This window comes from Actinomyces urogenitalis, assembly GCF_002861525.1.
In the GTDB taxonomy this organism is placed as follows: Bacteria; Actinomycetota; Actinomycetes; order Actinomycetales; family Actinomycetaceae; genus Actinomyces; species Actinomyces urogenitalis.
In genome coordinates this window covers 113,809-165,707 of the sequence record NZ_PKHA01000003.1, presented here as the reverse complement: position 1 = coordinate 165,707, position 51,899 = coordinate 113,809, and the positions used below count along the sequence as shown (strand labels likewise).

Here is a 51,899-nt window from a genome sequence, read left to right as displayed (position 1 = left end):
GGGGGGGGGGAGTGGTGACACAGTCCTCCTCGAGAAGGAGGAGAGGGACCGGTGAGCACCTCCCGGGAGGGAACCGAGGCGCTCATGCCTCTGGGTAGGGTGTCGTGCGTGTCCCACGCCTCTGACCACCGGCCACCTGGCAGGCCTGCGGCCACCTGCCTGCTGCTCGCGGTGGCCGGCTTCGCCGCCCTGGCGTCCCTGGCCGAGCTCATCGAGGTCCCGGGCCTGTCCTACAGCCTCATGCTGGGCCCCTGGGGAGTCGACTGGCTCGCCCTGCTGGCCGTCCTCGTCCTCGTGGCCCTCGCCGCCCGGCGCCGGCGCCCGGGACGAGCCCGCAGCCTCGCCGTCCTCCTACTCACCCTCGCCCTGGTGATCACGGCAGGTGTGGGCTGGCGGCAGGTGGACTTCGCCCGGTCCCAGGGCGTGAGGCTGGACCTGTGGGCACTGACCGGGATCGGGCAGAGCGGCTCACAGCCTGACGTGCAGCCGGTGGTCCTCGACGACACCGACACCGGACAGCTCCTCCAGGCCGGGGTGTGGCTGCCACGTGACGGCCGTGGCGGGGTCCTGGGCGCCGGCAGCACCGGCGCGCCGGCGAGCTCAGGCAGGTCGGCGCGCTCAGACAGTCCGGTCGGCGTCGTCGTCCTTCTCCACGGTGGCGGGTGGTCCAACGGCAACCGCCTCAACCCCATGACCCGTGGCCAGGCCGCCTGGTTCGCCTCTCAGGGCTACCTGGCCATTGCCCTGGACTATCCCTTGTCCACCCCTGACCTTGCCACCTGGCAGCTGGCCGAGTCCCGAGTGGCGTGCGGCCTGGCCTGGGTGGCGAGCCACGCCGAGGGCTACGGTGGCGACGCGCGGCACCTGGCGCTCGTAGGAGACTCAGCCGGAGGCAACCTGGCTCTGGAGATCACCTACCGTCAGGCCCTGGGGCAGCTGGATCCGGTGGATGAGGAGTGCGGCAGCGAGGTCCCCCAGATCGACGCGGTCTCGACCACCTATCCGATCGCGGACCCGGTTGGCTTCCACGACAACCCCGACCTGGTCATGGCCCCCTTTGTCTCCGAGCGCGCTCGCCGCTACACCAGTGGTACACCGGGCCAGGTGCCCGAGCGCTACGAGGCGATCGACCCGCGCCGCAAGCTGGCTCTCCTGGCGCAGCGAGGGATGGGGCCGAGCCTGCCACCGACGCTCATCGTCCACGGGGCGCGTGACCACGTGGTCCCCGTGGACGGGACGCGCAGCCTCGACGCCGCCCTGGAAGAGGCCGGTGCGCCCCACACCACGCTGATCGCGCCCCTGACCGACCACGTCTTCGACCTCAATCCCGGTTCGGCCCTCTCCCAGACCTGGCGCCACCTCACCCTCGATCTGCTCACGCAGGCTGCGGTGCTCCCCGCCGAGAGGTAGCCGCCCCGAGGCGCCCTCCCGCCCGGTATCGTGGGGGCGTGCACCTCAAGACGTTGACGATCAAGGGATTCAAGTCCTTCGCCTCGTCAACCACGCTGCGTCTGGAGCCGGGGATCACCGCGGTGGTCGGGCCCAACGGCTCAGGCAAGTCCAACGTCGTAGACGCGCTGACCTGGGTGATGGGGGAACAGGGAGCCAAGAACCTGCGTGGCGGCTCCATGGCGGACGTCATCTTTGCCGGCGCCGGATCGCGCCCGGCGCTGGGACGCGCCGAGGTGAGCCTGACCATAGACAACTCTGACGGCGTGCTTCCTATCGACTACACCGAGGTCACCGTCACCCGCACGCTCTTTCGCGGTGGCGGCTCGGAGTACCAGATCAACGGCACGCCGTGCCGCCTGCTCGACGTCCAGGAGCTGCTCTCGGACACGGGCCTGGGCCGCCAGATGCACGTCATCGTCGGGCAGGGACGGCTTGACGCCGTCCTACAGGCCACCCCGGAGGAGCGCCGTGGCTTCATCGAGGAGGCCGCTGGCGTCCTCAAGCACCGGCGCCGCAAGGAGCGCGCCCTGCGCAAGCTCGACTCGATGGCCGCCGACCTGGCCCGCCTGACTGACCTGACCGCTGAGCTGCGCCGTCAGCTCGGCCCGCTGGCCCGCCAGGCGGCCGTGGCCCGTCGGGCTCGCACCATCCAGGTTGAGGTCCGCGACGCCACGGCCCGCCTGCTCGCCGATGAAGTGGTCCAGACCCAGGCGCTGCTGGAGGCAGGCGATGAGGACCAGGCGACGTTGGCGCGTCGGCGCAGCGAGGCTGAGGAAGCCGAGCGCGTGGCCCGGGCCCGCCTGGCTGAGCTCGCGGGAGCCGAGGCCACCTCGGGCCAGCGGCTGAGCCGTGCCACGGCCACCTGGGAGGAGCTGACGGCGGCGGCCCAGTCCTTCTCCGCCCTGGCCGACGTCGCCGCCGAGCGCGTGCGTGGCCTGGCCTCCGCCCCACCGGCCTCCTTCGGCACCGATCCGGAGGAGCTTGAACGCCGTGCGCGGGCGGCTGCCGAGGCGGAGACCGAGCTCGCTGACGCCGTCGAGGCCGCTCGCACGGCACTGTCACGGGCCACGGAGCAGCGAGGAGATGCTGAGCGCGAGGAGGCGGCGAGCGCGCAGGCGGTTGAGGCACTGGCACGCCGCCAGGCTGACCGACGCGAGAAGCTGGCCCGTGCCGGAGGAGCGGTTGCCTCGGCGCGCTCGCGGCACGAGGCTGCGCTCGCAGCGCGTGAGCAGGCCCGCACCGCCCTGGCCCAGGCCGTGGACCGTGAGCAGGCCGCACAGGCTGCCCTGGAGGAGGCTCGCCCCAGTGGGCACGACGCCGGGGCGGGCGCCGCGAGCATCCAGGAGACTGAGGGCCCTGCCGCCGGCTCGGCCCAGGAGCAGGCTGCGGCGGACCACGAGGCGGCCAGCGCCGCGCTGGCTGCGGCCCGTGACGCCGTCAGCGCCGCCAACGAGGCCAGGCGCGAGGCTGCCTCAGACCGAGCGACCTGGACCGCCCGACGCGACACGCTCGCGCTGTCCCTGTCCGCCCAGGACTCCACCGCGCAGCTCGCCGACTCCGGCCTGCCCGGGGTCCTGGGCCCCTTGGCCGAGCAGCTGGTGATCGAGCGTGGGTGGGAGAACGCGGTGGCTGCCCTGCTGGGCGAGGCCGCCACCGCAGCCGTGATGGTGGACGACGACGCCGCGACCCGGGCGCTGGTCCACGCCCGCGGCGCGGACTCCTCCAGCCTGCGCCTGGTGGTTGCCAGCTCCCACGGCCTGGATTCTCCGACCGAGGAGCGGCCGGAGGAGGCCGGCTACCCGGGTGCGCACCGCGCGCTCAGCCTGGTTTGCGCCCGGGGGCAGGACCTCACGGCGCTGCTGGACCACCTGCTGGCAGGCTCCTGGGTGGTGGCGGACCTGGAGGCGGCGGCCTCGCTGCGTGAGGCGGTACCCCACGCCGTCGTCGCCACGAGAGACGGCGAGGTCCTCGCTCCGGGACGGGCCAGCGCGCAGGGCCGGGGGACGAGCTCGGTCCTGGAGCTGGCGGCCGCCCATGAGGAGGCCGCTGCCGAGGCACGGGCGGCCGGCGAGGCGGAGTCCCAGGCCGAGGCTGCGCTGGAGCAGGCCCGCAGCAGCGAGGAGGAGGCTCGACGTCGTGTGAGCCAGGCCCTGGCCGCGCTGCGTGCGGCCGACGCCGAGGCTGCCCGCGAGGCGGAGACCCTGGCCCGCCTGGGCTCGGCGGTGCGTGCGGCGAAGGAGGAGACCGGGCGCGCTCGCAGGGTCCTGGAGCGTGCGGAGGCCGAGAGCGCGGGGCGGACCACCGAGCTGGCCTCGGCCACGGCCGCCCTGTCCCAGCTGGAGGGCGAGGAGGACGACGGGCCTGAGGACCTCGACTCGCGTCTGGAGGCCGCACGCGCTGAGCGCGAGCAGGCGGCCGCGGCCGCGCGTGAGGCACGCAGCGCCGAGACCGAGGCCCGGCTCGCCCTGCGCACGGCCGAGGAACGCGAGCGCTCGGGGCGTGGACGCGCCGACTCCCTGCGCGCAGCCGCCCGGCGCGAGCGCGAGGCGCGGGCGGCGGCCGAGAGGGCCGGGCGGCGCCGGGCAGCTGCCCTGGCCGTGGCTTCCCACGTGCGTGACCAGGCACGTGCGGCCCAGCAGTCGGCTGCCACCTGGGCTGCCCAGGCGCAGGAGGAGCGTCACGGCCTGGAGGCTGAGCGATCGCGCTCTGCCCAGGCCACTGCCCAGGTACGTGAGGAGATTGACCAGGCCACCCGCCTCATCGCCCAGCTGACCGACGCCGCCCACCGTGACGAGATCGCCCGGGCCGAGCAGCGTGTGCGGCTGGAGGCCCTGGCCGACCGGGCCATGAGCGAGCTCGGCATGGAGCTGGAACCTCTCGTCGAAGAATATGGCCCCCACATGCCGGTCCCCGATCTCCAGGCCGATGAGCAGGATGAGCAGCCCGAGGATGAGGACGGCCAGCCGCCCGCGCGTGCGGGTCGCCCCTACGTGCGCGCCGAGCAGGAGAAGCGCCTGGCCCGTGCCAGCCGGGACCTGGCGCGCCTGGGCAAGGTCAACCCCCTGGCCCTGGAGGAGCACGCGGCCCTGGAGCAGCGCCACCAGTTCCTGGCCGAGCAGCTGGCAGACCTGACCCGCTCGCGCTCGGACCTGCTGCGCATCGTCGAGGAGATCGACGCCCGGGTCCTGGAGGTCTTCACCAGCGCGTGGCAGGACACGGCGCGCGAGTTCGAGCTTGTCTTCGACCGGCTCTTCCCTGGCGGCCAGGGCCGCCTTGTGCTCACTGATCCCTCCGACATGCTCACCACGGGGATCGAGATCGAGGCGCGGCCGGCGGGCAAGAAGGTCACGCGTCTGTCCCTGCTGTCCGGTGGCGAGCGCTCGCTGGCCGCGGTGGCGCTGCTCATCGCCATCTTCAAGGCGCGTCCCTCGCCCTTCTACGTCATGGACGAGGTCGAGGCCGCCCTGGATGACACCAACCTGGGGCGTCTGCTGGAGATCTTCACCGAGCTGCGCCGTGACAGCCAGCTCATCATCATCACCCACCAGAAGCGCACCATGGAGGTCGCCGACGCCCTGTACGGCATCACCATGCGTGAGGGCGTGACCCAGGTGGTCTCCCAGCGTCTGGCGCGCCCGGAGGACACTCACTCCTAGGCACCAGGCCTGGACGTGACGAAGACTGCATCACGTTTTGGTGACGTCGCGCGTCACAGTGGAGGTGCCCCGGCAGGCGGACCATGATGGAGTCATGAGCTCGATGGTCCTTCCCCTGTTTGTTGTCCTTGTCGCTGCTCTGCTGGTTCTCGGCATGGTGATCGCCGAGCGTTATCCGATCTCCACCTGGAAGGACCAGCTGCGGCACCTGCGTGAGATCGCCGCTGACAAGAGCGCCCCGGCACGAGTCGTGCCCCAGGACGCTCGCCTGGAGGACCTCATGACCCATGAGGACTCCTCGGTCTACACCGGCACCGAGAGCTTCTCCGGCCTGGTCGACGTCGTCGAGCGCGCCATGGACACTGCCGAGTCGCGCGCGGCCAGCCTGCGCCGGCGTTGAAGCATCCCAACAGCCGGCTGCGGGCGTCCTGCGTCGCGCGCTGAGCCGGCCAGATAGGCCATGATGGGGGCATGGACTCCTCGACCCTCCTCCTTGTCGTCCTTGCCCTCATCGCGGCGGTCGCCGTTATCGCCGGCGTCGTCGTGGCCCGACGCCGCCGCTCGCGCTCCGGGCAGCTGCCCACCAGCGCTGAGCGCCCCGGGCTGTCCGCGCCGCAGGCCTCCGACCGCGATGGTGACGAGCCTGAGGGCGAGGGGCTGGAGCAGCCGGCCGCGCCCGCTGGCGCGCTGCCCAGCGTGGAGACACCCGAGTCCATCCCCGGGCGCATGCAGCGCCTGCGCGCGCGCCTGGCCGGCTCCGGCGGCTTTGGCAAGGCCGTGCTGTCCGTGCTCTCGCGCGGCGACCTCACTGAGACCGACTGGGAGGAGATCGAGGACACGCTGCTGACCTCGGACCTGGGTATCGAGGTGACGACGGCGCTGATGGAGACCCTGCGCACCCAGGCCAAGGTGCTGGACACCTCCGATCCGACGGCGATCCGTGGCGTCCTGCGCCGCGAGCTGCTCGCCCTGGTCGACCCCGCCATGGACCGCTCCCTCAACCTCGCGCCTCCGCAGGCTGCTGAGGGCTTCACCGGTGAGGGGAGCCCGGCCGCGGCCGTTCTCATGGTGGGGGTCAACGGCACCGGCAAGACCACCACCTGCGGCAAGCTCGCCCGCGTCCTCGTGGCCCAGGACAAGACCGTCCTCATGGGTGCGGCGGACACCTTCCGTGCTGCCGCCGCCGAGCAGCTGGGGACCTGGGGCGAGCGCGTGGGCGTGGAGGTCGTGCGCTCTGAGCGTGAGGGAGCTGACCCGGCCTCGGTAGCCTTCGACGCGGCGTACCAGGCTGCTGCCCAGGGCGTGGACGTGGTCCTGGTCGACACCGCCGGGCGCCTGCAGAACAAGGCCGGTCTCATGGACGAGCTGGGCAAGATCAAGCGCGTGATGGAGAAGGTCGCTCCGGTGGGGGAGATCCTGCTCGTCCTGGACGCCACGACCGGCCAGAACGGGATGCGTCAGGCCCAGGTCTTCTCCGAGGCCGTCGGCGTGACCGGGATCGTGTTGACCAAGCTGGACGGCACGGCTAAGGGCGGCATCGTCGTCACGGTCCAGCGTGAGCTGGGCGTGCCGGTCAAGCTCGTCGGACTTGGTGAGGGTGCGGACGACCTTGCTCCCTTTGACCCGGAGGGCTTTGTGGACGCGCTGCTGGCCTGAGGCCTCGGGGCGGCAGACGGCCCGGTGCACAGACGGCAACGTGATGGTCACCTGCCTGACGCATCGGCAACACGCCGGATATCTCGCGCCGTGGCCTGACACCTGCCCGCCACCTTGACGACCACGTGCCATGACATGCGGGGCGTTGGCTTTCCTCGTGCGAATCCCGTCGCACGCAAGGAAGGGAGCTCCCTATGGCCCTCGACACCGCAGCCACCGCGTGGATGCTGGTCAGCGCCTCGCTCGTGCTGCTCATGACCGTTCCGGCACTGGCCCTGTTCTACGGCGGTATGAGCCAGTCCAAGTCAGTGCTCAACATGATGATGATGTCCTTCGGCGCCACCGCCGTCGTCGGCGTCGTCTACGTCCTGTACGGATGGTCGATGTCCTACGGTGGTACCGATCTGGCTGGACTCATCGCCAACCCCCTGTCCCAGCTGGGCCTGCACGGTGCCGTGACGGACGCGGCCGGGGCCTTTCTCCTCAACGACCACGGCGTCCCCGTCATCGTTGACGTTGCCTTCCAGATGACCTTCGCCGTCATCACCGTCGCCCTCATCTCCGGTGCGATCGCGGACCGGGTGCGTTTCGGGGCCTGGATGACCTTCGTACCCCTGTGGGTGACGCTTGCCTACCTTCCCCTGGCGCACATGGTGTAGGGCGGCGGCATCCTCAGCGACCAGGGCTGGTTCTCCTCCCTGGCCGCTCCCATCGACTTCGCTGGCGGCACCGTGGTGCATATCAACGCCGGGGTGGCCGGGTTCTTCCTGGCCGTCGCGATCGGACGCCGCCGCGGCTTCGGGCGCGTGCCCATGCGCCCCCACAACCTGCCGCTGACCATGCTCGGTGCGGGCCTGCTGTGGATCGGGTGGTTCGGCTTCAACGCCGGCAGCGCGCTGACCGCCGACGGCGTGGCCGGACTGGCCTGGGTCAACACCACGGTCGCTGCCTGCGCCGCCGTGCTGGGCTGGCTGGCGGTCGAGCGTGTGCGCAACGGGCACGCCACCAGCCTGGGGGCAGCCTCGGGGGCCGTGGCCGGGCTGGTTGGCATCACCCCGGCAGCCGGAGCAGTCACGCCCGTGGGCGCCATCGTCCTGGGGCTCGTAGTGGGGGCGCTGTGCGCCTGTGCGGTGGGCCTGGAGTACCGCCTGGGCTACGACGACTCCCTCGACGTCGTCGGCGTCCACCTGGTTGGCGGCCTGGCCGGAACCATCCTGGTGGGCCTGCTCGCCAAGGACACGGGCCTGCTCTACGGACACGGCTCGGCCCAGCTGCTCACCCAGGTCCTGGTCGCCGTCGTGGCGATGAGCGTGAGTCTGGTGACGACGGCGGTGTGCTGGTTCATCGTCAAGCAGCTGGTGGGGTGGCGGGCTGGCGTCGAGGCCGAGCACCTGGGCCTGGACAAGGCTGAGCACGGGGAGTCCGCCTATGACTCACTGACCACCGGCCGCCTGGCTACGCCGCTCCCGCCAGCAGTCAGCCACGCCTCCTCCCGCCCACCCCGGGCAGTCGACGAGGTCCTCGAGATCCTCAAGGAAGCATGAGCCATGAAGCTCGTCACCGCCGTCGAGCAGGTCCTGCACGCACGCGCCGGGGAGAGTGGGATCGAGGCGATCTAGGCCCCGCCGGGTGGAGGCCGTGACAGCGAGTGTTCACCGGCGGGGTGCTCTGCGCTCACCGTGCGGTCACGATCCGGTCACGATGAGCGGATTGGCTGAGCGGGCGGACGCCCGTCCGCCATTCCCTCCCCGAAGGAGCTCCTGTGAGCACTCCCCGTCGCCCGCGCCGTGGTGCGCGGGCCGGTGCCGTGGCCCTCGCCGTCGGCGCCCTGTCACTGCCAGCCCTCGCGCTTCCTGCCAGCGCTGCAGGCACGACCTACCGGCAGGCCAACGGCCCGGCTGACTGCGTGAGCATCAACCCGGACGGCTCGCTCAACACGGATCCTGGTTCCTGCTCCCAGTTCGGGCCCGCGGGCCAGGGGCGGTCCAACCAGCAGGCACGCAACGTCATTCTCATCATCGGTGACGGTATGGGCCAGCAGGAGATCACCGCGGCGCGCAACTACGTCGAGGGCGCGGGAGGTCGCTTCGAGGGGCTGGACAACCTGCCCCACGTCGGGCTCTACACCCACCACTCCATCAACAAGAAGGACGGCTCGGTCAACTACGTCACCGACTCTGCTGCCTTGGGCACCGCCTGGGCCACGGGGACCAAGACCTACAACGGCGCGATCGGCGTGGACGTGGCTGGGAGGCCGGAGCAGAACCTCATTGAGGTCGCCAAGAACGCCGGCATGCGCACCGGTAGCGTCACCACCTCTGAGATCCAGGACGCGACCCCGGCCGTCATGGGTGCTCACGTCTCCACGCGCTCGTGCTACGCGCCCTCGGGTGACTTCAAGGCCAGCTGTGAGGCTGACCAGCGTGTCAATGGCGGTCTGGGCTCGATCTCCGAGCAGCTGGTGGACACCCGGGCGGACGTGGCCCTGGGGGGCTCGCGGGGCCTTTAGTGCCACGGTCGAGGCCGAGGGCACCTACACGGCCGCCGACGGCGCCACCCACGAGTGGACGGCCGGCACCTCCGTGCTGGACAACGTCAAGGCCCAGGGCTACCAGGTAGTCACCAACACCTCGGAGCTCGCCGCCCTGACCACCGCAGACCAGGACTCCCCGGTCCTGGGCCTGTTCTCCTCGGGCAACATGCCCCGTCAATTCCAGGCCACCATTCCGACCGAGGACGGGGCCCAGCGTGACGCCACGCGCTGCGAGCTCAACCCCGAGCGCACGGACTCGCTGCCGGACCTGGCACAGATGACGACCAAGGCCATCGAGCTGCTCGACCGTTCTGCGCAGGGTGACGACACGGGCTTCTTCCTCCAGGTCGAGGGTGCCTCGATTGACAAGGCTGACCACTCCGCAGACGCCTGCGGCCAGATCGGTGAGCTCGACGACCTCGACCAGGCCATCCAGGCGGTCCGCGCCTGGGTTGCCAGCTCCGGTGAGCCCACCCTCATCGTCGCCACCGCCGACCATGCCCACACCTCGCAGATCACCTCTGACGGTCAGCCGACGGCGGGGCGTACCACCCGCCTGCTCACCGCCGACGGCGCCCCGATGGTCATCAGCTATGCCACCGCGGCCTCCAACAGCCACGACGACGCCCTGGGCGGACAGAACCACACCGGTGCCCAGCTGCGCATCGCTGCTGAGGGACCGGGGGCGGAGAACGTCGTCGGCCAGCTCGACCAGACCGATCTGCACTATCTCATTGCCGGATCGCTGGGCCTGGACACCTCGGCCACGCTGAGCGCGGGCAGCTTCGCGCTGGCTGACAAGCCTGAGCTGCCCGAGCAGCCCTCGGCCCAGCCCAGCACGCCGGAGGCGACGACGTCGCCAAGCGCGGGCCAGGCGGCTGGCCCCGGCCCTCATCGCCACCGCAGCCGTGGGAGGCGGACTGGCACTGCGGCGTCGTCGCTTCTGCTGACGGCCAGCGTTCTCCTGCCGGGTAACCGGCCAGGCACAGGGCCCGTGCCCTCCCGTCCTGGGAGGGCACGGGCCCTCCGCTATCCTGGGCCCTAGCCATGCCCGTGGCCGGACGCAGGTCACCGCCGTCGTCCTGCCCGGGTCCCAGCAACCTCGCGCCCTGGGCGCACAAGGAAGGACACCGAGTGTTCGGCAACCTCTCCGACCGGCTGACCGCCTCCTTCAAGGGCCTGCGCGGCAAGGGCCGGCTCACCGACGCCGATATCGACACCACCGTCTCCGAGATCCGGCGCGCCCTGCTTGAGGCCGACGTCGCCCTGCCGGTGGTGCGTTCCTTCACCTCCGCCGTGCGCGAGAAGGCCAAGGAGGCTGCGCGCTCCCAGGCTCTCAACCCTGCCCAGCAGGTCATCAAGATCGTCAATGACGAGCTCATCGAGGTCCTCGGTGGAGCGACGCGCGAGCTGAACTGGGCTGACCGCGGGCCCACGGTCATCATGCTCGCCGGTCTTCAGGGTGCCGGTAAGACCACGCTGGCCGGAAAGCTCGGTCACTGGCTGCGTGGCGAGGGCAAGCGTGTCCTGCTGGTGGCCTCGGACCTCCAGCGTCCCAACGCCGTGACCCAGCTGAGCGTGGTGGCCGAGCGGGCGGGCGTGGACGTGTGGGCACCCGAGCCGGGTAACGGTGTGGGCGACCCGGTGGCCGTGGCCGCCTCCGGCGTGGAGCAGGCCCGCACCCACGGCTACGACGTCGTCGTGGTCGACACCGCCGGACGCCTGGGCGTGGACGCGGAGATGATGGACCAGGCCATTCGCATCCGCGACGCCGTCCACCCCCACGAGATCCTCTTCGTCCTGGACGCCATGGTCGGTCAGGACGCGGTCAACACCTCCGTCGCCTTCCGCGACGGCGTGGGCTTCACTGGTGTGGTCCTGTCCAAGCTCGACGGCGACGCCCGCGGTGGCGCGGCCCTGTCCGTGCGCGGGGTGACGGGTGCCCCGGTGCTCTTCTCCTCCACCGGCGAGGGCCTGGAGGACTTTGAGCGCTTCCATGCTGACCGCATGGCCAGCCGCATCCTGGACATGGGTGACCTGCTCACCCTCATCGAGCAGGCCCAGCGGGCCTTCGACGAGAAGGAGGCTGAGGCCGCTGCAGCCAAGATGGCCTCGGGCACCTTCACCCTGGAGGACTTCCTCGACCAGCTGCGCCAGATCCGCAAGCTGGGCTCGATGAAGAAGCTGCTGGGCATGATGCCGGGCATGGGCCAGATGCGCGAGGCGATCGAGGCCTTTGACGAGCGCGAGGTCGACCGCATTGAGGCGATCGTGTGCTCGATGACCCCGGCCGAGCGCCGGGACCTGTCCATCCTCAACGGCTCGCGGCGTAACCGTATCGCCAAGGGCTCGGGCACCACGGTCCAGGCCGTCAACCAGCTCGTCGAGCGCTTTGAGCAGGCCAAGAAGATGATGGAGGCCATGAGCGCCGGCGGTGGCCTGGGCGGTATGGGTGGCGGCATGCCAGGCATGGGATCGCTGCCTGGCATGGGCAAGCGGGCCAAGGCCCGTCAGGCGCCTAAGGCCAAGAGCGGCAAGGGCGGTAAGAAGGGCAAGTCCGGCAACCCTGCCAAGGCGGCGCGCCAGGCGCGTGAGGCCGCAGCCCGCCGTGAGCGGGGCGAGGCCGGCAGCCTGCCTGCGGCTCCGGCAGCGGGCTCCTCCTTCGGGCTGGGCGGCGCGGCGCCTGCGGCTCCGACCGCTGGTCAGCCTGCAGCTCAGCCCTCCGGTGACGAGGTTACCGATGCTATGAACGCCCTGCCTGAGGACCTGCGACGTCGCCTGGGCCTGGCCTGAGGCGAGGGACGCCCTGGTCTCGCGCCGTCTCGCGCTAGAGCCAGCCGTTGGACTCGGCGGTGCGGACTGCCTCGACCCGGTTGCGTGAGCCGGTCTTCGCGATGGCCGAGGACAGGTAGTTGCGCACGGTCCCCTCGCCCAGGCTCAGGTGCGCGGCGATATGTGGAGCGTCCAGGCCCTTGCCGGCCAGCCGCAGGACCTCGCGCTCCCGCTCGGTCAGGGGGTTGGGTCCCAGGAGCACCGACTCCTGGGCGAGCATCGGGTCGATCACCCGCAGGCCCGCGTGTACCTTGCGCACCGCCTCGGCCAGCTCGGCCGGGGGAGTGTCCTTGACCAGGAAGCCGCTGGCTCCCACCTCGATGGCCCGGGAGAGGTAGCCCGGGCGCCCGAAGGTCGTGACGATGATGCTGCGGCACGGCGTGGTGCCGGCGCTGCGCAGCCTCGCGATCTGCTCGGCGGCCCACAGACCGTCGCCGTCGGGCATCTCAATGTCCAGCAGCGCCACGTCCACCCCGCCTGAGCGCACGCGCTCGACGGTCTGGCGGCCCGTGCCGACCTGCGCCACCACCTCCAGGTCCCGCTCCAGGCCGAGCAGCGTGGCCAAGGCCCCGCGGACCAGGGCCTGGTCGTCAGCGACGAGGAGCTGAATCGGGCCGGGTTGCGTTGTCATAGCGTGACCTCCACCGTGGTTCCTTCACCTGTGCCGCCGGCCAGCCCCGGGCCGGTGACCTGGAGCAGGCCGCCGGCCGCCTCGACCCGCTGACGCAGGCCGGCCAGGCCGTTGCCGGGACCGTGGCCGCGCAGCCCCGCACCGTCGTCGGCCACCGTGAGTCGGCCGGGCGCGAGGGTGACGACGACGCGGCGCGCGCCGGCGTGGCGCAGCACGTTCGTCGTGGCCTCGCGCAGCGCCCAGGAGAGCACCTCGCGCTGAGGCAGCGGGATGTCGCGGGCGCGTCCGTGGACCTTAGCCTCGATCTCTGCCGCGGCGAAGGCGGTGCGTGAGGCCTCCAGCTGGCTAGCCAGGTCCGGGGTACGCAGCCTCGTGACCGTGGCGCGCACGTCCGCCAGCGCCGTGCGTGAGAGCGCGACGATCTCGCCCAGCTCAGTCTGGGCCGCGGCTGGGTCGACCTCCACCAGGCGCTGGGCGACCTCCGCCTTGAGCGTGAGGACGGTCAGGGAGTGGCCGAGGATGTCATGGACGTCCCGGCTGATCTCCTCGCGCTCACGGGCCGCCGTGAGCGCGAGGTCGGTGGTGCGACGGCGCTGGCCCGTCTCGTCCCCGATCCGCGACACGACCACCACGACGCAGGAGAAGCAGCAGCCGATCGCCATCCCCTTCTGGCTCAGGCTCGTGGGGGCAGCGACGGCGGACAGGATGCCGCCGGCGCACAGCAGGCTCGTCAGGCTCAGGCCGGTGGACAGGTGGGTGCCGAACAGGAGGATCGCGCAGAGGTAGGGCAGGTAGTACATGCCCGACCAGCCCAGCACCGGCAGGCTCACGGCCGCTGGGATGGCCAGCAGCGCCAGGCGTGGCAAGAGCGGCCGCAGCTGCTGGGCCACTGGGGTCTCGGGCGGCAGCTCGTCCCACGAGCCCATGGTGGACACGGTGTAGACGTACAGACCGATGAAGACGACGATGGCACCGATGCACACGGCCTTGGCTGCCGAGGACGCCTCTGTGCTCGCCGTCCACGCCATGAGGAAGAGCAGGAAGACGACCCAGAAAGACGCCTCCCAGTTGACCCTCCGGTACCAGGGACGGCGAGCCTGATCGGCCTCGGTGCTCACTTGCGCACCGTGGAGCGGGCGCGAGCCGCTAGGCAGGCTGCCACGAAGAGGACTGTCCACACCACCAGGTTAGCCAGGGCGTACCACACCGGCTCATGGACGATTCCGGTCATCGTGGCCACGACGTCCCCCTGCAGCGGCCGCGCGGCCAGCCGGGCGGCCCCGTAGAGCGGGGTGTAGCGGGACAGGGTGAACAGGACCCCGCCCAGGGGCATGAAGACGCCGCCCAAGAAGGCGAAGCCCGCCACTGAGGAGCTGGCCACGCCCACGGCCGTGTAGGAGGGGAACCACATGCCGGCTGCCAGGCCAAAGGCGGAGAAGGGCAGTGCCGCCACCAGGCACAGGGCGAAGGAGGCTAGCCAACGCCCGGGTGAGTCGATCTGGGCGCCGGTGAGCAGGCCGGCGGCAAAGATGAGGACCACCGGCAGCGCCGAGATGGCGATGGCTGCGGTGAGCTTGGCCTGCAGGTAGGCGCGCATCCCTCCGCTGGTCAGGGACACCTGCCGGCCCCAGCCCCCGGCCAGCTCGACGGCGGAGGAGGCTGCCAGGGCCGTGGAGGCGATGGCCACAGAGTAGGCCGCCATACTGATCATGACCGAGGCCGTGATGTTGCCGTGGCCCGCGGAGGTGGACTCGAAGTTGCTCATCTTGCCGAAGAGCAGGTACATGCCCAGCGGCATGAGGACAGTGAAGAAGACGGTGTCCACGCGCTTGAGCGTAGCCAGGATCTCAATGCGGGCGTAGGTTGCCGGGAAACGCCCCCGGTGGGCCGGGACCGCAGAGGTCGTGGGCATGGTGGCTGACGTCGTGGCTGTGGTTGTGGTGGTCATGGTGCTTCAGCCCTCCTGGCTGACGAGTGCGGAGAAGATGTTGTCGATGCTGGGCGCCTCCACACCCAGGTCGTGGGCGGGGGAGGCCGTCAGCAGCAGGCGGGCGACGTCGTCGGAGGAGGTGGTGCGGATCTCCACGTGCTCGCCGTGCACCGTGACAGACTCGACCGACCCCGCCACCGGCTGGAGGACCGTCTCGACGGCGGCCTGGCTGGCCTTGGGCCAGGTGACGGAGACCGTCGAGGCCTGGGCCGCGCCGCGCAGCTCGTCGATGGTTCCGTCCGCGACCAGCCGGCCGTGGTCGATGATGACGATCCGGTCAGCGAACTCGGCTGCCTCGGTGAGGTAGTGGGTGGCGAAGACGAGGGTGCGCTGGCGGGCGAGGGTCTGCTCGCGCATCGTGTCCCAGAACTCCGCCCGCGCGGTGACGTCCATGCCGGTGGTGGGTTCGTCCAGGATGAGCAGGGCCGGGTCCGCCAGCAGTGCCAGGCCCAGTCGCAGGCGCTGACGCTCGCCGCCGGAGAGCCGGGAGACCCGCCGGTCCAGGAGTGGGCCCAGGTGAGAGCGCTCGATGACGCCCTCCAGGTCCGGGCGCCCGGCCTGGAGCGAGGCGACGACCTGGAGCGTCTGGCGCACGGACAGGCCCGGCAGCAGGCCGCCGTCCTGGAGCATCGCCCCGACCTGGCCGCGCTTGACAGCCTCGGCAGGGGAGCCTCCGAGCACGTGCACGCTGCCCGAGGTGGGCTGGGTAAAGCCCATGACGACGTCGAGGGTGGTGGACTTGCCAGCGCCGTTGGGGCCGAGGAAGGCCAGGATTTCTCCGGGCTGGACCGTCAGGCTCAGCCCGTCCACGGCGTGCACCGGTCCGAAGGACTTGTGCAGGTCCGTGATCTCGATCGCGGGTGCTGAAGAGGTGCGTGTGGTCATGCCTCAAGGGTCTGTGACGCCGCCGGAGAGCGGTACTGGAGGCTGTCACTGCCTGCGCATGACAGGTGTCATGGGTGGCAGTGGGACTGGATGAGCGGGATCCCGGAGGGACGGGGTGTCCTCACGGTGGATAGGACGACGGCGCGCCCATCGGCCCAGGTATCCTCACCGCCGCCTACCCGGCCCTCCCACTGCCCCCACCCGAGCGGAGCACCATGTCTGCCCACCTCGCCACCTCCCTCACCTCGATCCTGACTGACTCACTGTCTGGCTTCGAGTCCTTCGTCTCCGGCCGCATCCTCATCTGGCTGCTCATCGCGGCCGGCGCCTACCTCACGGTGTGCACGCGAGGGGTCCAGCTGCGGCTGCTGGCCAGGCCCGTGGCGCTCGTGGCCCACTCACGCCACCAGCGTGGCTCCCTGTCCAGCTTCCAGGCCTTCGTCATCGGCCTGGGCGGACGCGTGGGCACCGGCAACATCGCCGGGGTTGCGCTGGCGGTGACGCTGGGTGGCCCGGGTGCCCTGCTGTGGATGTGGGTGGTGGCGCTGCTGGGCATGGCTACCTCCTTCGCCGAGTCCACGCTCGCGCAGGTCTTCAAGGTGCGTGGTGCCGATGGGATCTTCCGGGGCGGTCCGGCCTACTACATGGAACGAGGACTGGCCCTGTACGGGCGCAGGGGGCTGGCTCGGCTAGGACGCTGGATGGGACTGGCTTTTGCGGCCATGCTCGTCTTCTCCTACGGCCTCATCTTCCCGATGGTCCAGTCCAACACCATCGCCGTGACGGTGGCCTCCTCCCACGGCGTGGCCACATGGGTCACGGCGCTGGTCCTGATGACTGTCACCGCTCCGATCCTGCTGGCGGGGATGCGGGCGGTGGCTAAGGTCACCGAGTGGCTGGTGCCGGTCATGGCCCTGGCCTACCTCGCCGTCGTCGCCGTGGTCATCATCGTCTCGGCTCCTCGCGTGCCGGGCGTGCTGGCCGACGTCGTCGCCGGCGCCTTCAACCTGCGCGCGGGCCTGGCCGGTACGGGCGGTGGGCTCTTCGCCACCTTCTTGAACGGCGTCAAGCGCGGCCTGTTCTCCAACGAGGCCGGTCAGGGCTCCTCTCCCAACGGTGCCGCCACGGCGGACGTGGCCCACCCGGTGGTCCAGGGTCTCATCCAGGCCCTCGGTGTCTTCATCGACACCATCATCATCTGTACCGCCACCGGCCTGACCATTCTGCTGGCCTCGCCCGCGGTCTACACCCCCGGGGTGGAGCCGGCCTGGGCGGAGACAACGCTGGTCCAGCACGCGCTGGCCGACGCGCTGCCGGGGGCCTGGGTGGTGTGGTTCATGACCTTCCTCGTCATCACCTTTGCCTACTCCTCGGTGCTGGGCTACTCCAGCTTTGCCGAGGTCAACGTCAGCTACCTCGGCGGTGGCCGGCGCGCGGGGGTGTTGCTGCGTCTGGCGATGACGGCGGCGACAGGACTAGGGGCTGTGGTTGCTCTGGACCTGGCCTGGGTGATGGCGGACGTGGCCCTGGCACTGATGACGATCCTCAACCTCGTGGCCGTGCTGTGGCTGGGGCGCTGGGTCTTTGCCACCCTGCGTGACTATGACGGGCAGCGCCGGTCCGGCGTGGCCGAGCCCGCCTTCGTGGGCGTGGGCAACGCCCTGCTGCCCATGGACGTGCCCGGGGACGTGTGGACCGCTGAGCGGGCGCGTGAGCGCGTGCGCACCCTGGACGAGGGCTGATCGGCGCTAGCCGCGCGGTTTCCACCGCAGCACGGTCCGTGCTGCCAGCGCTGGGCCGGAAGGCGTGGATCGCGCCCGCCGCCCACCCGAGGTGGCCATCGGCCTCGGCAACGGCCCCAGCCAGGATGGACCCGCCGATCCCGATGACGATGAGGCCCGTCAGCGCCCAGGACCACGAGGCGCGCAGGCCTGAGTCCTGGAGCAGGACGAAGATGAGGACAAACAGTTGTGCCCCCAGACACGCCAGCACCCACCCGGGCACGGCCCACGGCGTGAGGAGACCGGGTTCTGCCTCAGACGGGACGGCCCGCGCCAGCACCGTGGTGAGCACGGCCCAGGGCGCTTGGGCCAGGGCGTAGCTCGCGGTGACTGCGAGGCCAGCGGCCAGCGCCGTGCGCTGGGTCAGGCCGGCAGCCAGCGCTGCCCGCAGGAGGCCGGCTGCCCTGCCGGTGGCGACGCACCCTGTGATCACCAGGGCAGGGGAGAGGTTGACCAGTGCCTGGGCGACCGAGGAGTGGCTGGCCGCCGCGATGACCAGGCTGAGCAAGATGAGGGCGAGCTCTACGGCGCCCAGCGCCGCCAGCCCTCGGTAGCACAGGGACCGGGTGACCTGCCCAGGGGCGGCCGGCAGTCGCGGCCAGGCCGGCTCCTGCTGTGAGAACGCAGGGCGGGCAAGAGACGACGTTGTCATGGCTTCCTCCTTGACATGTGCTCCAGGACGTCAGTGAGGTCGGCGAGTGGCGCACCCGGCGGCGTCGCGGCCTGGCGCAGCTCGTCCGCGCTGCCGTGGGCCAGGACCCGGTTCCCACCCTCGCCCCGGCCCAGGACGACGACGTCCTCGACCAGGTTCTCGATCTCACCGACCTCGTGGGAGGCGATGACGATGGTGGGGCGCTCGTAGCTGTACATCTGCAGCAGGGTGTCCCAGAAACGACGTCGTACGACGGCGTCCATGCCCAGGTGCACCTCGTCCAGGAGCAGGACCGGGGAGTGGGAGGCCAGGGCGAAGGCAGCGTCCACGGCCGAGCGCTGGCCCTGGGAAAGGCGGGCGGGGACCGCGTCAGGGTCGACCTCGAAAAGACGCAGGTAGCGCTTGGCCTCGTGGGTCATCCACAACGGACGGGTGAGCTCCCAGATGCGGAAGGACGCCTCGAGGCTCTGGTTCTCCACCAGGCAGCGGCGGGTGCCTAGCAGCGTGACAGCAGCGTGAGAGCAGCGCGGGGCGCGGGCTGGTCCCACACTGGGCCCCCGTTCAGGGTGACCTTGCCGGTCACGGGTCGGCGCAGGCCTGCGGCCAGCGAGAGCAGCGTCGACTTGCCGGTGCCGTTGCGTCCCGGCAGCCCCGTGATGACGCCGGGGCGGAAGGCCACGTTCACCTCCCGCAGGGGCCAGGTCTGGTGGGCAGGTGCCGGGCCAGCCAGCCGTAGGCGTGGCTCACTTCCTCCAGGCGCAGCCCGGGCCCGGTTCCCACCTGCTCTAGGACCCGGCGGGAGGAGAACGGCTCCTCAGCATCCACGGTGGTCAGGTCTCCTCCTGGAGGTAGTCGTGGGCGGCCTGGAGGATCTCGGCCTCGGTCAGGCCCAGGAGCCGTCCGGTAGCGAGCGCAGGACCGAGCACCTTGGCTGCGTAGGAACGACGGCGGGCGGCCTGCAGCGCCGCGCGTGCGCCGTCGGCCACGAACATGCCGATACCGCGGCGCTTGACCACCAGCCCCTCGTCCACGAGCAGGGCCACGGCCTTGTTCGCGGTGGCGGGGTTGATGCGGTAGAGCATGGCGTACTCGGTGGTGGAGGTCAGCCGCTGGCCCTCGGCCAGCGAGGCGGACAGGATCTGGAGGCGGATCTCCTCAGCGATCTGGAGGTAGATCGGGGTGGCGCCGTCGAAGGACCGGGGCACGGTGCTCACCTCCTTGTTGGTTAGTTACTTGGCTAATGAACCATGAAGGTGGGAGACTCTCAAGAGGCCGCTGTGGGCGATCTCGCACCATCAGGGCGACGACGGTGCTCGCTCCCGCTGGCCCAGCGGCCCTGCGCTCTGGCAGAATGACCGGCTGTACTCGGACGTGGAGTGGCCCCTCTCCCTCTCCTCGCCCTAGTCTCGGCACCCGCCGGAAACCGTTGCTTGACCCCACCGGGGACCAGCGCGCGCCAACCAACCAGAACCAGGAGTTCAACCAAGTGGCAGTCAAGATTCGCCTCAAGCGCATCGGCAAGAAGTTCCAGCCCTTCTACCGCGTCGTCGTCCTGGACGGCCGCAAGAAGCGGGACGGCCGTGTCATCGAGGAGATCGGCGTCTACGACCCGATGCAGGAGCCCTCGCTCATCCGCATCGACTCGGAGCGCGTGAAGTATTGGCTCGGCGTGGGCGCTCAGCCCTCCGACACCGTCTTCAACCTGCTGAAGATCACCGGCGACTACCAGGCATTCAAGGGCCTGACCGTCCCCGAGGGCAAGCTCAAGGTCAAGGACGCCGACGCCGCCGCCGCGGCGAAGGAGGAGGCCGTCAAGGCTGCCGCCGCTGACGCTGAGAAGCGCAAGGCTGCGGCTGCCGAGGCCAAGGCCAAGGCTGAGAAGGAGGCTGCTGAGGCGGCCGCTGCCGAGGCCAAGGCCGAGGAGTCCTCCGAGGAGTCCGCTGAGGCTCCGGCCGAGGAGGCCTGACATGCTGGCCGACGCGCTCGAGCACCTCGTGCGTGGCATCGTCGACAACCCCGACGACGTCACCGTCACCTCCCGGTCGCTGCGACGCGGCGACCTGCTGGAGGTGCGCGTCAACCCCGAGGACCTCGGACGCGTCATCGGTCGTTCGGGCCGCACTGCCCGTGCCCTGCGCACGGTCATCGGTGCGCTGGCTGACTCGCCTGTCCGCGTCGACGTCGTCGACACCGACCGGCGCTGAGACCCTCGCCTGACAGGTCCGAGCCTCACCCGCTCTCGCGGTGACTCTCACCGTCGTCGCCCGGCCCCGCACAGGGGCCGGGCGACGCTGTATCTTGAGCGCGTGCTCCTGACTGTCGCCATCATCGGCCCCGCTCACGCTCTCAAGGGCGAGGTCCGCCTCGAGATTCGCACCGACGACCCCGAGGGGCGCCTGGCCCCTGGCACCACGCTGCCCACGGACCCGCAGGACGCGGGACCGCTGACCGTCTCCCGCCTGCGCTTTGACGGCCAGCGCTGGTTCGCTGCCTTTGACCAGGCCCGCGACCGCACCGCGGCCGAGGCGCTGCGAGGAGTGCGGCTGTTGGTGGACACCGATGAGGACGAGGTCGACGAGGACGAGGAGTCCTGGTACGCCTACGAGCTCGTCGGCCTGACAGCGCGCCTGGCCCTGCACCCGGGGCACGAGGGCACGCCGCAGGTGCTCGGTGAGGTCGTTGACCTTGAACCCGGTATCGCCCAGGACCGGCTCGTGGTGCGTACCCCGCAGGGAGAGCGCGTGGCCGTGCCCTTTGTTGAGGAACTCGTGCCTGAGATCGACCTGGAGGCCGGGACCGTGACGATCGATCCTCCCGGTGGTCTCTTCCCAGGCCTCGGACAGGCCGAACAGACCGAGGAGACCGCCCAGTGAGCGCCCGGCCCCTGCGCCTGGACGTCGTGACGATCTTCCCGGACTACCTGCGGGTGCTTGACCTCTCGCTCATCGGCAAGGCGGCGACCAGCGGCCTGCTGGAGCTGGCGGTCCACGACCTGCGCTCGTGGACCCATGACCGTCACCGCACGGTCGATGACACGCCGCTGGGAGGCGGCGCCGGCATGGTGATGAAGCCGGACGTGTGGGGCGAGGCTCTGGACGAGGTCCTCGGCGGGGGCGAGAACGGTCAGGCCGTGGCTGATCGGCCAGCCCGCCAGGTTCTCGTCATCCCCACGCCCTCCGGCGAGGTCTTCACCCAGCGGGTGGCCGAGGACCTGGCCGGGGCCGACCAGATCGTCTTCGCCTGCGGCCGCTACGAGGGGATCGACGCGCGCGTCGCCCAGCACTACCGCAGGGCCGGCGTCGAGGTCCGCGAGCTGTCCATCGGTGACTACGTCCTCAACGGCGGAGAGGTCGCCAGCCTGGTCATGATCGAGGCCATCGCCCGTCTGCGTCCCGGGGTGCTGGGCAACCCCGAGTCGGTCGTGGAGGAGTCTCACTCCAGCGCCGGCCTGCTGGAGTACGAGGTCTACACCCGTCCGGTGTCCTGGCGAGGGCTCGACCTGGCCGAGAGCTGGCCGCAGCTGCTGGGAGGCAACCACGCCCTCATCGCACGCCAACGCCGCGACCAGGCCATTGCCCGCACCGCCGAGCGCCGCCCTGACATGATCGCGCGCCTGGATCCGGCTGGCCTGGACGGCGCGGACCGGGCAGCCCTGGCGCGCTGTGGCTGGGTGGTGCCGTCCGGCGCCGAGCACCCGGTCGAGGCGATCGTGCGCCCGGCCCTGCCTGAGGACCTGCCCGACCTCACGGCGTTGGCCGCGCGGACCTTCCCTGACGCCTGTCCCTCCTTCCTGACTGACGAGCAGATTGAGAAGCACATTGCCACCGCTCTCAGCCCGCAGCGCCTGGAGACGTGGATCCGCGACCCCCGGGTGGTGGTCAGCGTGGCGTGCCTAGCCTCCGACCTACCCGGGGCCACCGTGCGCGGGGGAGAGCTGGTGGGCTACAGCGTCGTCATCGCCGACCGGCGTGACGACGGCGGCCGGCTGCCGGAGGGGCTGGATGAGCGGCCCTCCTGCGTCACGGTCACCCAGGATCCTGGCGGCGCCAGGCCGGTGGTCGCTGAGCTGTCCAAGGTCTACGTTGACGCACGCCTGCGCGGCTCGGGCCTGGCGGCCCTGCTCCTGGCGGAGGCGGCCTGCGACGCGCAGACCATGGGGGTGGCCCTGCTGTGGCTGGGCACCCATGACGGCAACCGCCGGGCGCAGAAGTCCTACAAGCGGGCAGGCTTCGTCAAGGCGGGTACGCGGAGCTATGACGTGGGCGGTCAGCGCTGCCGTGACGTGGTCATGGTGCGCACCCTGGCTGGCTAGGTCACCAAGGTCACGTGGTCCCCGTCTCGCAGCCCACAGGCGGGGTGTGACAGACTAGGCCCGCCCTGAGGCCTCGGTTGAGTCTCTGCCACTGGGGAGACCGCCACGATGAGGACCTGCAGGGCGCCAGCACCGGTGCAGCCCGGACGGTGGTGCTACCTACCATCCGCGCGGCGCCACGAACCAAGCGCCCATGACCAGTGGCACGAGCGTGGAGAATGAGCATGACCAACCTGATTGACGAGATCAACGCCGCTTCGCTGCGTGACGACGTCCCCGCCTTCCGCGCCGGTGACACCCTCAAGGTGCACGTCAAGGTCGTCGAGGGTAACCGGAGCCGTATCCAGGTCTTCCAGGGCATCGTCATCGGCCGCCAGGGCTCTGGCGTGGGCGAGACCTTCACCATCCGCAAGGTCTCCTTCGGTGTGGGCGTGGAGCGTACCTTCCCGCTGCACACCCCCAGCATCGACAAGATCGAGGTCGTCACCCGCGGTGACGTCCGTCGCGCGAAGCTCTACTACCTGCGCAACCTGCACGGCAAGGCTGCCAAGATCAAGGAGCGTCGCGAGGACTGAGAGCCCGGCCCAGCCTGGCTCTGCCCGCTCATTGGCGTTGCCCGGGACCCGTCCGGGTCCCGGGCAACGCCGTTATCCTGCCCCTGTTCCTGTCCGAGGACGCAGACCGCGGCGCCCCGGCGCCGTCGAGAGGACCACATGACTCTCAGCTCGCACGAGGTGCTGCCTGAGCCGGACCGACCCGCGCAGTCGGATCCGGGTGAGTCAGTGGCGGTGTCCGAGGACCTGCCCCCCTCCTACCCTCCGGCTCGTCGCCCTCAGCCGGGGCCTGCGGACGAGCAGCCTGAGGCTGCGCGCAAGCGACTGCGCGGCTCCACCTTCCTCGTTGTCATCCTCGCCCTGGTGGTGACCGCTTTGTTCAAGAGCTTCGTCCTGCAGTGGTTCGAGATCCCCTCCAGCTCCATGGAGGACACCCTGACCGTCGGTGACCGCGTCGCGGTGACCATGTACGACTCCACTGACATCTCCCGCGGAGACATCGTCGTCTTCCGCGACCCTGACAACTGGCTGACCGTCACGGACCCCACTGGCCTGCGCGGCGTGGCCCGTGACACGCTCATCCTCATGCGGCTGCTGCCCGAGGACTCCGGGCACCACCTCATCAAGCGCGTCATCGGCATGCCTGGGGACCACGTTGTCTCCGACGGCCAGGGCTCGCTGTCCGTCAACGGCGTCGAGCTGGCCGAGACCTACGTCAAGGAGGGCGTGTCCGCCTCGACCATCGCCTTCGACGTCACGGTGCCCCAGGGCTACGTGTGGGTGATGGGGGACAACCGCTCCAACTCAGCCGACTCGCGCTACCACCAGGATGACGCCCACCACGGCTTCGTGCCGCTGAGCGACGTGGTCGGCGTGGCCAAGGCCATTGTGTGGCCGGCAGGCCGGTGGGGCTCCCTAGGCGGGGGAGAGGACGTCTTCTCAGCCGTGCCTGCGCCTGCTGACTCCACGAGCCAGACGGCTGGCGGGGACGGCGAGTGAGCCCCCAAGGTGCCGGCGCCTCGCGCCTGCGTCCCGACCGCGAGCTGGAGACCACGCTGCTGGCAAGCCACCGGGTGGTGGCCGGGATGGATGAGGTCGGCCGAGGGGCGTTGGCAGGCCCGGTGAGCGTGGGAGTCGCGCTCGTTGACACCACCACCCCTGACCACTTCCCGCACGACCTGGCGGACTCCAAGCAGCTTTCCCCCACGCGCCGCGAGGCGCTCCAGGCACCGTGCCGGGACTGGGTGCTGGACTGCGCGGTCGCGCACGCCTGGCCGGCTGAGATCGACGCGCTCGGCATGGTGGGCGCCCTGCGGCTGGCCGGCCTGCGCGCGCTGGTCGAGGTCGCCTCACGCGGTCACCGCCCTGACGTCGTCATTCTCGACGGCGTTGCCGACTGGCTCAGCGAGCCTGCCACCGACCTGCTGACCGAGCTGAGCGCCTCCCAGCCGGTGCATCCGGCCGTGGCCGAGGTGCGCCACCAGATGGACAGCCTGGGGCTGGCTACCCCGCCGGTACGGATGCAGGTCAAGGCGGACGCCCGCTGCGCCGTCGTCGCAGCAGCCAGCGTCCTGGCCAAGGTGGAGCGGGACGCTCTCATGACCGAGCTGGATGACCCCGGATACGGGTGGGCCTCGAACAAGGGCTACGCCTCGGCCGCGCACGTGGCGGGCCTGGGGCGTCTGGGGGCCAGTGACCAGCACCGGCGTTCCTGGCACCTGCCGGGGCTGGAGGCTTTCGCTGCTGGGGGCCAGTGAAGCACCGCCGTTCCTGCCGCCTACTGGCCTGGAGACCTTCGCCGCGGGCTGAGGCGCCGACGCGCCCGGCGTGCCCGTGCGCCGTCGTGCCACGGGCGTGCATGATGGGACGGTGAGTGCTGAAGACCTGGAGTCCTACGAGAACGACCTGGAGCTAGAGCTCTACCGCGAGTACCGCGACGTCGTGTCCCTCTTCTCCTACGTGGTGGAGACCGAGCGCCGCTTCTACCTCGCCAACGCCGTGGACGTGCAGGTGCGCACCAACGGCGGGGAGGTCTTCTTCGAGCTCGCTCTGGAGGACGCCTGGGTCTGGGACGTCTACCGCTCCTCCCGCTTCGTCAAGTCCGTGCACGTGGTCACCTTCAAGGACGTCAACGTCGAGGAGTTGACCAAGCCGGAGATGGACCTGCCCTGATCCACCCGTCCTGGAAGTCGGGGACCGGCCCGGCGCGGGTTGCCCCACGCTTCACCTGAGTCCCAGGAGTCATGGCCCGGGCTCCACAGGCCTCGCCCCTGACACCCTCCTCCACAGGGCTCGCCGGCCGGCAGTGCGCCGGCACCCGGCACCGGGTCACAGTGGTGCCGGAGGTGATCGACGTGACTGACACGTCCGTTCAAGAACCTACGGGCCCACAGCCCTTTCCCAGCGGTGATCGGCGCCAGACGGGACGACGTGGGGAGGACCTGGCGGCCGCCTACCTCACTGATCTGGGGTGGACCGTCCTGGAACGCAACTGGAGGCCACGTGGGCTTGCCGGCCTGCGCGGCGAGATTGACATCGTGGCGAGCGAGCCGTCTGCGTCGGCAGGCCGGCCCACGCTCGTGGTCGTCGAGGTCAAGACGCGCAGCACGGTCGCGGCAGGCACGCCGGCCGAGGCCGTGACGCCGGCCAAACGCCGCCGGCTGGCGCGTCTGGCAGCAGCCTGGCTCGCCGACCACGGCGGCTCAGGACGCCGGCTGCGCCTGGACGTGATCTCGATCCTTCTTCGTGACCCTTTGCCTGCCCAGCTGCGTCATCACCGTGGGGTGTGGTCATGAGCGGCCTGGCACGCACGCTGGCGGTGACCCTGACCGGGCTGCAGGGGCACCTGGTCCAGGTCGAGGCCCACGCATCCCAGGGACTGCCCGGTTTCACCCTCGTCGGGCTGCCGGACGCCGCGGTGCGTGAGTCGCGTGAGCGGGTCCGGGCCGCCCTGTCCACCTGCGGTACGGCCTGGGGAGAGCGGCGCGTCACCGCCAACCTCTCTCCGGCGGACCTGCCCAAGACGGGCACCGGTTTTGACCTCAGCCTCGCCCTGGCGGTCCTGGGGGCGCGCCAGGAGCTGTCCCTCCAGGCCATCGAGGCCATGGCCGGCACGGTTTTCATCGGTGAGCTCGGGCTCGACGCCTCGGTCCGACCAGTTCGTGGGGTTCTGCCGGCCGTCTCCTGTGCCGCTGCGGCCGGGGTCAGACGGATCGTCGTCCCCCAGGACTGTCTGGCCGAGGCACGCCTGGTTCCGGGGATCGAGGTCCGGCCCGTGGCGCACTTGGCCGAGCTCATCACCCAGCTGGGAGGCAAGGTCCCTGCCGGCGTCCTGGCTCTGGCCCGCCACGCCGGCCAGGGCCACGCCCCCGCCACCGCGTCCTCACCGCCTCCTGCCGCTGCGGACCTGGCCGACGTCGTCGGGCAGCATGAGGCGCGTCATGCCCTGGAGGTGGCTGCGGCCGGGGGCCATCACCTCCTGCTCGTCGGGCCGCCCGGCGCCGGCAAGACGATGATGGCCGAGCGTCTGCCCTCGATCCTGCCGCCGCTGAGCACGGCCGACTCGATCACCGTGACCTCCCTGCACTCGGTAGCCGGCACCTTCAACGCTGAGGCCGGTCTGATCCGCACGCCTCCGCTGCGCTCACCGCACCACACCGCCACCCGGGCCGCCGTCGTCGGGGGAGGCTCAGGCACCCCGCGTCCAGGCGACGTGTCGCTCGCGCACCGAGGGGTTCTCTTCCTGGACGAGGCACCGGAGTTCTCCAGCGGCGTCCTGGACTGCCTGCGCCAGCCGCTGGAGACCGGTCAGGTGACTATTGACCGAGCTGGTGGCCGGGCGACCTACCCTGCGGCCTTCCAGCTGGTCCTGGCTGCCAACCCGTGCCCGTGCGGGCGTGGCAGCGGGCGCGGCACGCAGTGCACCTGCACCTCCCTGCAGCGGCGCCGCTACTTCTCCCGCCTGTCCGGACCGCTGCTGGACCGGGTTGACATTCAGGTCGAGGTCGCTGCGATCTCCTCAACGGACCTCGCCGGAGGCGGTGTGGGGGAGTCCTCCGCCCGGGTCGCCGCCCGCGTGCTGGCAGCGCGCGCACGCACGGCGCGGCGCCTGGCGGACACGCCGTGGCGGCTCATGAGCCAGGTCCCCGGGTCCTGGCTGCGCTCGCCCCAGTCCGGCACCGACCGTGCGGGGGTACGGCTCCTCCTTGACGCTCTGGACCGTGGTGACCTCACCCTGCGGGGAGTCGACCGGGTCCTGCGCCTGGCCTGGACCCTGGCCGATCTGGCCGGTCTCGACGGTCCGGGGAAGGCTGAGCTGGGCGCGGCCCTGGCGCTGCGGACGCGAGGAGGACGGCCATGAGCCCACGACCCCGGCTGCCCTACGACCTGTGTGACCCGGTCCTGGCCCGCGCCACCTGGTCGCGGCTGGCAGAGCCGGCGGACCGCGCCGCCGCGCTCCTCATCTCCCGGCTCGGTGCCTCGGGAGCCCTGGAGTGGCTGCTGGGCCCTGCCCTGGACGACGACGGCGAGGCTCGCCCCGCTCCGGCCCCTCCTGTACGCACTCCTGGGGACCAGGCGCGGGCGAGCGCAGCCTGGGGCAAGGCAGCCGCGCGCTGGGCTCCGCGCCTGAGTGGGCTCGACATCCGTAGGGAGCTGGAGGTCCTGGAGCGCCTGGGTGGCAGCCTGGTCCTGCCCGGGGATGCGTGGTGGCCGCAGGGACTGGATGAGCTGGACCAGCCCCCGGCCTGTCTGTGGGTCCGCGGCGACCCAGCCCTGCTGGCGTGCCGGAGTGACGGCGCCGACTCGACTATGCGGCCGAGCGATCCTGGGCGCTTCCGGCAGGACCTGGTTGCCCAAGGGCCGGCGACGGGACTGAGCCTGGCGCTGGTGGGTTCGCGCGCCTCGACCCGCTACGGCGAGCAGGTAGCCAGCCAGATGGCGGCGCAGCTGGCCGACCACGGCGCCGTCGTCGTCTCCGGAGGCGCCTACGGCATCGACGCCGCAGCCCACCGCGGTGCCCTGCGCACCGGCCGCACGATCTCCGTGTCCGCGGGAGGAGTGGACCGGCTCTATCCAGCCGGCAACGCCACGCTCCTGCAGGAGGTGATCGAGCACGGTGCCCTGGTGGCGGAGGTCCCTCCAGGCTGCCAGCCTGGCCGCCACCGCTTCCTGTCCCGTAACCGCCTCATCGCCGCGATGAGCCAGGCAACGGTGGTCATTGAGGCGGCGTGGCGATCCGGGGCGCTGTCCACGGCGCGCCACGCAGCGGACCTGGGAAGGCCGCTGGGAGCCGTTCCCGGACCGGTGACCTCGATGGAGTCAGCCGGGTGCCATCGGCTCCTGCGAGAAGGGGCGGTATGCGTCACGGATGCCGATGAGGCCCTGGAGCTGGTACTCCCCCTGGGGCTGACTGACCCCGAGGCGGACAAGGAGGCTGATCCTGCGCGCGCTGGTAGCGGGCTGCTGGACGGACTGGACCGCTCCAGCGCTGCCGTGCTCGACGCCATGCCGGCGCGTGGAGCGGCGAGTGTCGAGGCCCTGGCTCGCAGTGCGGGCCTGGCTGAGTCAGAGGTCAGGGCTGCCCTGGGGCTGCTGGAGCTGGCAGGCAAGGTGTGCCGGGATCCACGAGGATGGTGGCGCCGAGCCTCATCGGGCTCGGCCAGCGCCTAGCCTTGGGGGCATGAGTCAGCAGGGACCAATCACGCGCGGCGGGCTTCGTCAGTCCTGGGAGCGGTACCTGCGGCTCCAGCGAGGCCGCTCCGAGCACACGGTGCGTGCCTACATCGGCGACCTGGACGACCTGCTGACGTTCCTCGGCGTCGGTCCGGGCGAGGATGAGGGGGTCGGCCCGGCCCTGTCGAGCCTGGACCTGGCCGACCTGCGCGCGTGGCTGGCCGATCTGTCCGCCTCCGGTCACGCGCGGGCCACGCTCGCGCGCCGGGGCTCGGCGCTGCGCAGCTTCTCGACCTGGGCCTGGCGTCAAGGGCTGCTGGCCAGCGACGTCGCGGCGCGCCTGCGCACTCCGCGCGCGGACAACCGCCTGCCCACCGTCCTGTCCCAGGAGCAGGCCACGGCGCTGCTGGATGCCGCTGCCCAAGGTGTCCAGGAGGCTCAGGCGGCCCGGCCGGCTGCCGGGGCGGCGCCGGGCGGCCTGGGCCCTGAGCGCCTCGCCCTGGCCCGGCGCGACCAGGCCCTGGTTGAGATGCTCTATGCCACCGGCGTGCGGGTCTCAGAGCTGTGCGCGCTCGACCTGGCCGACGTGGACCGTGGTGAACGTACGGTCCGCGTGCTGGGTAAGGGCAACAAGGAGCGAGTGGTGCCTTATGGGACGCCGGCGGCCCGTGCCCTGGAGGGGTGGTGGCAGCTGCGCGCCCGGCTCGCCAGGCCGGACAGCGGGCAGGCGCTCTTCCTCGGGGCCAGGGGAGGACGAGTCGATCCACGCACGGTGCGCCAGGTCGTCCACCGTCTCGCGGCTGAGGCGGGAGTGCCGGACCTCGGGCCCCACGGGCTGAGGCACTCAGCCGCCACCCACGTGCTGTCCGGGGGCGCTGATCTGCGCAGCGTCCAGGAGCTGCTGGGACACTCCTCCTTGGCCACGACGCAGCGTTACACCCACGTCAGTGCCGAGCGGCTGCGCGCGGTCTATGAGCAAGCCTTCCCCCGCGCCTAGAGCGGCTTGGAGGGGACGGCGCCTCCTCCACGAGTTTTGAGCCTCCCCCCCCCGCGCCTAGAGCGGCTTGAGACGGATGACCGCCGGCGTGATCAGCCGCAGGGGGTTGACGTAGACATGGCGGCTGGTCCGCGCGCCCCAATGCAGGGCGTCGGCGCCTTCGCTACGGTGCCCGGCCAGGAGGTACCCGATGAGGCCGCCTGCCGCCACGTGCTCACCGGCGGCAACGGCCGGCTGGACCGGCTCGTAGGTTGTGCGGATCCCGTCAGCGTGGTCCAGGGAGATCACGGGGCGACCGGCCACCATCCCCGCGAAGGCGACTGTTCCCGCCCCGGCCGCGCGGATCTCCTGACCGGCGATGGCCGCCAGGTCCACGCCCCGGTGCCCAGACCCCCAGCGTACGGCGGGCGGGTCGAAGGCCTCCAGGACGCGAGCCGCTGAGCCGGTAGGCCACTGGTAGTGCAGGCGCCCTGGACGGGGTGAGTAGAGCGTCATGCCGTCGGTCAGCTGCGCCGTCGGCCCGCTGCTCGGTGCCCGAGCAGCCGCGGGAAGCGGCTGGCAGGAGGCCGGGAGCAGGGCGAGAGCGAGCGCGAGCGTGAGGATGGAGGGCAGTATGCGAAGTGACGGACGCGGACAGCAGGCAGGCTCGCAGGCCGGAGAAGGCGTTGGCATGGCACCAGGCTGGCCCCACGCGGTCACCGGGCGCGAGGCGCCTGGGCGAGCCCTGTGGAGGAGGGTGTTACGGCGGGCACCTGTGGAGCCCGAGCAGGGTGACGCGAACGACACCGCGCCGGGCAGGATTTTCCCGTCTCGACGCCGAAAGGTCACCGTCGCGTGTGATATCGTCTCGCCCGCAGCCTTCTGCGTGGCTTCATGAAGTCGCTCAGTGGCTGACTTCGCGTGCCCATCCTTTCGGATACCACGGCCGTGGTCCCACCGCTGACCGGTGGTGGGTGGTCTGTGGGTCACGGGCACCAGGCCCTATCCGTCCTCACGGGCGGAGCCGAGTCCTCGCGGACCCGGTTGCAGGGAAGAACCACCCACCGGGACGTGCGGATACCTGCGCACGTCCCCCGATACACGGGTGCGGAGCAACCTCTCCGTCCCCAACGAAAGGACCGTCATGGCCATCGTTACCATGCGTCAGCTCCTGGAGTCCGGCGTCCACTTCGGTCACCAGACCCGCCGCTGGAACCCCAAGATGAAGCGCTTCATCCTCACCGAGCGCAACGGCATCTACGTCATCGACCTGGTCAAGACCGTCGAGGGCATCAACACCGCCTACGACTTCGTCAAGGAGACCGTCGCCCGCGGCGGCAACATCCTGTTCGTCGGCACCAAGAAGCAGGCCCAGGCCGCCGTGGCCGAGCAGGCCCAGCGCGTGGGCATGCCCTACGTCAACCAGCGCTGGCTGGGCGGCATGCTCACCAACTTCTCCACCGTGCGCGCCCGCCTGGACCGCATGAAGGAGCTCGAGCAGATCGACTTCGACGACGTGGCCGGCTCCGGCCGCACGAAGAAGGAGCTGCTCATGATGCGTCGCGAGAAGGACAAGCTGACCAAGACGCTCGGCGGTATCCGAGACATGGCCAAGCTCCCCGCGGCCATTTGGGTTGTGGACACCAAGAAGGAGCACCTGGCCATCGCCGAGGCCCGCAAGCTCAACATCCCGGTCATCGCGATCCTGGACACCAACTGCGACCCCGACGAGGTCACCTACGGCATCCCCGGTAACGACGACGCCATCCGCGCCGTCACGCTGCTGACCCGCGTCGTCGCCGACGCCGCTGCCGAGGGCCTGCTGGCCCGTTCGGCCGGCCGCGCCCGTACCGGCGAGGAGGTCGAGGCTGGCACCGCTGACGCTGAGCCGCTGCCCGAGTGGGAGGCTGAGCTCCTGGCCGGTGCTGAGGCCGGTGAGTCCGCTCCCGCCGAGACCGCTGAGGCTGCCCCGGCTGCCGAGGCCGGCACCGAGCAGGCCTGAGCCTGGTCCCCGCCCGTTCCTACCCAGCTTCATAGGAGAGATTCCATGGCGAACTACACCACTGCTGACATCAAGAACCTGCGCGAGAAGACCGGCGCCGGCATGATGGACGTCAAGAAGGCCCTGGACGAGGCCGACGGCGACCTGGACAAGGCCGTCGAGATCATCCGCGTGAAGGGACTCAAGGGCATCGCCAAGCGCGAGGGCCGTTCCGCCTCCGCGGGTCTGATCGCCGCCACCGTCGTTGACGGTGAGGCCGGTCAGGTCGGCGTCCTGGTCGAGATCAACGCTGAGACGGACTTCGTGGCCAAGAACCAGAAGTTCATCGACTTCGCGGACAAGGTCCTGGCCGCCGCAGTGGCCTCCGGCGCCGAGGACGCCGAGGCCCTGGCCCAGGCTCCGGTGGACGGCGAGACCGTCCAGGCCCTGACCGACGGCATGCAGGCCGTCATCGGCGAGAAGATCGTCGTGCGCCGCGTCGCCCGCCTGTCCGCCGAGAAGGTTGACCTCTACCTGCACCGCACCAACCCCGACCTGCCGGCCCAGGTGGCCGTGCTCGTCGGCACCGACGCCAAGGCTGCTGAGGTGGCCCACGACGTCGCGATGCACATCGCCGCCTACTCCCCGCAGTACCTGCGCCGCGAGGACGTCCCCGCCGACGTCGTGGAGAAGGAGCGCAAGATCGCCGAGGAGACCACGCGCGCCGAGGGCAAGCCCGAGAAGGCGATCGCCAAGATCGTCGAGGGCCGTCTGGGCGGTTTCTTCAAGGAGATCTGCCTGCTCGACCAGGCCTACGCCAAGGACCCCAAGACCACGGTCGGCAAGGTGATCGAGGCCACTGGTGGCGAGCTGACCGGCTTCGTGCGCTTCCGCGTCGGCGCCTGATCATCACTGGCTCACCAGGGTGTTCTGGTGAGTGAGTCAGAGGTGGGGTGCGGACAGACGTGTTCTGTCCGCACCCCACCTCTTTGTGACTCAGTTGACATGTGATGTCGGAGGTCTGATGATCGGGGTATGGGTCAACGACGAACCCATACCCTCGTGTCCGCGCCTGCGGCACTTGTCCTCTGTCTTCCCGCTGCTCTCGCTCCTACCGCCTCAGCCGAACCCGTTGCTGGCGATGAGGTGGCGATCGCCGTGGCAGTCACGGGAGTTCCCTCCAACGGCACCTCATGGACGGCCGGGGAGCAGGTCCCGGTCGACATCACGGTGACCAACACCTCCGGCGGCTATCCCGGGCTGCGCCCCAGCGCCGCGACGCTGACGAACCACGAGGCCTGCCGCTGGCAGTGGATGGCTCCGTCCTCGCCTCAGACCTGCGCCGGTAGGGCGCAGTACGTGGTCACCGAGGCAGATGTCGAGGCCGGTGCCTTCACCTTGTCCGTCACCTACAGCGCCTACTCGCAGCGCAATGACCAGGGGGAGTCGCGAGTCATCGGCACCGGCTCCGTGACGGTCCCGGTCTCGGTGAGCCAGGACCCGCGGGATCCGAACGATCCTGTGGTCTCCGGGACGATCGAGGTGGTCAGCGACCCGCCGGCCGATGGCGTCTACAGGCTGGGGCAGGTGGTCGACTACCGGCTCGTGGCGACCAACCACTCACGCACTGACCGCTCACTGCTCGTGAGCAGCTCCAACCTGGACAACGTCAGCAACTGCCGCTGGTCGGTGATGAAGGCAGGAGGCTCGGATCAGTGCCTCTTCGCCTCGCACACCATCACGGCTGCCGACCTCGAGGCTGGCAGCTTCACGCCGAGCGTGACCTGGGCTGTCACCTCCCGCACCGGGTACCAGGGCGGCGTCCTGGTTGCTGAGCCGACGCTGGGTGAAGAGATCCAGGTCGGTGGTCCCAGCGAGTTCGACCAGGCCGGTTCGTTCACGAGCCCTGACGCCAACCCCACGCTGGAGGCAGGTGTGAGCGAGCCCGTGCCCCTGTCGGTCTCGCGAGAAGGGGCTTACAACATTCGTATCCCCGCGATCGCCATGGCGCCTAACGGTGGCCTGCTCGCCTCCTACGACCGCCGTCCACTTGATGGCGGGGCCGGTGGCGGAGACTCCCCGAACGCCAACTGGATCGTCCAACGCCGCTCCACCGACAACGGCAAGACCTGGCAGCGCGAGACCGTCCTTGCTCAAGGGGACTCCAATGGGCGCAGCCGCCTCGGTTTCTCGGACCCCTCCTACGTGGTCGACGCCCAGACCGGGACGATCTTTAACTTCCACGTCCAGAGCTTTGACGCAGGCGTCTTCGCCAACAACCCGGCCTACACCCGTGGCGGTGACGGTCGGATCGACGAGGCCAACCGACGCACGATGAACCTGGGGTTGTCCGTCTCGACGGACAACGGTCACACCTGGACCCAGCGGGTCATCACGGCCCAGGCTCTCCATGACAAGACCGACCTGCGTTCCTGCTTCGCTACCTCGGGGCGGGGATTCAGAAGAAGCCGGCCCCGTTCGCTGGCCGACTGGTTCAGCAGATCGCGTGCGTGCGCACCAACGGCGAGATCGTCGCGATGTCGGTCATCTCTGACGACCATGGGCAGACCTGGACCGCAGGGAGGGAGGTACCGGTGGCTCGCGGCGAGGGCGAGCCCTCGTGGCGCTTCGACGAGAACAAGGCGGCCGAGCTCTCTGACGGGCGACTCATCCTCAACTCCCGCGCCACCAACGCCTCTCCAGGCGGAGGCCACCGTATCGTGGCCCTGTCTGAGGACGGCGGCGCCACTTGGGGTGAGCCCTTTGCCGAGACCCAGCTGCTGGACTCCGGCAACAACGCTCAGGTCATCCGCGCCTACCTCAACGCTGCGCCGGGCTCGGCCCGCGCCAAGGTGCTGCTGTACTCCGGTGCGTTCAACCAGGGCGCCCGGACCAGTGGGACCGTCCTGGCCTCCTGTGACGACGGGAAGACCTGGAGCCACCGGCGCGAGCTCATTCCTGGGGGCACTGGTTACACGACGATGGCGGTCCAGCCCGACGGCTCCATCGGGATGCTGTATGAGCCCCGGATCTTCCACGACGTCGCCTATCTGCGCTTCACGCTGGCTGACATCGCTCCAGGCCTGTGCGAGGCGCCTGCGGTGAACGTTGACGGCATCGACGACGTCACCGTGACTGACGGGGAGGAGATCAACCCGCTGGCCGTGGTCTTGGGCGGCGGTGACCCGGCTCTGGAGCGGACGGTCTCGGTCAACGGGCTGCCTCATGGCCTGTCCTACGACGCCCAGAGCGGGACGACCTCGGGCCGCGTCCAGACCGGGATCGCGAAGCAGAAGACCTACCACGTCACGGTGAGCGTGCTGGAGCAGAGTGATGGCACAGGGCTGGCGCCGCGAGAAGCCTCGACCTCCTTCGACCTGACTATTCTTCCCCGCCCAGGCTCGCCTGAGCCGTCTGGCAAGCCTGATGAGCCAGGCTCGCCTGAGCCCTCTGAGCCCTCTGAGCCAGAGCAGCCCGGCAAGCCTGAGCCGTCTGAGCCAGAGCAGCCCGGAGCCGTCTCTACCGCTCGTGCCGCAGACAAGCCCCGGACGACTCGGGCGACGGGCTTGGCTCGTACCGGTGCAAGTGCCGCTGCTCTGGTGCTCGTGGCGGCCTGCCTGGGCGGTGCGGTCCTGCTCGTGCGCCGTGGAGGAAAACGTTCCTGACTCAGCACCTTCCTCCATCTGAGTAGGAAGCTGAGGCTGCCGGCCCTCGCCGAGTGCGACGGCCGGCAGCCTTGCCTGCGTCGTGCAGGGCAACGCACCGTCACCAGGCAGGGCGTCGGACGAGGGCGAGCGAAGCGGGTAGGCTCTGCCCAGGTGCGCGAGCGCACCGAGAGCCCAGCCACCGGGCACACGAGAGCACAGGAGAGTGTTGATGACCGCCCAGCAGCAGGAGAATGCCGCAGCACCACGACCCCGACGGGTCCTCCTCAAGCTCTCCGGTGAGGTCTTCGGCGGCGGGGCTGTGGGCTTGGACCCTGACGTCGTCTCCGACGCTGCCTGCCAGATCGCTGAGGCCGTGCGCCAGGGCGTGCAGGTCGCCGTCGTCGTTGGCGGAGGCAACTTCTTCCGTGGGGCCGAGCTGTCCCGGCGTGGCCTGGACCGCGCCCGGGCTGACTACATGGGGATGCTCGGCACCGTGATGAACGCCCTGGCCCTGCAGGACTTCATCGAGAAGGCGGGCGTGCCCGCCCGTGTCCAGTCCGCCATTGCCATGACTCAGGTGGCCGAGCCCTACATCCCCCTGCGCGCCATCCGCCACCTGGAGAAGGGACGCGTCGTCGTCTTCGGAGCGGGGGCCGGACTGCCCTACTTCTCCACGGACACGGTCTCTGCCCAGCGTGCCCTGGAGAGCCACTGCGACGAGCTCCTCGTGGGCAAGAACGGCGTCGACGGCGTCTACACGGCTGACCCCCGCAAGGACCCCAGCGCCCAGCTCCTGGAGCACCTGACCTACGAGCGTGCCCTGGCTGACGGCCTGCAGGTGGTTGACGCCTCCGCCTTCGCCCTGTGCCGGGACAACAACCTGGCCATGCGGGTGTTCGGCATGGGTGAGGCCGGCAACATCACCCGGGCACTGCTGGGGGAGAAGATCGGCACCCTGGTCACCACCTCCGCCTGAGCCGACCGGCTCATCACGTCCGCACAGTCCTGACGATCACCCCACCCACACCGAAGGAAGACCCATGATCGACGACGTCATGCTCGAGGCCGAAGAGAAGATGGAAGCGGCCCTGGACGCCGCCAAGCGTGAGCTCGCTGCCATCCGCACCGGCCGTGCCAACCCCTCCATGTTCAACTCGATCGTGGTCGACTACTACGGCGCCCCGACTCCGCTGCAGCAGCTCGCCTCGATCACCATCCCTGAGGCGCGTACCGTCATTGTCAGCCCCTTCGACCGCGGCGCGATGAAGGAGATCACCTCGGCGATCCGCGAGTCGGACCTGGGCGTCAACCCGACCGATGACGGCACGGTCATCCGCGTCACCCTCCCGGCCCTGACCGAAGAGCGCCGCAAGGACTACGTCAAGCTCGCGCGCTCGCGGGCGGAGGAGTCGCGTATCCAGGTGCGTGGCATCCGAGGCAAGTCCAAGAAGGAGCTGGAGGCCATCAAGAAGGATGGCGAGGCCGGTGAGGACGATGTCAAGCGTGCTGAGGGGGACCTCGACGCGCTGACCAAGCGCTTCGTCGAGTCTATCGACGCCGCCCTGACGGCCAAGGAGGCCGAGCTCCTGGAGGTCTGAGGCCCCAGATCTCTGCCGCCCTGCAGCTCCCGTACCGCTTCCCCAGGCTTGTCGTATGACCGTGCTGAGCACCCTGCTGACCCCGCCGCCCACGCGCAACCGTCCTCCGCTGCCCTCCACCGGGCGCGCGGGACGCAACCTGCCGGCGGCGCTCGGGGCTGCAGCGGTGCTCATCGGGGTCGTGCTGGCCTGCCTGCTGGTGGACAAGGTGCTCTTCGTCCTCCTGGTTGTGGTGGCTGCGTGTGGCGCCTTGTGGGAGCTGGCCGGAGCCTTTGCCCGCAAGGACATCCGCCTGCCGCTGGCACCGCTGTGGATCGGCACGGTCGGGGTGGCCGTGAGCGCTTGGACGATCGGTGCCGAGGCCGCCTTCGGTGCCTACATCGCTACGGCGGGTGCCTGCGTGCTGTGGTGCTTCCTGGACCAGGCCGAGGCTGAGACCGGCACGGCCCTGGAGGCCGGCGATCATGACGGCGTGCCTCGCACCGCCGCGCATGACGAGGTGCGCCGCTCGCGCTCGGTGGCCGCCTCGGCGGCGGTCTTTGCCGCCACCTACCTGCCGTTGCTCGCGGGCTTCGGCGTGCTGCTGGTCTCCCAGGACCACGGGGTCGGCAAGGTCCTCACCCTCATCGCCCTGCCGGCCGCTAATGACACCGGTGGATGGCTCGCCGGAATCACCTTCGGGCGTCACCCGATGGCACCGAGCGTCTCGCCGAAGAAGTCCTGGGAGGGCTTTGCCGGCTCCCTCCTGGCCGCGGTCGGTGCGGGATGCCTGTGCCTGTGGCTGCTGGACGCGCCCGTGTGGGCGGGGGGAGTCCTGGGCGCCGTCGTCGTGGTGGTCTCTACCCTCGGGGACCTGGGGGAGTCGCTGCTCAAGCGGGACCTGGGGCTGAAGGACATGGGCACGCTGCTGCCAGGACACGGGGGCATCATGGACCGTCTGGACTCCATCCTCGTGACGGCTCCTGTGGTCTACCTCGCCAGCCTGCTGCTGGGCTAGCGAGGACTGGCGGCCCCGGGTGCTGCCTGAGAGGCAGGTGTGACGGGCGCTGCGGCGCGTGCGCCACGTGGCGGGTACCCTCGTCCTCGCGCCCGGCGCGGATTCGTCTGCCCGCACGGGCTGGCTCCAGGTCGAGAGGAACCTATCTGCTGTGAGTGACCGTCAGGACTCCCCGCGTCGCCGAGCGCCCCAGCCGGTGGCGCTGCGCCGTCGTCCCCGCCCCGCCGGCGAGGTCCAGGTCATGCCCACCGACCAGGCCCCGGAGGGCGCGACCTCACCGGACGCCAAGCCGCGGCTGTCCTTCGCGGTCCCCGTTCCCAAGGGCAAGGCCCCGCGCCACCTGGCCGACCTCGATCTGGCCGGTCGCAAGGCGGTCCTCAAGGACGCCGGCCTGCCCGCCTTCCGAGCCGACCAGCTCTCGCGCCACTACTTCACCCGTTTCACCCGTGACGCCCAGGACATGACCGACCTGCCCGCCTCCCAGCGCGAGCAGCTGGCGGCCGAGCTCCTGCCTGACCTCATCCACGAGGTCCGTGCGCTGCGCGCCGACGGCGGGCGCACCATCAAGCACCTGTGGGAGCTGCACGACGGCGTGAGGGTGGAGTCCGTCCTCATGCGTTACAAGGACCGCACCACCTTGTGCGTGTCCTCCCAGGCCGGCTGCGGCATGGCCTGTCCCTTCTGCGCCACCGGCCAGATGGGGCTGACCCGCAACCTGTCCACCGGCGAGATCATTGAGCAGGTGCGTCACGCCGCCCAGGTCTCCGAGCGGGGGGACCTCACGGGCGGGCCGGCACGCCTGTCCAACGTGGTCTTCATGGGCATGGGCGAGCCGATGATCAACTACAAGAACGTCGTCGCCGCCCTGCGGCGCCTGACCTCCCCGACGCCGGAGGGTTTCGGGATGTCCGCGCGCGGTATCACGGTCTCCACGGTGGGCCTGGTACCGCTGATCCGCAAGCTCTCCACCGAGGGGATGCCGGTGACGCTGGCTGTGTCCCTGCACGCCCCTGACGACGAGCTGCGCGATGAGCTCATCCCCATCAACTCCAAGTGGAAGGTCGGCGAGCTGCTTGACGCCGCCTACGACTACTACTCCACGACCGGGCGCCGCGTGTCCATCGAGTACGCGCTCATCAAGGACATGAACGACCACGCCTGGCGTGCTCAGCTGCTCGCCGACGAGCTCAACGCCCGTGGTCGCGGCTGGGCACATGTCAACCCCATCCCGCTCAACCCGACGCCCGGTTCCATCTGGACCTGCTCAGAGCCGGACGTGCAGGAGCTGTTCGTGGATACACTTCGGCGGGCGGGTATCACCACCACGGTCCGTGACACCCGAGGCAGCGACATCGACGGTGCCTGTGGTCAGCTGGCCACCGAGGTACTCAACCAGGAGAGGGCAAGGACAAGGCGATGAGCGACATGTTCCCCAAGGCGGGTCTCATGCGTCGGGGCTACCGGGCAGAGCAGGTCGATCACTACTTCGCTACCGCTCACGAGATCTACGACGCCGGAGAGGTCGAGGAGATGGACTCCGAGGGCGTGCGCACGGTTGCCTTCGACATCGTGCGCGGTGGCTACCAGGCCGATGCCGTCGACGCCGCCCTGGACCGCCTGGAGGCGGCTTTCCTCCAGCGTCGCCGGGCGGACTTCGTCGCGGAGCACGGTCGCCAGGCCTGGATGGACCAGGTCGCGGAGCTGGCCACGACCCTCTACCCGCGTCTGCTGCGACCGGTGGGGGAGCGCTTCAGCCCGGCTGAGCGCATCGGCTACGCCAAGCAGGACGTCGACGCCCTCATGGACCAGGTGGCTGCCTACTTCGACTCCCAGGCCCCGCTGACCGCCAGTCAGGTGCGTGGCACGGTCTTCTCCGCCGCTCGCCGCTCCAGGGCCTATGACGAGGCCTCGGTCGATCGCTACCTCGCCCGTGTGGTTGAGGTCCTGCTGTCAGTGGAGTGAGCGGAGTCGTGGCATCCACGCAGAGCGGGGCACGTCGTCTGGTCCTGCTGGGCTCAACCGGTTCGATCGGAACCCAGGCGCTTGAGGTCGTCTCGCGCCTGGCACAGGGTGAGGAAGGGCTAGCGCCTCGCGTTGCCGGTCTGGCAGCCGGAGGCGGGCACCTGGCGCTGCTCGCTCAGCAGGCGGTGGCCTACGAGGTGCCGCTGCTCGCCGTCGCCTCCCCGGACCCTGCCGTGGCGGTGCAGCTGCGCGAGCACCTGGCGCACGCGGCGCGCGAGGCCGGGGTGGCGGACCCGGTGCGCGAGATCCTCACCGGTCCGACGGCGGCCAGTGACCTCATCCGGGCCGCACAGCTCGGTGAGAGTGACACGGTCCTCAACGGCGTGACCGGCTCGGTTGGTCTGGTGCCGACCTTGACCGCCCTGGCGAGCGGGGCGACCCTGGCGCTGGCCAACAAGGAGTCCCTCGTTGTCGGCGGCGCGCTGGTCCGCCAGGCCATGCGCCGCCCCGGGCAGATCGTGCCGGTCGACTCCGAGCACTCGGCTATCGCCCAGTGCCTGCGCTCGGGCCTGCACGGTAAGGGGCTGACCTCCCCTGTCCTGACCGGACGCAGCGAAGTCCGCCGCCTCGTGCTCACGGCCTCAGGCGGTCCCTTCCGCGGACGACGGCGCAGCGAGCTGACCACCGTGACAGCCGCCCAGGCCTTGGCCCACCCCACCTGGGCGATGGGACCGGTGGTCACCGTCAACTCCTCGACCCTGATCAACAAGGGCCTGGAGCTTATTGAGGCCCACCTGCTCTTCGATGTCGACCCGGCTGACATCGCCGTCGTCGTCCATCCTCAGTCGGTCATTCACTCGATGGTTGAGTTCATCGACGGCGCCACGATCGCCCAGGCCTCGCCTCCGGACATGCGCCTGCCCATCGCGTTGGGCCTGACCTGGCCCGAGCGTGCGGACCTGGCTGGCCTGGTGCGGCCCAACAGCTGGCAGAGTCCCACGAGCTGGGACTTTGAGCCGCTGGACACCGAGGCTTTCCCCGCCGTCGACCTGGCTCGTAGTGCCGTGGCGGCCTCGCCGACCCACCCGGCAGTCCTCAACGCCGCCAACGAGCAGACGGTGGCCGCCTTCCTGGACGGGCGCCTGGCGTGGACGGACATCGTGGACATCGACGCGCAGGTGGTCCAGGACCACCAGGCCAGTGCCGACCAGTCGGTGGACCTGGAGGCCGTGCTTGAGGCAGAGACCTGGGCGCGGGGGCGTGCCGAGGAGCTGATCTCCCAGCGCCGCTCGGCTTGAAGGGAGCCTGCTCGTGAACGCGACGTTTGCTTACGTCCTGGGCATTGTCATCCTCATCATCGGTATCGGGCTGTCCGTGGCGCTGCACGAGCTGGGGCACATGATTCCGGCCAAGCGCTTTGGGGTGAAGGTGCCGGAGTACTTCATCGGCTTCGGCCCGCGCCTGTGGTCCTTTAGACGTGGCGAGACTGAGTATGGGGTCAAGGCGATCTGGCTGGGTGGCTATGTGCGCCTGCTCGGCATGCTGCCGCCGGCATCTCCTTCTCGCCCGGACAAGCCAGGCTCCTCGGTGGCGCAGGCCCGTGAGGAGTCCCTCGGGGAGCTGGGACCAGACGAGCAGGAACGTGCCTTCTACCGGCTCAGCGTGCCACGCAAGCTGGTGGTCATGGCCGGAGGCATCCTGACGAACCTGGTCCTGGGCATCGTGCTGCTGGCCGTGGCCATGGGGGTTGTGGGCCAGCCCGGGTACACCTCGACCCTGGCGACGGTCTCGTCCTGCGTCCCGGCCGAGCGTGACTTGACGAGCGCCTCCCAGGCCCAGCAGTGCGGCCAGGACGATCCTGCCTCGCCTGCCGCACAGGCGGGTCTGCAGGTCGGGGACGAGATCGTCTCCTGGAACGGCGCTGCTGTCTCGCAGTGGTCCGAGGTCCAGCAGGCCATTGCCGACGGCGGTACGCAGACAGCCACGGTGGTGGTCGAGCGTGACGGGGAGCAGCTCAGTGTCCAGGTCACGCCGGTCCTGGCTCAGCGGGCGGTGTACGCCGAGGACGGCACGCTCGCCAAGGACTCCGCTGGCCAGGTCGTGACGCAGGAGCGTGCCTACGTGGGTATCGGCCCGGCGCTCGGCACGATCCGGGTGCCGGCGGGTGAGGTCGCCGGGCAGGTGGTCTCCGCCGTCGGGCAGACGCTCAAGGCGATCGTGACGATCCCGACGGGGCTCTACCACGCTGTGGCTGCAGGTCTGGGACTGGAGGAACGCAGCCCGCAGGGGCTCATCAGCCTGGTGGGGATGGGGCGGATCGCCGGCGAGGTGTCCAGCGCCGGGGCCCAGACGGGCGCGGTGCCCTTTTCTGCGCGCCTGTTCTCCATGCTCTCGCTCCTGGGCTCGCTCAACCTTGCGCTTTTCGCTTTCAACCTCATTCCCCTGCTGCCTCTGGACGGGGGCCATGTGGCTGGTGCGTGCTGGGAGGGGCTGCGCCGTTGCTGGGCCCGGCTGCGGGGGCTCCCGGATCCTGGGTACGTGGACACGGCGCGCATGCTGCCGCTGGGGCAGGTTGTCTTCGTGCTGCTCGTCGTCATGGCGCTGGTGCTCATCTGGGTGGACATCGTCGCGCCGCTGTCGTGACTGTCGTGCCGCTGTCCTGACTGCGGTTTTTGTGAGTGCGGTGCCCCTGTGCGGTTTGTCAAGCGGCGGCGGTGCGCGCGTGCGCGGGGCGCGCTGGATGTCGCTACCCCGTTCTGTCTGTCGCTACCCGGTGCCCGTGTTCGCTACCCCTTGGCGTCGCTCGACCGTGAGTGTGCGGGCCGGATCTCGCTTGCCTCGCTACCCCATGGCGTCCACTGCTACCCCCTCCTGTCGTCGGCTACCTCTTGTGCCGGTCGCTACCCCGTAGCGCGTGCTGCGGGGTAGCGAAGGGCGCGGTGGGGTAGCGAACGCGGTGGAGGGGTAGCGAGGGAAGAGCGTGGGCCGTGTTGGTGGGGGGTGAAGGGCACGGTGGGGTAGCGACGGCGGGTACGACCTGGGCGTGTCGCTTGCCCTTGGGCGCGTTTGCGCTCATAGCAGACCCGTGAGACCGAGGGGGCGCATCGGGACGCCGGGATCATGGCGTAGACAGGGGTAGGGCGCCGTGCTGGAAGCGGCTTGCCCAGCCCCGGACCATCCGGAACCACCAACAAGGTAACGAGCATTTTCCCGATGATGAGCGCTATCTGAGTCGCACTCATCATGGATGAGTATCTGACATGATCTGAGGCCCTTGATGATCTTGTCCATGAGGGGCGATGCAGGTAGACTGTACATATGTTCGAGGTGAGAGGCTCTGAGTCTCGGTTCGCACCCGACGGCGGGGCGGACCGAGAGAGCTCGCGGCCTGTGACAGATGCCTGGGGTGCGGGCAATGAGGCTGGCGCTCAGGCCTGTGGTGGCGCTCGGGCTGATGCACAGACCGAGGCTGCCGAGTACCTCGCTGCAATGACCCCGGGAGCCTCGCTGGCAGGACTGATCGAGCGGCTCGTCGCGGCTGGGGCAGAGCAGGCGGCTAACGGTGTGAGCTCAGGTGCTGGTGAGGATCTCGCGCAGGGCACGGGATCGGGGCTGGCTCGCGGCGAGACCCTGGGGGTCGTGGAGTCTTTGGCTCGTCTGGATCCAGACTCCCTGCGCGAGCTGGTGGCTGCCTGCACCCGATTGTCTGCTTGGGCCGGGTGGGCGCAGTCGCTGATGGCAGCGGCGCTGAGCCGGTGCCTGTCCCGCGGCGGTGAGGAGGTCAGCGGGGTGGGTGGGGTGTCTGCCGCGGCCCTCATGAGCCAGGACGAGGCCCGGATGAGCGCGTCGAGCGAGATCACCTGCCGGCTGGGGATCTCGCGTCGGCGGGCCAGTGACATGATCGAGCGTGGTGAGGCGTTGTGCCAGCCTGACCTGTCTCTCGCTGGAGGCATGTTCCATGCAGGCCTGATCGACTCCGCCAAGTTCTCGCTGTGTGGGCGGCGGCTGGACGGCGTGGGAAGCGAGCTGTGTCTCCAGGTGCAGGAGCAGGTGCTGGAGCAGGCGGCGCACCGCACGCACGCTCAGCTGGCACGAGACCTGGACAAGGCCCTGGCGGCGCTGGACCCTGAGGGCGTCTCACGGAGGCGTCGCCGTGACACGGCGGGTCGTCACGTCACGCGCCCTCGCCCCGCAGGGGTCGGCACGAGCGAGATGAGGATGCTCCTGCCCACCCCGGACGCCTATCTGCTGGACGCCGCCCTGGAAGCCGTCGCAGCTTCGGCCCGGGCGATGGGAGACGGGCGCACGCTCTCGCAGCTGCGTGCGGACGCCTTGGTGAGCATGAGCCTCGACCTCGTGCGCGGTAGGCAGCACGAGGCTGTTCGGGATCGCTCCGAGCCGGGTCGGAGTGCGGCACAGGGGTATGAGAGTCAGCTCAACAGTTCTCATGGTGACCAGGTTCGTGCTTCTGCTCGGGATGACCAGGTTCATGTTCCTGCCAGCGATGGCAGTGCCTATGGTGGCGAGAACCGCGTGCCGTCAGTCCTTGACCCTGCGCGGCTGCTTCCTGACGGCGTACCTGTGGATGCCCTTGTAGCCTCCTTGAGTCGACTTGTCTCCTGTACCAGCCCTTGGTGGACGCCCTCTGGCGTCGGCCGGGTGCTCTTTCCCTCTGGCCTGCAGATCCATGTCGATGTCACCGTGCCCGCGGACACTCTCGCCAGGTTCCAGGAGCTGGAAGCCTCACAGGATCACCCGGTTCACTGCGCGCAGCCCGCAGGCGGTACAGAGAGCCCGGTGAGCGCAGAGGGCACCGGGACTGTGCGAAGCGCGGGAAGCGCGAGACTCCCGGGGGTCGCAGGGAACGCCGAAGCAACGGGAAGCCCAGTGGGCGCGGTGCTGAGCATCGGTGGGTACAGCACTCCTGTCCCTGCAGTCGTGGCTGCTGCCCTGGCGGCAGGTGGCACCTGGCGGCGTCTTGTCACGGACCCGGTCAGTGGAGCCGTTCTCGATGTCGGGCGTCGGCGTTACCGGCCTCCCGCGGCCTTGGCTGATGCGGTGCGCACCCGCGATGCCTCCTGCACGCACCCTGGCTGTGAGGTGCCAGCCAGGAGATGCGATATCGACCATATCCGCCCCTGGTCTCAAGGAGGAACAACCTCCTTGGACAACCTCACGCTCTTGTGCCAGGCCCATCACTACCTCAAGCACTCACCAGGGTGGTCACTGACGCGTACGGCTGACGGCGGCCTGGTCTGGCGTACGCCCACGGGGGCTCGTTACCGCAGAGACCCGGACGGCAGGATCACGATGCTCGCCGCGAGAGTGGGGCCGCGACAGCATCAGCAGGACGAGCATCCTGTCGCGAGGGCGCTGGAGCGCGCGGTCACGGATGAGGTCCTTGCTCGGCTGGAACGAGGGCTGTCCTCCAGCTGCGGCCTGGCACTGGGTTGGGATGATGAGGCTTCGGTTTCAGGATGGGATGGTTCTAGCCCGGCACCGGGCTGGCACGGTGGTGCTTCGGTCCGGGGTCAGGGTGGTTCTGGTCCGGTAGCAGGGCGGGATGATCCTGCTCTGACCCGGGGTCAGGATGGTTCTAGCCCGGCAGCAGGGCCCGATCATCGGGCATCGGCCCCAGATGCCCCGGAGCGAGGCCGCCCCGGCTACCCAGGCCGCCCCAGCTACCAAGGCCGACCCTGCCTGGAGACTCGGGGCCCTCGGCCTGGCCAACGGGCAGGTGACTTTGAGCCCCATGGCTATCCGCCCGAGCTTCATGAGCTAGGCCTGGCCGAGCTGCTCGACGCGGTTGTGCCCTTCTGACTCCTCTGACGCCTTGGCGCCCGTCTATCCGGCCCCTGACCGGTCCTGGGATGCTGGTGCGCTGGATCCCACACCGCTGCGCTCGGTGCCATGGTCAGGAGCCTTGGTCGTGGTGCCATACTGGACGCCGTGACTCAAGCGATCGCTCTTGGTATTCCGACTGTGCGCGAGGAGCGCCCTGTTCTGGCCCTGCGCCGCGCCACCCGCAAGATCCGGGTCGGTGACGTCGAGGTGGGCGGGGATGCTCCCATCTCGGTGCAGTCGATGACCACCACCAAGACCCATGACATCGGCGCCACCCTCCAGCAGATCGCCGAGCTGACGGCAGCGGGCTGCGACATCGTGCGCGTGGCCTGCCCCACGGACAAGGACGCTGAGGCCCTGCCGATCATCGCCAAGCAGTCCCGTATCCCCGTCATCGCGGACATCCACTTCAACTCCAAGTACGTCTTCCAGGCCATCGAGGCCGGCTGCGGCGCCGTGCGCGTCAACCCTGGCAACATCCGCAAGTTCGACGGTCAGGTCAAGGAGATCTGCCAGGCCGCCTCTGACGCCGGTGTCTCCCTGCGCATCGGCGTCAACGCCGGTTCCCTGGACCCGCGTCTGCTCAAGAAGTACGGCAAGGCCACCCCCGAGGCCCTGGTCGAGTCGGCCGTGTGGGAGGCGGGCCTGTTCGAGGAGTGCGGCTTCCACGACTTCAAGATCTCCGTCAAGCACCACGACGTCGTCACCATGGTCCAGGCCTACCAGCTCCTGTCCGAGCAGGGTGACTGGCCCCTGCACCTGGGCGTGACCGAGGCCGGCCCGGCCTTCCAGGGCACGATCAAGTCCTGCGCCGCCTTCGGTACCCTGCTCGCCCAGGGCATTGGGGACACCATCCGCGTCTCCCTGTCCGCCCCTCCGGTGGAGGAGGTCAAGGTGGGCACCAAGCTCCTGGAGTTCATGGGCCTGCGTGAGCGCAAGCTGGAGATCGTCTCCTGCCCCTCCTGCGGCCGCGCCCAGGTGGACGTGTGGAACCTCGCCGAGAAGGTTGAGGAAGGCCTCAAGGACGTCCAGGCCCCGCTGCGCGTGGCCGTCATGGGCTGCGTCGTCAACGGCCCGGGTGAGGCCCGCGAGGCGGACCTGGGGTGCGCCTCGGGCAACGGCAAGGGCCAGATCTTCGTCCACGGCAAGGTCGTCGAGACCGTGCCCGAGGACCAGGTGGTTGAGACCCTGCTGCGCCACGCCCAGGAGATGGCCGAGCAGATGCACTCCGAGATGGGCGAGGAGGCGCTGGCCGGCACCAGCCCCGCCGTCGTCACGGCTGGCTGAGCCTGACGCTCCCCGCCGGGACGGGCCTCGCGGTGCGGGCCTCGTCCTTGAGGCACTGACGATGAGGATCCTCAACCGCCCCCTCACCTCCGTGGGCCGCGACCAGGCTGACGGATTGCTGGCTCTGTGTGCCCTCGACCCCGTGGGCGGTGCCAACCTGGCTCACCAGCTGTTGCGATGGAACCGCTGGGGGCACGGCGACGTCGTCGTGGCCGGGCGCGTGGGCCGTCCAGACGGAGGAGCCTGGGCCACCGGCTCAGTCATTCCCTTCGGACTGGGCGCGCGCGCCGAGCTTGGCCACGATGGCGCGAGCCGTGCCCAGGTGAGGGCACTGGCTGACCACGCACGTCGTCGCCTGGTCAACCGAGGGTCGGTGTTCGGCCCGGTGCGCGACGTCGAGCCTGTGTGGCAGGCCCTGGCTGAGGGCGGGACCCGATCACGTGAGGAGCGGTGGAACCAGCCTCTGCTCGTCTCGCCCCCGGTCGCAGGTGGGCTGACGGGCCGTGCGCTGGCTCGCCGCCCGGGCCTGGAGTGGATCGCCAGGGTGCTGCGCGACGCGCAGCTGGGGGAGGAGTCCCTGGTCCTGCCTGCCTCGGTCGCGATGTTCACCTCTGAGCTCGGCTACGACCCGACGAGCGCCGGCGGCTCCTACGCCCGCCACGTGGACTGGCTGGTGGCCATGGGGCGCAGCTACGTCGTCATCGACGACGGCGAAGGTCGCCCGCCGCTGCCTGGTGGGCCGCGATCAGTGGCCTTCAAGGCCGACGTCGGGGCGCTGTGGAGCCCTCCGGGGCAGCAGCCGGGCGTCGCCCAGCTGACGGGCGTGTGGACACGCCCGGACCTTCGAGGCAGGGGAGTGGCGAGCGTGGCGCTGGCGGCCACCGTGGACGCGGTGCGTCGGGACCACGTGGGGCCAGGCGGGACGGTGAGCCTGTACGTCAACGACTTCAACACCCCGGCGCTGGGCCTGTACCGCAGCCTTGGCTTTGAGCAGGTCGGCACCTTCGCCACGGTGCTGCTCTAGGGACGGCGGCCCTCCTGATCGGCAACCGCCGCGAGCCGGTGTCCCGGTAGCATGAGGTCGTCATCGAGCCTCTGGCTCCTGCCGCCGGGCAGCAGCCGAGGCGGAGGCGGCGGCCAGGACGACAGCCTAGGAGGCGACCGTGAGCGCAGTTCTCGTCATCCCGTGGCCGACGCCAGGTCACGGGCGCCCTGGCGGCTCCGTCGTCCCGGTGCTGGGTGGCTGGCCGCAGGCGAGCCTGGCCTGCGTCCTCCTGCCAGGACGGGCGGAGACAGTGAGCTGGCCCGGTTCACGCCCGGTCGAGACCCTCCAGGTCGTCAACGAGGCCCAGGAGACCGACGACGACCTGGCTTGCGTGGCCTGGCGGCTGGGGGAGGACGAGGTCGTCATGAGAGACCCCTCGGTCGTGAGCACGTGCCCGCGGCCTGTCGCGCAGGAAGGCTGCTCCGACGCAGCCCCCCGGTGCGGGGCGCGGCGAACGAGCCGCTCTCGCAGGTCAGCTCCTGGAGGGTGTCAGGCGGCTGCACGTTGTGCCCTCGCCATCGCTGGCGGAGGGAGGCGTGGTCGAGGCGCCCCTGTGCGAGGGGCTGGAGGGCTGGTGGCCGTCGAGCTGGCACGTGCTGGCTCAGGGCACGGTGTGGCGCCTCATCGAGACCAGCCCGCGGTGGGACGCGGATGGCGAGGGCATGAGGGCTAGGACCGCCGTCGTCATCCGGGACCGTGACCTGGCTGCCATCAGCCTGGAGACCCTGGAGACAGGCACCAGCGGACGCGTCATCTGGACTAGGAGCGAGGACCTGCGGTACTGGCCGCCGGGAGCGCACCCAGGGCTGGACGATCCTGTCGTGGGCGAGGCCCTACCCCGTGCCCTGCGGCTCATCGCCCCGCACCTGCCCGCTGCCGGCTGAGAGCACGTGACACAGGATCTGCCAGGCGGCTGGCGAGAGCCAGGTCCTGGGACCACGTAAGATCGCACCGTGCTTCAGACTCTCTCGACCGCCTTCATCCGTACCCTGCGTGAGGACCCCGCCGATGCCGAGGTCGCCAGCCACAAGCTGCTCGTGCGTGCCTCCTACATCCGCCGCACCGCCCCAGGCATCTACACCTGGCTGCCGCTGGGCCTGGCCGTCGTGCGCAAGATCGAGGCGATCGTGCGTGAGGAGATGAACCGCATGGGCGGTCAGGAGGTCCATTTCCCTGCCCTCCTGCCGGCTGAGCCCTACAAAGCGACCCAGCGCTGGGACGAGTACGGCCCCACACTCTTCACCTTGCAGGACCGCAAGGGCGGGGACTACCTGCTGGCCCCCACCCACGAGGAGATGTTCACCCTCCTGGCCAAGGACATGTTCTCCTCCTACAAGGACCTGCCCGCCACCCTGTACCAGATCCAGACCAAGTACCGTGACGAGGCCCGCCCGCGCGCGGGCCTGATCCGCGGGCGTGAGTTCATCATGAAGGACTCCTACTCCTTCGACGTCGACGACGCCGGGCTGGACGCCTCCTACCAGCGCCACCGTGACGCCTATGAGCGCATCTTCCGCCGCCTGGGCCTGGAGTACGTGCCCGTCAACGCCATGGCCGGCGCCATGGGCGGCTCGCACTCCGAGGAGTTCCTCCACCCCTCGCCGATCGGTGAGGACACCTTCGTGCGTTCCGACGGCGGCTACGCGGCCAACGCCGAGGCCGTCACCACTCCGGTGCCGCCGAGCGTCGACGCCTCCGCCGAGCCTGCGCCCCAGGTGGTCGCTACCCCCGACACCCCGACCATCGACTCCCTGGTGGACCTGTGCAACAGCACCTACCCGCGTCCTGACGGGCGGGAGTGGACGGCAGCGGACACGCTCAAGAACGTCGTCGTCGTCCTCATCCACCCCCATGGCGAGCGCGAGCTGCTCGTGGTCGGAGTGCCCGGCGACCGCGAGGTGGACATGAAGCGCCTGGAGGCGGCCGTGGCCCCCGCCGAGGTCGAGATGGCCAGCGAGGAGGACTTCAAGACCCATCCCGAGCTGGTACCCGGCTACATCGGCCCGCAGGCTATCGGCCCCAACTCCCCTCTGCGCCGCACCGAGACTGACGAGCAGGGGCGCGAGGTCCTCACCGGCTCGGTGCGCTACCTGCTCGACCCCCGCATCGTGGACGGCACGAGCTGGGTGACTGGCGCCAACGAGCTGAAGAAGCACGTCCTGCACCTGGTCAAGGGCCGCGACTTCGAGGCTGACGGCACGATCGAGGCCGCCGAGGTGCGCGAGGGCGACCTCGCCCCTGACGGCTCGGGCCCCCTGCACCTGGAGCGCGGCATCGAGGTCGGGCACATCTTCGCGCTCGGCCGCAAGTACGCCCAGGCGCTCGGCTTTACGGTGCTGGACGAGAACGGCAAGGCGCGCGTGGTCACCATGGGCTCCTACGGCATCGGCGTCAGCCGCGTCATGGCTGCGCTGGCCGAGGCCAACCACGACGAGCGCGGGCTCGCCTGGCCCATCCAGGTTGCGCCCTACCACGTCCAGGTCCTGGCCACCGGTAAGGACGAGCAGGTCTTCGCCACCGCCCACGCCTTGGCTCGCGAGCTGGACGCCGCAGGCCTGGAGGTCCTCTACGACGACCGCAGGAAGGTCTCGGCGGGCGTGAAGTTTGCGGACAGTGAGCTGCTGGGCGTCCCCTTCACCGTCGTCGTCGGCCGCGACCTAGCCAAGGAGGGCACGGTGGAGATCCGTGACCGGCGCAGCGGCGAGCGTCGTAGCGTGCCTGCGGCGACGGCTGCGGCCGAGGTCCGTGCCACGGTCGAGGCTGCTCTGGTGGCTGCGCCCACCGGCGAGGCCGCCTGAGGCAGCCGCTGCCACAGGCCTGAGCGGACCTGATGACCGACGCGACGCGCCGCCCTGCGCACAACCTGCGGATGGCAGCGCGTCTGCGTGCCTACCAGCGTGACCTGCTCGACGCCGTCGATCCGGCCGACGACGAGGTCCTCCACCTGGTTGCCCCACCCGGGGCAGGCAAGACTCTCCTTGGCCTGGAGCTGGCCCGGCGCAACGGTCGCCCGGCGCTCGTGCTGACCCCGACCACCATCATCCGGGAGCAGTGGCGTGAGCAGGCAGCCTCGCTCTTTGAGGGCGAGTGGGGTGACAACCTGTGCGTGAGCACCTACCAGTCCCTTGCGCTCGTGCGCAGTGACGGGGTCTGGGACGAGGCAGGCCTGGCTGCGTGGAAGCGCGAGCTCGTGGACGGCGGCTACAGCCCAGCGCAGGCTGAGGCCTGGCTGGAGGACCTGGCCAGCTCCCATCGCCAGGCCTACCGCCGGGGAGTCTCGCGGCGGGCGGCCCGGGCGCGTGCCCGTGTGGATGAGCTCGATGACAAGGCCGTGGCGAACCTGCTGGCTCCCTCGGCCCGGCAGCGGCTTGACGCCTTGGTCGAGGCAGGCGTGGCCACGATCGTCCTGGACGAGTGCCACCACCTGCGTGCCCACTGGGCGGTCGTGGTCCACTACCTGGTGCGTCGTCTGCGCCACGCTGGGCACCAGGCCACCCTCATTGGCCTGACCGCCACCAGCCCGAGCCCCGAGGACCGCTCCTACAGCCGTTACCACGCCCTGCTCGGCGAGGTGGATGCGCAGATCTCGGTGCCCGCCGTCGTGCGAGCCGGGCACCTGGCGCCGGACCGCGCCCTGGCCTGGTTCACCCTGCCCGAGCGCGAGGAGGCACGGTTTCTTGCCACCAGCGGCGCCGAGCTCGCCCACCGGGTCGCTCAGGTGCTGCTGGCTCCCGACGGCGTGGACTACCTCGTGGACACGGTGGCTCCCGGGCTGCGCGAGCTCATGGAGGACCCCGGCTGCACGCTGGAGCCTGAGGACCCGCGTCTGGCCACCGCTGTAGCCGAGGGCTTCGATGCCGCCCCACAGGCCGCCGCGACCGCGACGGCGCTCCTGCACCGGACTCGCGACTACCGGCCCACGCCCGCTTCCACCCTGCTCGTGCCCCTGCTCCCG

Annotated in this window: 43 protein-coding genes and 2 pseudogenes (1 of these 45 running past the window's edge); 37 read left to right on the top strand and 8 right to left on the bottom strand. The window is 70.3% G+C overall.

All coding sequences use genetic code 11. From position 1 onward, the window contains the following. The first annotated feature begins 108 nt into the window (after positions 1-108). The 8 genes and pseudogenes from CYJ26_RS04860 to ffh all read left to right on the top strand — a co-directional run bounded on the left by CYJ26_RS04860 (position 109) and on the right by ffh (position 12,090). Entirely contained in the window at positions 109-1,410 is a 1,302-nt protein-coding gene (locus CYJ26_RS04860) for an alpha/beta hydrolase fold domain-containing protein (protein ID WP_169305814.1), read from the top strand. Positions 1,411-1,448: 38 nt separating this feature from the next. Then, positions 1,449-5,108, top strand: coding sequence for a chromosome segregation protein SMC (gene smc, locus CYJ26_RS04855; RefSeq protein WP_101638052.1), 3,660 nt, complete (start codon positions 1,449-1,451; stop codon positions 5,106-5,108). A gap of 94 nt (positions 5,109-5,202) precedes the next feature. Next, positions 5,203-5,508, top strand: coding sequence for a hypothetical protein (locus tag CYJ26_RS04850; protein WP_006548683.1), 306 nt, complete (start codon positions 5,203-5,205; stop codon positions 5,506-5,508). A gap of 71 nt (positions 5,509-5,579) precedes the next feature. Beyond that, positions 5,580-6,764 (top strand): signal recognition particle-docking protein FtsY, encoded by a 1,185-nt coding sequence (gene ftsY, locus CYJ26_RS04845; protein ID WP_034237195.1) that lies wholly within the window; start codon positions 5,580-5,582, stop codon positions 6,762-6,764. Positions 6,765-6,958: 194 nt separating this feature from the next. Beyond that, positions 6,959-8,308 (top strand): annotated as a pseudogene (locus CYJ26_RS04840) (ammonium transporter). Between the two features lie 218 nt (positions 8,309-8,526). Beyond that, positions 8,527-9,273 carry an alkaline phosphatase gene (locus tag CYJ26_RS11130; protein WP_276327960.1) on the top strand — a complete coding sequence of 249 codons (747 nt, stop codon included), beginning with the start codon at positions 8,527-8,529 and terminating at the stop codon, positions 9,271-9,273. Next, entirely contained in the window at positions 9,194-10,342 is a 1,149-nt protein-coding gene (locus CYJ26_RS04835; protein WP_276327961.1) for an alkaline phosphatase, read from the top strand. Before CYJ26_RS11130 ends, CYJ26_RS04835 begins: the two co-directional genes overlap by 80 nt. Before the next feature lie 89 nt (positions 10,343-10,431). Next, positions 10,432-12,090 (top strand): signal recognition particle protein, encoded by a 1,659-nt coding sequence (gene ffh, locus CYJ26_RS04830; RefSeq protein WP_034237198.1) that lies wholly within the window; start codon positions 10,432-10,434, stop codon positions 12,088-12,090. Between the two features lie 34 nt (positions 12,091-12,124). Here the strand turns inward: ffh and CYJ26_RS04825 are convergent, their stop codons facing one another. The 4 genes and pseudogenes from CYJ26_RS04825 to CYJ26_RS04810 all read right to left on the bottom strand — a co-directional run. Further along, positions 12,125-12,760 carry a response regulator transcription factor gene (locus tag CYJ26_RS04825; RefSeq protein ID WP_101638051.1) on the bottom strand — a complete coding sequence of 212 codons (636 nt, stop codon included), beginning with the start codon at positions 12,758-12,760 and terminating at the stop codon, positions 12,125-12,127. Continuing rightward, positions 12,757-13,878, bottom strand: coding sequence for a sensor histidine kinase (locus CYJ26_RS04820; protein ID WP_052039912.1), 1,122 nt, complete (start codon positions 13,876-13,878; stop codon positions 12,757-12,759). The genes CYJ26_RS04825 and CYJ26_RS04820 overlap by 4 nt, the downstream gene beginning before the upstream one ends. Further along, a complete protein-coding gene (locus CYJ26_RS04815) occupies positions 13,875-14,708 on the bottom strand; it encodes a hypothetical protein (RefSeq protein WP_006548690.1) in 834 nt (277 codons plus the stop codon). Before CYJ26_RS04815 ends, CYJ26_RS04820 begins: the two co-directional genes overlap by 4 nt. A gap of 6 nt (positions 14,709-14,714) precedes the next feature. Next, a pseudogene (locus CYJ26_RS04810) lies at positions 14,715-15,563 on the bottom strand (ABC transporter ATP-binding protein); the annotation flags it as partial. Between the two features lie 287 nt (positions 15,564-15,850). On the opposite strand from CYJ26_RS04810, the gene CYJ26_RS04805 reads away from it, so the two are divergent. Beyond that, a complete protein-coding gene (locus CYJ26_RS04805) occupies positions 15,851-17,377 on the top strand; it encodes an alanine/glycine:cation symporter family protein (protein ID WP_024036284.1) in 1,527 nt (508 codons plus the stop codon). Between the two features lie 687 nt (positions 17,378-18,064). On the opposite strand, the gene CYJ26_RS04800 is transcribed toward CYJ26_RS04805, so the two are convergent. From CYJ26_RS04800 to CYJ26_RS04790, 3 genes are all read right to left on the bottom strand, one after another. After that, complete coding sequence (locus CYJ26_RS04800) at positions 18,065-18,547, bottom strand: ATP-binding cassette domain-containing protein (RefSeq protein WP_006548695.1); 483 nt, start codon at positions 18,545-18,547, stop codon at positions 18,065-18,067. A 17-nt stretch (positions 18,548-18,564) separates the two neighbouring features. Beyond that, positions 18,565-18,747 carry an ATP-binding cassette domain-containing protein gene (locus CYJ26_RS04795; protein WP_006548696.1) on the bottom strand — a complete coding sequence of 61 codons (183 nt, stop codon included), beginning with the start codon at positions 18,745-18,747 and terminating at the stop codon, positions 18,565-18,567. A gap of 151 nt (positions 18,748-18,898) precedes the next feature. Beyond that, entirely contained in the window at positions 18,899-19,273 is a 375-nt protein-coding gene (locus CYJ26_RS04790; RefSeq protein ID WP_034237276.1) for a GntR family transcriptional regulator, read from the bottom strand. Positions 19,274-19,554: 281 nt separating this feature from the next. Here CYJ26_RS04790 and rpsP point away from each other — a divergent pair, with 281 nt between their 5' ends. The 12 genes from rpsP (at position 19,555) to CYJ26_RS04730 (ending at position 29,604) form a co-directional block, all read left to right on the top strand. Further along, positions 19,555-20,034: a 30S ribosomal protein S16 gene (gene rpsP / locus CYJ26_RS04785; protein WP_034237205.1), complete on the top strand. Its 480-nt coding sequence runs from the start codon at positions 19,555-19,557 to the stop codon at positions 20,032-20,034. A 1-nt stretch (position 20,035) separates the two neighbouring features. Next, complete coding sequence (locus CYJ26_RS04780; protein ID WP_006548700.1) at positions 20,036-20,272, top strand: RNA-binding protein; 237 nt, start codon at positions 20,036-20,038, stop codon at positions 20,270-20,272. Between the two features lie 102 nt (positions 20,273-20,374). Beyond that, a complete protein-coding gene (gene rimM, locus CYJ26_RS04775; protein ID WP_006548701.1) occupies positions 20,375-20,941 on the top strand; it encodes a ribosome maturation factor RimM in 567 nt (188 codons plus the stop codon). Between the two features lie 11 nt (positions 20,942-20,952). Beyond that, positions 20,953-22,380 carry a tRNA (guanosine(37)-N1)-methyltransferase TrmD gene (trmD, locus tag CYJ26_RS04770; protein WP_050765663.1) on the top strand — a complete coding sequence of 476 codons (1,428 nt, stop codon included), beginning with the start codon at positions 20,953-20,955 and terminating at the stop codon, positions 22,378-22,380. 224 nt (positions 22,381-22,604) lie between these two features. Next, the gene (gene rplS, locus CYJ26_RS04765; RefSeq protein ID WP_024035052.1) at positions 22,605-22,955 is read left to right on the top strand and encodes a 50S ribosomal protein L19; all 351 of its coding nucleotides are present in this window, start codon (positions 22,605-22,607) and stop codon (positions 22,953-22,955) included. A 138-nt stretch (positions 22,956-23,093) separates the two neighbouring features. Next, a complete protein-coding gene (gene lepB, locus CYJ26_RS04760; RefSeq protein ID WP_006548704.1) occupies positions 23,094-23,933 on the top strand; it encodes a signal peptidase I in 840 nt (279 codons plus the stop codon). After that, entirely contained in the window at positions 23,930-24,691 is a 762-nt protein-coding gene (locus tag CYJ26_RS04755; RefSeq protein WP_101638047.1) for a ribonuclease HII, read from the top strand. Before lepB ends, CYJ26_RS04755 begins: the two co-directional genes overlap by 4 nt. A gap of 112 nt (positions 24,692-24,803) precedes the next feature. Continuing rightward, positions 24,804-25,106, top strand: coding sequence for a DUF2469 domain-containing protein (locus CYJ26_RS04750; protein WP_024034471.1), 303 nt, complete (start codon positions 24,804-24,806; stop codon positions 25,104-25,106). Positions 25,107-25,288: 182 nt separating this feature from the next. Then, positions 25,289-25,729: a YraN family protein gene (locus CYJ26_RS04745; protein ID WP_034237280.1), complete on the top strand. Its 441-nt coding sequence runs from the start codon at positions 25,289-25,291 to the stop codon at positions 25,727-25,729. After that, positions 25,726-27,294: a YifB family Mg chelatase-like AAA ATPase gene (locus tag CYJ26_RS04740; protein ID WP_034237209.1), complete on the top strand. Its 1,569-nt coding sequence runs from the start codon at positions 25,726-25,728 to the stop codon at positions 27,292-27,294. The genes CYJ26_RS04745 and CYJ26_RS04740 overlap by 4 nt, the downstream gene beginning before the upstream one ends. Further along, positions 27,291-28,604 carry a DNA-processing protein DprA gene (dprA, locus tag CYJ26_RS04735; protein WP_006548709.1) on the top strand — a complete coding sequence of 438 codons (1,314 nt, stop codon included), beginning with the start codon at positions 27,291-27,293 and terminating at the stop codon, positions 28,602-28,604. The genes CYJ26_RS04740 and dprA overlap by 4 nt, the downstream gene beginning before the upstream one ends. 10 nt (positions 28,605-28,614) lie before the next feature. Further along, positions 28,615-29,604 (top strand): tyrosine recombinase XerC, encoded by a 990-nt coding sequence (locus CYJ26_RS04730; RefSeq protein WP_034237212.1) that lies wholly within the window; start codon positions 28,615-28,617, stop codon positions 29,602-29,604. A gap of 57 nt (positions 29,605-29,661) precedes the next feature. Here CYJ26_RS04730 and CYJ26_RS04725 read toward each other — a convergent pair whose 3' ends face one another. Then, complete coding sequence (locus CYJ26_RS04725; protein WP_082144803.1) at positions 29,662-30,276, bottom strand: M23 family metallopeptidase; 615 nt, start codon at positions 30,274-30,276, stop codon at positions 29,662-29,664. A gap of 451 nt (positions 30,277-30,727) precedes the next feature. On the opposite strand from CYJ26_RS04725, the gene rpsB reads away from it, so the two are divergent. From rpsB to CYJ26_RS04645, 16 genes are all read left to right on the top strand, one after another. Then, on the top strand, positions 30,728-31,585 hold the full coding sequence (gene rpsB / locus CYJ26_RS04720) for a 30S ribosomal protein S2 (protein WP_006548713.1): 858 nt from the start codon (positions 30,728-30,730) through the stop codon (positions 31,583-31,585). A 45-nt stretch (positions 31,586-31,630) separates the two neighbouring features. Then, positions 31,631-32,470, top strand: a complete 840-nt coding sequence (gene tsf / locus CYJ26_RS04715) for a translation elongation factor Ts (RefSeq protein WP_006548714.1) — start codon at positions 31,631-31,633, stop codon at positions 32,468-32,470. Between the two features lie 1,604 nt (positions 32,471-34,074). Beyond that, entirely contained in the window at positions 34,075-35,229 is a 1,155-nt protein-coding gene (locus CYJ26_RS04710) for an exo-alpha-sialidase (protein ID WP_101638046.1), read from the top strand. 211 nt (positions 35,230-35,440) lie between these two features. Then, positions 35,441-36,187 carry a UMP kinase gene (gene pyrH, locus CYJ26_RS04705; protein ID WP_006548716.1) on the top strand — a complete coding sequence of 249 codons (747 nt, stop codon included), beginning with the start codon at positions 35,441-35,443 and terminating at the stop codon, positions 36,185-36,187. Positions 36,188-36,251: 64 nt separating this feature from the next. Next, complete coding sequence (gene frr, locus CYJ26_RS04700) at positions 36,252-36,809, top strand: ribosome recycling factor (RefSeq protein ID WP_006548717.1); 558 nt, start codon at positions 36,252-36,254, stop codon at positions 36,807-36,809. A 55-nt stretch (positions 36,810-36,864) separates the two neighbouring features. Beyond that, positions 36,865-37,806 (top strand): phosphatidate cytidylyltransferase, encoded by a 942-nt coding sequence (locus tag CYJ26_RS04695; RefSeq protein ID WP_180950850.1) that lies wholly within the window; start codon positions 36,865-36,867, stop codon positions 37,804-37,806. Positions 37,807-38,047: 241 nt separating this feature from the next. Beyond that, positions 38,048-39,226 carry a dual-specificity RNA methyltransferase RlmN gene (gene rlmN, locus CYJ26_RS04690; RefSeq protein WP_394373608.1) on the top strand — a complete coding sequence of 393 codons (1,179 nt, stop codon included), beginning with the start codon at positions 38,048-38,050 and terminating at the stop codon, positions 39,224-39,226. After that, positions 39,223-39,768 (top strand): DivIVA domain-containing protein, encoded by a 546-nt coding sequence (locus tag CYJ26_RS04685; RefSeq protein ID WP_006548720.1) that lies wholly within the window; start codon positions 39,223-39,225, stop codon positions 39,766-39,768. The genes rlmN and CYJ26_RS04685 overlap by 4 nt, the downstream gene beginning before the upstream one ends. 8 nt (positions 39,769-39,776) lie before the next feature. After that, positions 39,777-41,066 (top strand): 1-deoxy-D-xylulose-5-phosphate reductoisomerase, encoded by a 1,290-nt coding sequence (gene dxr / locus CYJ26_RS04680; protein ID WP_034237219.1) that lies wholly within the window; start codon positions 39,777-39,779, stop codon positions 41,064-41,066. A gap of 13 nt (positions 41,067-41,079) precedes the next feature. Next, positions 41,080-42,411, top strand: a complete 1,332-nt coding sequence (locus tag CYJ26_RS04675; protein WP_034237221.1) for a M50 family metallopeptidase — start codon at positions 41,080-41,082, stop codon at positions 42,409-42,411. Between the two features lie 675 nt (positions 42,412-43,086). Beyond that, the gene (locus CYJ26_RS11180) at positions 43,087-45,588 is read left to right on the top strand and encodes a DUF222 domain-containing protein (protein WP_180950849.1); all 2,502 of its coding nucleotides are present in this window, start codon (positions 43,087-43,089) and stop codon (positions 45,586-45,588) included. A gap of 129 nt (positions 45,589-45,717) precedes the next feature. Further along, complete coding sequence (ispG, locus tag CYJ26_RS04665; RefSeq protein WP_034237223.1) at positions 45,718-46,899, top strand: flavodoxin-dependent (E)-4-hydroxy-3-methylbut-2-enyl-diphosphate synthase; 1,182 nt, start codon at positions 45,718-45,720, stop codon at positions 46,897-46,899. Between the two features lie 61 nt (positions 46,900-46,960). After that, a complete protein-coding gene (locus CYJ26_RS04660; protein WP_034237224.1) occupies positions 46,961-47,923 on the top strand; it encodes a GNAT family N-acetyltransferase in 963 nt (320 codons plus the stop codon). Between the two features lie 557 nt (positions 47,924-48,480). Then, a complete protein-coding gene (locus tag CYJ26_RS04655) occupies positions 48,481-48,828 on the top strand; it encodes a hypothetical protein (RefSeq protein WP_024036406.1) in 348 nt (115 codons plus the stop codon). Positions 48,829-48,897: 69 nt separating this feature from the next. Next, positions 48,898-50,742, top strand: coding sequence for a proline--tRNA ligase (locus CYJ26_RS04650; protein ID WP_006548728.1), 1,845 nt, complete (start codon positions 48,898-48,900; stop codon positions 50,740-50,742). A 32-nt stretch (positions 50,743-50,774) separates the two neighbouring features. Continuing rightward, positions 50,775-51,899, top strand: the 5' portion of a protein-coding gene (locus tag CYJ26_RS04645; RefSeq protein ID WP_101638044.1) for a DEAD/DEAH box helicase family protein. 1,791 nt of this gene lie beyond the right edge of the window; the window shows 1,125 of its 2,916 coding nt (coding positions 1-1,125); it begins with the start codon at positions 50,775-50,777; its stop codon lies off the right edge, out of view.

Excerpts from the sequence above, each read along its gene's own strand:
- CYJ26_RS04850 (WP_006548683.1), top strand. The coding sequence starts at position 5,203 with ATGAGCTCGATGGTCCTTCCCCTGTTTGTTGTCCTTGTCGCTGCTCTG.
- ftsY (WP_034237195.1), top strand. The coding sequence starts at position 5,580 with ATGGACTCCTCGACCCTCCTCCTTGTCGTCCTTGCCCTCATCGCGGCG.
- CYJ26_RS04835 (WP_276327961.1), top strand. The coding sequence starts at position 9,194 with ATGGCGGTCTGGGCTCGATCTCCGAGCAGCTGGTGGACACCCGGGCGG.
- CYJ26_RS04825 (WP_101638051.1), bottom strand. The coding sequence starts at position 12,760 with ATGACAACGCAACCCGGCCCGATTCAGCTCCTCGTCGCTGACGACCAG.
- CYJ26_RS04815 (WP_006548690.1), bottom strand. The coding sequence starts at position 14,708 with ATGACCACCACAACCACAGCCACGACGTCAGCCACCATGCCCACGACC.
- CYJ26_RS04805 (WP_024036284.1), top strand. The coding sequence starts at position 15,851 with ATGTCTGCCCACCTCGCCACCTCCCTCACCTCGATCCTGACTGACTCA.
- CYJ26_RS04780 (WP_006548700.1), top strand. The coding sequence starts at position 20,036 with ATGCTGGCCGACGCGCTCGAGCACCTCGTGCGTGGCATCGTCGACAAC.
- rplS (WP_024035052.1), top strand. The coding sequence starts at position 22,605 with ATGACCAACCTGATTGACGAGATCAACGCCGCTTCGCTGCGTGACGAC.
- lepB (WP_006548704.1), top strand. The coding sequence starts at position 23,094 with ATGACTCTCAGCTCGCACGAGGTGCTGCCTGAGCCGGACCGACCCGCG.
- CYJ26_RS04740 (WP_034237209.1), top strand. The coding sequence starts at position 25,726 with ATGAGCGGCCTGGCACGCACGCTGGCGGTGACCCTGACCGGGCTGCAG.
- dprA (WP_006548709.1), top strand. The coding sequence starts at position 27,291 with ATGAGCCCACGACCCCGGCTGCCCTACGACCTGTGTGACCCGGTCCTG.
- CYJ26_RS04730 (WP_034237212.1), top strand. The coding sequence starts at position 28,615 with ATGAGTCAGCAGGGACCAATCACGCGCGGCGGGCTTCGTCAGTCCTGG.
- CYJ26_RS04725 (WP_082144803.1), bottom strand. The coding sequence starts at position 30,276 with ATGCCAACGCCTTCTCCGGCCTGCGAGCCTGCCTGCTGTCCGCGTCCG.
- rpsB (WP_006548713.1), top strand. The coding sequence starts at position 30,728 with ATGGCCATCGTTACCATGCGTCAGCTCCTGGAGTCCGGCGTCCACTTC.
- tsf (WP_006548714.1), top strand. The coding sequence starts at position 31,631 with ATGGCGAACTACACCACTGCTGACATCAAGAACCTGCGCGAGAAGACC.
- pyrH (WP_006548716.1), top strand. The coding sequence starts at position 35,441 with ATGACCGCCCAGCAGCAGGAGAATGCCGCAGCACCACGACCCCGACGG.
- frr (WP_006548717.1), top strand. The coding sequence starts at position 36,252 with ATGATCGACGACGTCATGCTCGAGGCCGAAGAGAAGATGGAAGCGGCC.
- CYJ26_RS04695 (WP_180950850.1), top strand. The coding sequence starts at position 36,865 with ATGACCGTGCTGAGCACCCTGCTGACCCCGCCGCCCACGCGCAACCGT.
- rlmN (WP_394373608.1), top strand. The coding sequence starts at position 38,048 with ATGCCCACCGACCAGGCCCCGGAGGGCGCGACCTCACCGGACGCCAAG.
- CYJ26_RS04685 (WP_006548720.1), top strand. The coding sequence starts at position 39,223 with ATGAGCGACATGTTCCCCAAGGCGGGTCTCATGCGTCGGGGCTACCGG.
- CYJ26_RS11180 (WP_180950849.1), top strand. The coding sequence starts at position 43,087 with ATGTTCGAGGTGAGAGGCTCTGAGTCTCGGTTCGCACCCGACGGCGGG.
- CYJ26_RS04660 (WP_034237224.1), top strand. The coding sequence starts at position 46,961 with ATGAGGATCCTCAACCGCCCCCTCACCTCCGTGGGCCGCGACCAGGCT.